Below are 57,671 nucleotides of genomic sequence, written 5' to 3'. Positions count from 1 at the left end.
CTGTAAGGTAGCTGATGCCCACGGCACCATAGTTCTTGAGGTTCCACGACGCTGCGCCGGCGTAGTAATTGATGTCGGCTATCCACTGTGTATAGTTGAGGCTGACATTTAAGTCGGCCCCGTTCATCTCGGCCATTCCCGCCGGATTGTAGAAGATGGCATCCGCACCCGTCCCCACTGCGTAGTAGGCCTCTCCCATGCTGCTTGCTACAGGCGAGACACTGACGAGCAGGAAGTTCATCGTGCTCTGTGCCACCTTGTTAAGGTCGACTTGAGCTGCGGCATTTTTTCCGAGCGCAAAGGCGAGAATTGTGATCATCAAAAAAGTTCTCGGTTTCATTTTGGGCATCCTCATCTTCGATCAGCGTACGATGATGAATTTCTGGTAAGAAGTCGCGCCGTCCGGGGTCTGGAAGACTGCAATGTAAACGCCGCTTGCCGGCAGTTGCTGGCTTGAGGTCAGCATGTTCCATGGATAGGACCCCTGCTGGGGGTTGCTCTTGTCAATGGTAGTCACAAGGTCACCATTCTCAGTGAAGATTTTGATCGTGCAAACCGGAGGTAGATTGTAAAACACAAGTACCCTACCGCTGCTGACACCAAGTCCGCGTTTCGAATCATATATCAGCGGATCGCTGATGTTGTATGGATTCGGGACGATTCGGATTTTAGACAAGTCGCTCTGCGGAAAATTCGTGGGGGAAATAAAACGAGTGTTGTAATCCAGGTTTCTGCCACTGTACATGATTTTCCCGCGAGTTGTCGGATCGGCGTTTGGATCATTGTACCCGATCCGCGCCTTCGATTGGACGTAATAATAAATCTGAGCTCCATAATACTTGATCGAATCGTAAGTCGTATGAGCGGCAGAAAGATCTGTCGAGTCGGAATCATAGATGGGAGAGTATTCGACTGTGTCGTAATTAGAGATCCTGCGCATGATTCTGTAGCCCGCGAAATTCGACAATGCTTCCGCCTGTGGATCGCTCCAGTCTATCTCGATTGCCAGGCTCGTGGTCGTGAGAGTCACAGTGGCAGGAGGTGGTGGTGCTTGTGGGATGGCGTAATCGTGTTCGTAGTTCCATTTTGCCCTCCACGCGCTCAGCATCACTGAATCTATGCCGAGACTAATCCAGCGATCCTTTGCCATATCTACCTGGGTTGCACCGGAGGGGAATTGAAAAGTACCGGGTAAGAGTCCGGTTCTTGCGTTCCATTCGGGAATCGACGCTGTGTTTGGCGGATCCTGAAGCGTTCCGTCCAGCCACTGGTTGCCAATTTGCTGTCCGGTCTGGTATCCGATGCCCGTGAACCCGCTCGCAATTACGATATGAATTTTCTTGCCGGGCAGAAAGGTGTAGGGACCGAAGCTACAAGTCCGATAGGATATTGATTGGAAAGCTCCCGCGATGTAATTCGTGTAGTCGTTGGTTCCGAGCTCGTCATTATTCAAGCCATGGTGTGTGCCGGAGATTGCGCTCGGCATCGGCCATTGATCTGAATAAGTCCCTCTGATAGCACTGAAGTTTTTGCTTCCATAAATATCGTCTGCGGAGTTATAGGGAATTCTGTTTGTTACTCCTATATAGGTCACTTTAGGCTGGAGAGGGTCGTCGGCATCCGGGGATCCGCTGTCGTACGGTGCAGCAGATGCGTGAAGGATAGCGTAGTAGGACATGTTGGGATTAATAAGTCGACCGTTTGATGAGACCTGCGGTGCGCCCATGTTGTCTCCGCTAACTCTTGGATCGTCGGCGCTGTATTCGTAGAACACTCTCAGGCTGTCTCCTGGCCTGCCGCCATAGTAATGTTGCCACGAAAGTGTCGGGTCCACAGATCCAACCGGATTCGATCCGTTCGAGAAGATCGAATTCCCGCCTGACTCCTGCAGGTTGATGTAGAGACTGTCAAGAGTATCGCTTCCAATGTTCGTGAAGACAAGATCTGCTATTATGTAATCGTTGTTAAATGTCTGCGACCAAACTAGTATCTTCCTGTCGACGGTCACGCCAAATATTGTAGAGTCCACAACCTCCGCGATTTCATCAAACGTACTGTCCCGAAACCCGGGATAGCTGGGGTTGTAAGTGCCGAACAGCGCCGTGGGTGTGTGAACCTTGTTGATAGTCTCCTGCGGATACTGATACCGCAGATAGTTTGTAAGTGCGCGAATCACCCTCCCGTTTTGAAGATACTGGTTTGTAAACTGGTACACGGCAGCGCTTTCGACGGAATCGTGATTAGCGTGATTAGGCCAATGAACGGCGGTCAGATATACGCCGGCTCCTGTAATCGCATCTGCGTATTGCGACATGTCCGCTATGATGCCGTAATCATTTGGGAAGAAGGTGCTGGTTCCCGACGGGTTAAAAGTTGTGGAGCCGCCATTGGCGATCATGCCCGCCCATATTCGGGCCAGCCTGATGCTGGTTGTCTGCAACTCGCGACTCTGAGCGAAGAGGGTTCCGAATCCCGCGAGCTGCATTGACAGTACCAGACCGAGAACGTAGGAAGTTCTCGCTCCTCGCGTCTTTCTCTTAGCATGAAAATCCATTTCTGACTCCGCTGGTTGAACGATTAGAAATCCACTTTGATTCCGAACCATATATCCCTCGGCTGATCATACAAGAAGAGATCTGCGTACGACGGACTGTAGATGTATGGCTTGCTCGGAGAATTTAGGTCGCCGACTCTGTCATTTCCCGGGACATACCAACCTTGTGCGGCATACTGTTGTCTCAGTGCATCGAATTGGGGAGAATTGTACATCGGCAGATGCAGCGAGGCAAGATAATGCGCTTCATCAGATTGGTTGTCATTCCAATAAGTAGACGAAGCCAACACGCTCGAGAAGGCATTCAGCGTGCCCATTTCATTTATCTTCAGGTTGAGCACATTCGTAACATCCAGGTAAACGGACGCGGTTATTCCGGCTATTGAGATCATTCTTGTAAGTTTGAGATCGACTCTGTAATAGTCCGGCCACTCGAGATTGTAATACGGTATCTGCGGGTATTGTCCCAGAGGATTCCAGGTGAAGTAGTCTCCGGCTTTCCATGTGCCGAAGACGGTCATGGACCAATTCCCGAGAATGTCTATTCCGGCAGGTTGAGGTCCCCAATTTGCGGGAGACCTGAGGGTGATGTCCGCGTTAAGAGCGGGGACAGGAACGGCAGGCGAACTATTAGCCTGATAGTAATCGGCATCGACCGGCGGCTGATCAGTAATATTCTGCAGTCCGGCGTTCCCCTTTTTGTTGAGCGCGTAATTAAAATTCACCCAGCCGTTGATCCATGAGTTGTCGTTCTTTGACAACTCGACTTCGAGGCCCTTCGTGTCCTCGTACTGGTTGTTCACAAATCCCGAATACTGGATTGTCGCTGCACTATTCTTGAAATTCACATCGCCCTCTTCGCCCGTCACATCCTTATAATATCCGGAGAGGCGGATGAGATAATTATCCAGGAAGTTGTACTCAACCCCCAACTCGTAAGAGATTGTCTTAGGCGGTTCCAGATTCGGATTTGACATCTGGTAAGTACCGTATTTCGTATATCTGTATTTTATTTCGTACATGGAATAGTATGGCGGATTGGATCGGAAGTAGCCGTAGTTGAAATAGAACTTCGATCTATCGGTAATCGGGAATGAGACTCCGAGACGAGGGCTCAGGGCCCAGAAGTTCTTGATCGGCTGCAGAAAACCCGGATGAACTCTGTTTGAGTCTTCCCATATCTGCCAGATTTGTGAGTTCCCCGTCAGGAGGTAGCTGTACAGGCCGGTTGTGTCCTGCGGAAGGAGGAGCGCCGAGAATGCAGCCGCGGAATCATTTCCCGGCCATAATCCACCGCCACCATAATAATAGTCGAACCGGAGACCCAGATTTGCCACTACACCGCCGTAGCTAACCTGGTCCTGGAGATAGAGAGCAGACTGGCTTGGCTTCTCGTCGTAATCGAATTCATAAGTGTTGTACGAATTGTTGTTCCATAATTCGTAGAGGGCATGATCCAATGTTATCTCGTTATACTCGAACCCGCCTTTGACAAAATTGTGCTCACCGATTTGTGACGAGATGTCCCCCTTAGCCTGGTACTGGTACGTTCTTGAGTTGTCGTGGAGGTCGCCCTCTTTGCTTCTGAATCTGAGGTTCGTGATTCCGGGCGGATCATCGTAAGAAGGAAATCTGAAGGTGTCGGTCGGGGAGTAGACCTGATGACTCCCGGCCCACTGAAGTTTACCATATGGCGATTCATCCAGATTGAACGGTCCGAGCTCTAGAACCAAACTGGTGTTCCGGTTATCGCCCGTCGGAGTGTAGTCAGAGATCTGCAGACGGTTGAATGTCAACTCATAATAAGTGGTCTTACTTATCAGATGGTTGAATGTCGCTCCGAGGACGAGTGTGGTCTGATCGAGTATCGGGAAGTAAGCCTGGTCGTATAAATAATTGAAGTTGTCGCCTATGATGCCTGTATTGTCCTGGACATACTTAAGGTTATTCTGCTGCATAAGTCCGCCCCTGTCGCTGATGTCCGGCGCATCACCGTTCGCTGGACGGATTGGGCTCACACCGATTTCCCTTTTCCACAGTCCGTTCAATGTCAGTGTCATATCGTTTGACATGTTCGACTTGATAGTAATGAGGGAAGTTGAGGAAAAATCACTGTTGAGAGTAACAGGCTCGATGTAGTTGAGGTGAGTGGTGCTGTTGGAGACGTAGAACGTAGCGTCGCCGAGCGCGTGACTGAAAAAGGGAAGCGGACCACCAAAACCCGCGTCAAGATCATAGTCGTTGCCGGTTTCTTTATTAGCATGCTGTGCAATTGCCTTACGCGTGGCATTTATGAGAGAGTCTGCCTGAGTCCTGGTCATGACTCCCATTATGGCAGGATTGGATGTCATTTCCTTTTCGAGGCCGGCGTAGTCTGGGACAGACATCGTCATCCATGACGTGAGGAGGTAGAGTTCGAGCGGAGTTGCCTGGCTAGCAAGAGATTTGCCCTGATTAAAAGTATTTGCCTGCGCTATCCAACCGGTGAAGCTGGTGTGCCGCTGCCTGTCATATGGATCGTTAGCCCACGCGGAATCCGTACCGATGAACGCGACGCTCGGATCCAGGTAAGGTTCGAGCACAGGATTATGCGGATCGTACAGAGACTGTCCGAACCTGCGCATATGCGATTGGTCGCTGGACAGCGTGATTGTTCCGTGGTAGCCAGAAGTCGTGCCGCTCTTGGTAGTAATGTTGATCAATCCAGATCGGAAGTTCCCGTATTCCGCGTTATATCCGCCCGAGAGTACGGAGACTTGTTCGATCGCACTTAACGGCACGGTCGTCTCTGAATTGCCGACGGCCGCATTGTTATATGATAGCCCGTTCAGAAGTGTTCCGACCTGATCCGCTGTTCCGCTCCGGATCGTGAGGAACCCGTTCGCATCCGTAGACACTCCTGGAAGTTTCGCGAGAAAGGCATTGATTTCCCTGATGCCGGCAACGGTCTGTATGTCCTGGCTTGTCGCAATCATCTGAGTTGAAGAGACTTCCTTGTGCATCTCGTTGCGCTGGGCCATCACCACCACTTCTCCCGTTCTGATCTCGGCAGACTCGATAGAGAAATTCACCGTCGCGACCCTTTCGATCGCCACGATCACATCCTTGACAAGAGTAGGACTGTAACCAACCATCGAAGCCCTGACATCATAAGTACCGACAGGGACATTGACGATAAAGTAGTTTCCGTCGATATCGGTCACTGCGCCAAGAGTTGTCCCGACAACCAGCACGTTCACGCCTATCAATGGCTCGCCCGTCTTCGCGTCTTTCACGGTGCCCTGTATCTTGCTTCTTGACTGAGCATTCGCAGATGCCGCGATCAATGTCATGATCATCGAGATTGCACAAACCGATCCGATGATCTTCCGATACGATGCCAGGTTCATTTCCGTCTCCTGCAAATACTTATATGTGAGTGTTCAAATTTCTTCCGAGCGAATCCGACTTTAACCGAGAAACAGATCCCGCCCGCGGTTAAAGTGACGACCTTGAAATTCAGCAGGCGACGCCAAGCGAGATCGTGTTATCATCTCAATAACGAATCTCCACGGGTTTCCCCAAAATTGCTCTCTCATTCTCTAAAAAAGCTCGAAAGGTCCGGATGTCCTTGATGCCTCCGGGTTCTTTCTCCCATGCAGCTCCGAAGTAATATTCCAGATTCCCGCCGGAGGCACGCAACACAACGATATGACTAAGTGAATCGCCTGTCAGTCTGATAACGTCAGCTTGCTTGTAGAAGATTGCAGTGCCGAGATTATCTCCTGCAAGGCTCTGCTTTCCATAGAGCGCGATATATGACCATTGCTTGCCGGTGTCGCCGGAGGATGTCGTGAAGATGCAGTCGGCGTGCCTGGCAAGACCTGTGCACATCTCGGCATCTTTACCGTGCAGCGACAGGGCAACATTCGTCAGCCTGCTTCCTGCAGATATAGAATACACCGTCGTGAGTTCATAGCTCTTGCTCCCAACATGCCAGTCGGAATACTCGGTACGTACTGCTGAACGGATCGGTCCGTCCTCCCGGATGAAACATCTCACCCGGGAGACATTGCTCACAGTTACCGCACCCGAATCGTTCCACATCGCGACGGATCCTATTCCCAACGATTCGCCGACCTTGAATATGTCCATTCCCCAATCGAGCATTCTTGAATAGGACTCCTTGCTATCGGACACCAGATCGTTTACTCCGATCCTTTGCAGTACCATATCGCCTGTCGTTTTTCCGAATATGTCGGTCCTGTTCCTTGAATCGAGATAAAACCTGTATACGATCCACTTCAATTCCCATCCCGGACCTTCTATCCTGTAAAGCGCATCGTGTGCGAAGTGGTCAGCCGGTACGGTTGTCGAATCCACAGTTCTGAATTCTCCGCGAGTATAGTAGCCCCCCACTTTGTCATAATCTACCTTCATTCCCAACTGGGCCTGAGTCTGGAGCGGATAATTTCTAAATTTTCTTCCGGTGGGATAGTAACGAATAATGAATTTTTTCGTTTCGTTCGGGCCAAAAGAACTTGCGATAAGTATCCTGCCCGCTTTCCCGTCGAGATTCGAATCCGCAACCTGACTCGCGATTTCTTTTCCACGATACGTGATGAAGAAATTGTATTCGTTGAAATCAGGATGACGCGTCTTGAAATCTGAGAGATTGATTTTCAATAATTGATCTACCCTTTGGAGAGACGATGTGTTTATAACGGTTACCACCGCAGTCAAGTAATTTTTGTCGGCGTCCCCGGATCGATCTTGCCGCAGCCCCCATGTCAGCGCGACAACTAAGAGAATCAGGAATGAAGAAACAAGTTTCATCAGGAAGAAAGAGTTCCTTTCCTCATACGAAATGAAACAACCGTTCGCGAAATCGTCCGCCTCGCCTTCGCCGGATACCCGGCAAACAGAACCGGACAGTTGAAGTCGTCAGCTTATAGGTTTATTCATTTGCCGTCGGAGATCGCGGCGAATCGAACAGCAGATCAGAGTTGCGGCACACCTGCCGCCAATTGACATAAGCAGCAGAGCCGAGGTCAGTTTCAGGGGAACATATTCCGTCCGGCGCATTGGCACCGACCCTAAATCGTGTGATAACAGCCAACCCTTTCCCTGACAACGAATTACGGAATCATCCAGCAGTACCAAATTTCTCAGCCTCGCCTCACTTGACCGATAACTTAAACGATAACTTCAACGAACTTAAAATATGCCTCGAATCTGGAATTGTCAAGTCCCTGAGCATGTAAAACGCATGAATTTTCGGAGGGGCCAGCGATACTGCGGAGAGGGTTAGTTGGCCGGTCTTGTCGTACTGCCCCTACTCGCCCAATCTTTTCCCCTGAAGGAGGTACTCCCTAATATATTCAACTACCGAATCCGCAAATGGCGTAATCGGTTTCTTGTATCCGGACTTTCGCAGCTTAGAGATATCAGCACAAGTGTAGTACTGATATTTGTTTCTCATCTTCTCCGGCATCTCGATGTAGCGGATTTCGGGATCGATACGCAGCGCGGAGAATATCGCACGCGCGAGGTTGTTCCACGAGTTCGGTTTGCCGCTCCCGACGTTGAAGATGCCCGAGGCGGTCCGCTTCTCAAGCAAATGCAGCGTCATGTCTACCGCATCCTTCACATAAATGAAATCGCGGAGCTGCTCCCCGTCGGCATAATCGCTGCGGTAAGACTTAAACAGACTCATATGCCCTGCTACACGAATCTGTTCGAACGCCTTTAGAACCACCGACCTCATGTCTCCTTTGTGAAACTCGTTTGGACCGTAGACATTGAAGAATTTGACTCCGGCAAAACGATTCAAGAGACCTTTCTTCCGACACCAGACATCGAACATCTGTTTTGAGTATCCGTACATATTGAGAGGCCGCAACGCGGCAAGGTTCTTCTCGTCGTCCTTGAAGCCATTGCTTCCGTCACCGTACGTCGCGGCGCTCGATGCATATACCAGCCTTGCCTTTTTCTTCAGCGCAAATTGTGCAACAAGCTTACTGTACTCGAAATTATTCCTGGCAAGATAGGAAGCGTCCACCTCCGTGGTAGCCGAACACGCACCCATATGGACGATACCGTCAATTTTTCCGAACTCGTTCGCGGACCCGGTGCGAATCTTCGCTTCAAAAGCATCCTTCTCCAGGTAATCCGAAAAACTGAGCGGGCTAAGGTTCTTCCATTTTTCCGTCGTCCCGAGATGATCAACTACAATTATTTTCTCCTCACCGAGCTGGTTCAGCTTCCAGACAATGCCGCTCCCGATGAAACCCGCACCTCCTGTAACGATAATCATTTTTAATTTGCTCCAGTCGTTATATCGCAAGTCATAATATTTTTACAAAATATTTCCCCGGAAGTTGTTTCACAACTCCCTTCAGCTCCAGTCCGAGCAGCTGAACGAGTAAATCTGAAGTCGAAATCCCGCTCTTCTCCGATAATGCATCGATCTGCTGGCCTTCATCTGTGAGAAGGTCGAATATCTTTTGCTCAAAAAGAGACAGCTGAATTTTCGAAGCGACCTTCGGTTGTTCCCGGAGAATAGGCTTCAATTTATACCGCAGCTCCTCCACGACATCCGCAACGCTTTCTACCAGCTTCGCCTTGCTTTCCCTGATGAGTTTATTCGTTCCTCTGCTCTTTTTTTCAAATATGTTGCCTGGAACTGCGAAGACCTCACGGTTCTGATCCAGCGCTGTGCCGGCAGTGATCATTGCACCGCCGTCGACATCTGTTTCGATCAGGATCGACCCGAGTGAAATCCCGCTTATGATCCTGTTCCTCTTCGGAAAGTTGACCGCATCAGGTTTCGAACCCATATAGTACTCGGATATCACGGCACCGTGCATCATCATCTGCTCGGCGAGTTTCTTGTTCTCGCCGGGATAGATCACATCGACTCCACTGCCAAGGACCGCGATCGTTCTTCCTCCCGATCGGACGGCGGTACTATGAGCGATTGTATCGATGCCGCGCGCGAGACCCGAGACGATGGTGATCCCCTGTTCCGCAAGGTCCGCGGAGAATTTTTCCGCGGCATGCTTTCCGTATGTCGTGGGATTCCTCGTTCCCACGATTGCGATCGAATACCTGTCCGCCGCGGAGAGGGTGCCGCGTACGAAAAGCATCACGGGAGGATCGTAGATTCTCTTAAGATTCTCAGGATACTCCTTGTCCCAGAAAGTGACTAACCTCGCCTCAGCCTTGTTGAGCCTGGAAAGCTGCAGTTGGACCTCATTGTCGAAGTTCCTGTTCGAGAGTATCTTCCTCGCGACGCTCCTGTCGATTCCTTCAACAGCCGTAAGTTCTCTTTCGCTCGCGGCGAGCACAGACTTGGGGTCGCCAAAATGGCTTACAAGTATGCGGAGTCGTGCTGCACCCACACCCGGTACCATGGACAAGCCAAGGAGCGACCACACATCCATCACACAGTCACCTTCTTCTGACCCTCCTGATTATTCCGACTTCCGATAATTTTTGGCGGTTAAATCTGTCCTACCGGGATGACGACCGTAAACTTTGTCCCTTTTCCCAATGTGGATTCGACAAAAACCTTCCCGCCATGGGCTTCAGTAACTCGCTTAACGATCGTCAACCCAAGCCCTGTCCCTTTCTTGCCGCTGCTGGCCGCACTCTTGGCCTGCCGATACCTGTCGAATATCATAGGAATTTCTTCGGCCGAAATTCCGACGCCGCTGTCCTCGACATCAAGGGCGGCGTAATCGCCTTTTAACTCCGGTATCTCATCTTCAAAATGTTTTACGTAGGTCCTGACGATGACGCTCCCGTCTTTCGGAGTGAACTTTATCGCGTTGCTCACCAGGTTCGTAACCACCTGGTCGATCTTCCCGCTGTCGAATTCGCACATCGGGATCGAATGATCCTGCTCAACTTTAAGGTTGACGGTTTTGTCACGCGCAAGTATTTTCAGCCGCGCGACTGCCGAGGATACCGATGCATTGAAGTCATTCGGCTGCTTGTTAAGCTGAAGTTTGCCCGCCTCAAGTTTTGCCACGTCGAGAATGTCATTTATCAACCCCAGCATTTTCTGGGACGTTTCCAGAGCCGATTTCAGGAACTCCTTCATCTCGGGCGGGTTCTGATCGAACTCTCCGTTCACACCGAGCTCCAGCACACCTATGATAACAGAAAGCGGGCTGCGCAAGTCGTGTACCAGCATCGATTGAAAATCCGCTTTCAGTTGTTCGATCTCGTGCTCGGCCTTCACGACGCGGAGGATCGAGCGGACCCTGGCAATTAATTCATCCTGGTCGATCGGTTTCGTCAGGTATTCATCGGCGCCGAGGGAAAAACCCTCCTCGATGCTTTTCGCGTCCTTCGAATTAGCAGTGAGGATGATTACGGCAATGTCCTTGGTTAATTCGTTTTCCCTGAGATGTTTGAGCGTTTCGAACCCGTTCATTTCCGGCATTGCGACATCAAGTATGATAAGATCGGGATGATCCTTCGAGCTTTTCGCCAGACATTCCTTTCCGCTCGAGGCACATGAAACCTCAAAGCCCTGTCTCTTCAAGAGTTTATCGAGAAGGACCAGATTGTCCGGCGCGTCATCTACCGCTAGGACTTTTTGCCGTTCTTCCATTTCTTCCTTTGAATGAATTTGTTTACCTCCCGCAATATTATCTCGCGGGTCAGTCCTTCTTTCTGGACAATATCCTTGATCTTCGAAGTAAGAAGTGCCCGCTCCTCCTGCGTGACCTCCTTGGCGGTGAGGACTACAATCGGAACCTCCCTCAACTTCTCGTCTTCAGACATCTGGCGGACTACCTCGAATCCGTCCATCTCCGGCATCAGGAGGTCAAGGAAAACGAGGGAGGGGATTTTCTTGTGAAGAAAATTAATAGCCTCGATGCCGTTTCGGGCTGTATTGATAGTGAAGCTGCTCTTTTCAAGAAGGCTTCCGAGGAACTGAGTGAAGTCCTCGTTGTCGTCGACAACAAGTATCTCTCCGCCGGATGTACCGGTATAGCTCCTGACGAGAGATATGATCTTCGCGGGTTCCACTGGTTTAACAAGATACGATTCGGCGCCGAGCGACACAGCAAGCGCCTTGTTATCCACTACGGTGTGAATAACCACCGGTATCTCTTTCAGGTCCTGATCAGATTTCAGCTCCTGCAGAATTTGCCATCCATCTTTGTTCGGCATCATAATGTCGAGTGTTACCAGTACCGGCCTGTATTGTCTGATGACGTCGATCGCTTTCCTTGAATCATTAACTCCGAAAAATTCGAATCCTTCGGCAACGAGGTGGTTCTTCAGGAGCAGGAGAACTTCCGTGTCGTCGTCCACGCAAACTACCAGGTTGTTTCCCTGTGTGCGGGCGCTCGGAGTCGGCGTTACCTCAACTTTCTTCTCCGGCGCCGTCTTCTCCTGAGCTTTGTATGTCACCGGGACAGTGAGAGTGAAAGTCGATCCCTTTCCGACCTCGCTTTGAACCGTCAGGTCACCGCCCAGAAGCCGGGAGAGTTTCCTGGAAATTGCCAGACCAAGGCCTGTGCCCCCGTGTTTCCTCGTGTTCGAGCCGTCGACTTGTCTGAATTCCTCGAACACTACCTCAAGAAACGCCGGCGGTATTCCGGTGCCGGTATCCTCCACTGCTAGCGAAATGATATTACCGCCGAGAAGTTTGACCACCACTTTTATGTGTCCCTGATCCGTAAATTTCGCCGCATTGCTGAGAAGATTGAGAACGATCTGCTTTATCCTTGCAGAGTCGGAGAAAATCGGTGTCACACTTTCATCTATCTCGCTCAGAAGTTTGACCGGCTTCTCGCCGACAAGAGGTTCCACTGTAGTAAGTGCATCGTTGACGATCGCGTCGATATTGAATTCCTCCGGCGTAATTGTAATTCGTCCCGCTTCAATTTTCGAAAGGTCGAGGATGTCATTAATGAGTGCCAGCAGGTTCTTTGCGTTTCTGAGGACTATTTCCAGTCCTTCTTTCTGTTCGCCTGTAGGCGGCTGCAGATCGTCTGTCAGGATGAGATTCGTGAATCCGATTATCGAATTCAAGGGGGTACGAAGCTCGTGGCTCATATTTGCGAGGAACTGGCTCTTCAGCCTGCTCGCCTCTTCAAGCTGCTGGTTTGCCTGTACGAGCTGCGCGTTCGCCTCTTCGACCCAGATTTTGGAAATGCGCAGCTGCTCGTTCGAATCTTCGAGTTCGCCGGATTTTTCCAAAATGTCTGAATACAGGATTGCGTTTTCCACCGCGCCGCCGACTACTCGCGCGATCATCATAAAAAATTCCTTATCACTCTGCGAAAAAGTCGAACGTTCCTTTGTTGCCGCGACCAGCAGCCCGTGCGCCTTGCGGGTGCCCATGATCGGCACCAGAACGGCAGACGACACCATCTCATTCGACATCACCTTGAAGAGCGGTGCGGATTCTGAAGCGATATCGGCATAGACTTCGGCGTCGTTCTGACTGACGAGTCGCTGGAATAGGTCGTCTCCGGAAGAAAGGCTCTTGATTCCCGGATCCTTTTCAAGCGAACGGCTGAAGCCGAGAGACGCAACAAGTTCGAGCGCGCTGGCATCTTCGCGCATGAGGTATACGGCAGCGGCAGAGACATCCTCGAATTCAAGGAGACGCGCGAGACTTTTGTTGAAGATTTCGAGAACGTCCAGGGCGTCCTTCACCGCAAGCGCTGTCCGGTTGATAACCGAGAGCCGCCGGTTCTGTTTCTTTATCGCAAGCTCATTTTGTTTCTGTTCCGTTATGTCTCTGTTGATCGATACGCTTCCTGTCGGATTGCCCGCTGAGTCTCTGACCTGCGCTATCGACGAACCCACGTAGAGCCTCTTGCCGTCCTTCGAATAGTTCACTCCCTCACCGCGCCACAGTCCGCTCTTAAGCAACTCGGCATCCACCATCTCGCGCGTTTGGCCCGTGATGTCCGACTGTGTTACCTTGTCGGAGTTTAACCCGATCACCTCTTCGGACTTCCAGCCGTACAATCTCTCTGCGGCCGGATTCCACGATGTGATTTTGCCTTTTTGGTCCGACGCTATAATCGCGTCGTTCACTTCTTTGAGAAGCATAGCCTGGTAGGCGATCCGCTCTTCCGCGCGCTTGCGTTCCGTGATATTACTGAAGATCGCCACCGCACCCGTGATATTACCTGTGGCATCCAGGAGCGGCGACGCGCTGAGTGAAAGTACGCTTTCCGCTCCATGCCGGACCACGATGAACTCGAAGCTCCTGACATTTTGGCCGTCAACAGCGGCGAGCTTAATCGGGTTCTCCTCGTCTTTCAGTGGTGACGCATCCAGTTTCCTGATCCCGAAGGTGTCTTCATATTTTCCAAACACGACATCCGGGACTTCATTTATAGCCAGGATTTCTTTGCCACCGCCGTTGATGAGAAGGATCCTCCCTTCCCGATCGACAAGCGCGATTCCCTCGGCGGCACCGGCGAAAATTTTCTCCAGCTGGTCGGCCTGCTCGGCGACTTTACCACCGAGTTTGAGTCTCTGAATCCCCGCCGCAAGTTCAGCGGCCGCCACTTCCGCCAGCTCGATCTCATATCTTATTCCGCCGGCAGACGTCATCGTAACGTATTGCATCACGCCGATAAGTTCGCCGGAGCTTACGAGAGGCACGCTGATAAAGCCCTTCGCGTCGCGGAAGTAGGACTCGGCCTCACCCTCAGCGACTCCCCCTTCTTCAGGCGACCTGGAAATGACGGTCTTGCATGTTTTTGCCGCCCGGGCAGCATCGCTTTCCGGTTCCAGCTCCAATTCCTGAATGACCGGGATACTCGGCTTCCTGCCTTGAATATCAAACTGCGCGGCGAGTTCAAGCAACACATTATCTTCATCGTAGGAATAGAGAATCACAAATGGCGAGCCGAGTATCTCCGCAAAGAGCTCGCCTGAGGACCGTGCCAGCACATCAACTTTCCCGCTTGACAGAGCAAGCTGTGTAATTCTATATGCCGCCTCTTTCTTCCTCTCCGTCCACTTCTTATCCGTAATGTCCTCGCATATGCCGACGAGAGCTATGATATTTCCTTCGGAGTCCTTGATGGAACTTGTGTTAAGCGAGATATAATATTCAGACCCGTCTTTCCTTCGGTTGAGTACTTCGCCTTTCCAGCTCCCGTTCCGGATCGTTTGGACGTATATATCTTTAGCCCGGTCAAAGCCGTAAGTCGGTGAAACGATCGCCCACAAGCTGCGGGACGGAAGCTCTTCGAGCGAATAGCCGAAGAGTCTTTCTGCCGCTGTGTTCAGGTACGTGACCTGGCCGTCAGAATTGGTCAGTGCGATTGCCTCGTCGGTATTCTCGACCGCAGCGCTGAGTACCTGGTTATGATGCTCCAGCTGTTTTCGTCGAGTGATGTCGCGGAAGACGGTGATCCTTCCGATTCTCTTCCCTTCGATAATTATCGAAGTGGAATTCAAAAGTGTTTCGAGCTTTTGGCCAGCCCTGGTAATTACAACGAGTTCAAATTCACTGCGGATGCCGGCGTCGACAAGCCGCCCGTATTCTTCAACTTTCTGGCGCTCGGCTGGATCGTATAAGTCGAATATCAGCTTGCCCTTTATATCTTCGAGGGGATAGCCAAAGTCTTTCTCGAATGCGGGATTCACATAGACCGTGACACCGGCCTCGTCAATTATCCTGACCGGATCGGGGACTTTTTCAAGGTAGATCTGGTATTTCAAAAGCTCCTGATTTGCCGCCTTGAGCCGGACGGAATTGCGCACGTACTCAGTGAAGATCTGCCCTACGTCGACGAGGCTTCCGACAGCTCCTACCGCATAGGCGAGGATAGACAGTCCAACGTGCGCGGCGGAAGCGGTGTCGGTGATATCCGTAGAAAAGGATCCGACGATCCCTGCAAGAGTCAACAGGAAGAGTGTAATACTGATCGTGTAATTGAACAGCGTTCGGTACTGAAGATAGTTTCTGCACTCACCGACGAAGGATATAAGGAACAGAGCTGAGGCAAGAAGCGTGAGCGGTCTCAAGTTTCCCGGTGAAAATTCCCCGCCGCCAAGTTTGCTGTAGTGTGAGAACAGGAGCACGACGAAGACAAGGGCGGCCGCGATCCCGACACCGGAAAGGACATCGAAGAGGGTCGATTTTTGTTTCGGGAATATCCATACCAGCAGTGTGCCTACCGCGAGAATGAGCGCCAGAAGAAATCGTCCACCCTGCCAAGTCGCAAGCTGAAAATAGAAAGCTTGTTGTCCACCGCCGAAAACTCCCAGGTCCGCCACAATCACGCCGGCGATTCTCACGAAGCCGCCGACCAGAAACGCGAACGCGATAAACTCCAGCAGTCTTTCTTTGAGAACAATGTATCTGGTAAAAGCGAACAACGAGATCGCCACAGATATCATGTTCGAAATGACGATAGAATCGATCAGGAGATCGGAGGAAAGTCTGGCGTGGCTCACGCGCGCGACATACACCAGCAGTATCGAGAACGCCCATGCACCACCCACGCCAATGCCGAGGGAAAGAAGGCCTTTACTCTTATTTTCTTTCATCCAGGAATCTTCTCATGGTTTCAACTAGTAGGGCAGCGTCTACGGGCTTCGTGATATACTCATTGCATCCAGCCTGCATCGCCTTTTCCCTGTCTCCCATCATAGCCTGCGCGGTCACAGCAATTACAGGTATATCCTTCGTTGACGCACCGGCTTTCAAAGCAGCAGCAGTTTCGTAGCCGTCCATCCCCGGCATTTTCATATCAAGCAGAATCATCTCGGGCGATCTCTCGTTGGCCAGCCTCAAAACTTCCTCGCCGCTCTGTGTTTCAATGATCTCCAGCTCCATTCCCGACCGCCGCAGTATTCGTCTAATCAACAAGATGTTGTCGGCATTATCGTCAGCTAAAAGGATCAGACGCGGCATCAAATCTTCTCGACAAATTTCACGACCTCAGCCGCGTGCTGCTCCGCTTCCTTTCTTGTCGCAGCCTCGGCAATCACCCTGATAATCGGCTCGGTGTTTGACTTCCTCAAATGAATCCAAAAATCCGGCGCGTCAATTTTCAATCCGTCTTCGGTGTTGAGTTTGAACCTGGAATATCGCTCCTTGATCGCCTTAATAATCTTTTCCGGTTTCTTCTTTCCGAGATCGATTCTCTTTTTCACGATCTCGAAGTGAGGCAGCGACTCTTTGAGCGCCGATAAAGTCCCGCCGAATTCGAGGAGATGCTGGAGTGTCAACGCAATTCCCACAAGCGCGTCGCGCCCGTAGTGGACCTCCGGGAGTATCACGCCTCCGCTCCCTTCACCGCCGACGACGGCGCCCGCCCTTTTCATTTTCTTCACGACGTTTATCTCGCCGACCGGGGAACGAAGGACTTTTCCTCCTAGACTTTCCGCGATCACATCGACCGCTCTCGTGGTCGAAAGATTGACAACCGCGATCCTTTCTTCCGCCCGCACTTTCTCGAAGACAAACTTCGTCGCCTGGGCTATGGTATACTCCTCACTGAAGGGCTCACCTTTTTCAGTGATGAGAACCAGCCGGTCGACATCCGGGTCGACTACTATTCCGAGGTGGGCTTTCTCTCCTCTGACCCTGGCCATCACTTCAGTCAGGTTTTCCGGAATAGGTTCCGGCTTCCTGGGAAACCAGCCGCTGCCATCACAGTTCAGTTTGGTTACGATACATCCGAGCTCACGGAGTAGCTCCGGAACTACAAACGAACCGGCAGCGTTAACGCAATCCACTACCACGCGGAAATGCCTCTTGCGTATCGCTTCCACATCGACCGCCTTTATCGCGAGCACTCTGCGCACGTGGTCGCGAAGGAAGAAGTCGTTGTGCTCTATAGTCCCCGTAGATTTGAAACCCGCGTATTTAGGTTTCTCCCCGGCAAATTTCCAGAGTCTCTTGTTTTCTTCCGCGTCGAGGAAAACACCGTCCCCGTTTATGAATTTAAGACCATTCCACTCTGCAGGATTGTGGCTCGCAGTGACAGCAACACCTCCGACAGCGTCCGAATGCTCGGCCGCAAGTTGGACTGTCGGCGTCGGGCAAATTCCGATGTCGACCACGTTGCAGCCGTCAGCCGCAAGAGTGCCGGCAAGGATCTCTGCAAGCATTTCGCCGTGGTACCTTCCGTCTCTCCCGACAACAATTTTCCCGCCGCCGGAGAACCGGGCGAAAGCGTTCGCATACTTTATCACCGTCTCCGGTATAAGAGATTCGCCAACTACCCCCCGCAGCCCCGAAATGCTCACTATGAGTTCGCTCATCTCTTCCTTTTGCCTGTAATTAGCTTTGAATACTGCACAAGCTTCTTACTCGGAGTATAGCCATGCGCCTTCAGAAAAGTATGCACGCTCGAGTTATAAATGTACGCACTCATTAAAATATACTCGACCTTCTCCTCTTTAGCCAACTCCTCGACTTTGTTGAGCAGAGCGCCGCCGACCCCCTTCCGGCGCCAGTCCTTTCGGACCACGGAGTAAGGAAGATAAAAATAATTTTCGGATTTGTAGACCGTGATATATCCGACCACCTCGCCCTCAGATTCGGCGACCAGCATAAGTGCGCCATAAGGCTTTACAAAGTGGACGAAGTCTTCAACTTTCATTTTCTGTCGCGGGTAGTTCTCGATCTCGCTGACACCTCTGCTCATCTTTACGACCGCGTCCAGATCGGCCATCTTCGCCCGACGAATGACAAGGCCTTTCAACTTCGACCCGGAATTTTTCAAACCGTCAGCGCGCTGACTTTCCGATCTTTTTATAGTTCGATTCATAGATTATTCTTACTCCTTCAAGGACGAGAGCCGGCTCGATCTTATCGATTATCGACGATTGTGAAGCAACCATCTTGGCAAACCCTCCTGTAGCGATGACCTTCGCATGGCTCCCGATCGAAGCTCTTATCCGTTTTACCATGCCTTCCATCGAATCAACGACACCGAACATGATTCCGCTTTGCATACTCGCCACCGTGGTTTTCCCGATTGCCGTTTCGGGAAATCTCAATTCGATCCGGGGAAGTTTAGCAGCCCGCCTCTGCAGGTCCCCCGCTGCCGTTTCGACGCCTGGTGCGATAGCTCCTCCGAGGTACGTTCCATCCGCCGACACGACATCGTAAGTAGTCGCAGTCCCGAAATCAAGAATTATCAGAGGGCCGCCATATTTCAGGTAGCCCGCCACAGCATCGCATATCCTGTCGCTCCCGACAGCTTTAGGTTCGTCGTATTCAATCCTGATCCCCAGCTCAAGGTCCGGCCCAATCACCAACGGCTCGCACTTGAAGTATTTGCGCGACATTCTGACGAGAATGTCGGTGAGATTCGGGACCACAGACGAGATGCCGACGCCCTCGATCTTTTTGCTTCCCACTCCATGGTGATTCAAAAGAGAAAGAACAACCATCCCGAACTCGTCTTCAGTGCGCACAAGCTCGCTTGCCACTCTGTAGTCATGCTTGAGCTTCTTCCTATCATACACGCCAAATTGCGTATGAGTGTTGCCGACATCGATGCATAACAGCATTATTGTATTCCTCCTCCGATTGTGATTTCACCCGCCGTAAATTTTCTGATTCCATCCGGAGTACTGATCATTATCGCGCCGTCATCGCTTATTTCCTCGCAAACTCCTTCGATAGATCTATCCACGAGCTTCAGAGTTACTTTGCGACCGATCATGTTCGCGCCTTCGCGCCATTTCTTCATGATTGAATAGAAATCCCTTTCCCTGAGAGTATCATAAATGGAAGAAAAGTTATTAAGCACCGCGAACAGTAGCTCATCCCTGTCACACAGTTTTCCGGAGCTAAGCAGGATAGAAGTCGCGCGGCCGGCGATTTCCGATGGAAATTGTTTCTGATTCACATTTATTCCGATACCCGCGACGACGAACGAAATCTTTCCCGCGTTGAAACTCGACTCCAGGAGTATTCCCGATGTCTTCTTGGAATCTATAAGTATGTCATTGGGCCATTTGTATGCAGGTTTGATCTGAGCAATTGATTCGATTGCTCCTCCCACAGCAAGCGCGGAGGCGAACGTAAGAATAAAGATCTCATCGCTTGCAAGGAAATCAGGCCTGAGCAAAAGCGAGAAGAGAAGGTTTGACAACGGTTCAGACTCCCATCTCCTGCCGAATCTCCCTTTCCCTCCGGATTGCTCATCCGCGAGAACGACCGTCCCCTCAGGAAAGCCCTCTTCGCCGAGTCCCATTAGGTAAGAGTTTGTCGAATCGATCCGGTCGAACCGATATATTTCATAGTTCAAGCTGATAGGTAAATTTATAGTTGAGACGTTTTAAAGGAAAGAGTCTCTGAGATAGCTTCCGTGTATCACGATAAGCGCGGCATCACATTTTCTTGAAAATAGTTCTTGCATTTCACTGGGAAATAGGAAAAATTTAGCTAACTTTAGATCGAGTGCGGCAGAATAATGAAGCGTTCACTGGTGTTTTCACCTCATGACACCCTCCGAATTGGGTGCCGATGCTGCATCCAGTCTTTGTTCGGCATTTATTCATGCGAGCCTAAACATAGATAAACCAAACAAAGGAGAGAATCATGCTTCGTAAACTTTCCGCTTTGCTACTGGTTGGAATGATGGTAGCGTTTTTCACTTCGACTGCTAGTGCGCAGTTCGAATATGGTAAGAACTACGCCGGCGTTCATGTCGGCCTCAGCGGCGTCGGAAGTGCGCTCACACTTGGCCTCGATTACGAGCGCGGAATTACGAATCCAGGAGAAGTAGGCCCTGGTATTATCGGTATAGGCGGATTGTTTGATTACTATCACTACAGCGAAGATTTCGGCGGGTTTGGGGGAGGCTGGACATACATCGACTTCGGCGTGTCCGGAATGTACCACTTCGTTCTCGATAACAAGAAGTGGGATCCGTTTCTCGGATTGGTCCTTGGCTACGAAATCGCTTCGTGGTCATGGAGCGGCATTTCAGGACTGTACAGCCCTACCGCGGGAGGATTCACCCTCGGTGGCAGCGCCGGAATCAGATATTTCCTCAGTGACAACTGGGCACTGCAAGCAAGAGTCGGATTTGGATTTTACATTTTCGCAGTCGGCGTAGATTACAAATTCTAATCACGCTTTCGTATTAAGTTGCTCCGGCCGTCCTGCTCGAAAGGACGGCCTTTTTTGTTTGATCGAATCGATCTAAAATCATCCAATGACTAATTCAAACATGATCGCGCCCGAATGATCGTCGTCCTGATATTACTAATCGCAGCGGCGATTGGTGCTCTTTTAATGATACGGAGCATCGGGGCTAGAATGCTCCTTATGCCCGACAAGAGGCAGCCTGAGTACTACCACGAGAAATTCGGGTTCAGTCATCCGTCTCAAATAGGATTGAGGTATGCCGACCAGACTCTTCTGACGAGCGATGGGTTTAAGCTCTCGTATTGGAAAGTCGAAAACCCTAACTGCAGTCGCGCTGAAGGAGCGATAATTTATCTTCACGGAATTACGGACTCAAAGGTCAGCGGACTCAACTACGCAAAAGAACTTTCGAAATTCTGCATGAGAGTATATCTGATCGATATGCGCCGGCACGGTGACAGCGAGGGAAGATTTTGCACGTACGGCTACTATGAGAAGCACGATGTCGCGAAACTCATCGACGTCATCAAACAGGAAGATCCCGGTATCACCATATCTCTTCTCGGTAACTCGATGGGGGCAGCGATCGCAATCCAGACAGCGGCAATTGATAAAAGGATCGGTAAGGTTATCGCCGTCGCACCATTCTACGATTTGTTCACGATCGCTCTCGACCAACAATTTCGTCATCTTGGAATAAGGAACCGGACTCTTCTGCGTCTTGTGCTTCAAAAAGCGGAACGGCTCGCGAATTTCAAAGCCTCAGAGGTTTCACCTGCGCGCGATATGGGAAGTGTGGAGGCTCCTGTCTTGATTGTTCACGGCGAAGATGACAGGACGATCAAGAAAGAATATTCACAGAGACTTTCCGGGTTGAACGGCAGATCGCGTTTGTTGACGATTCCTAATGCAGGGCACAAAGATGTTCTGGAGAGAGGGGGACAAGAATACGTCAGGGATCTGATAGCTTTTTTGAAATCCCCCTAAAAAAGAAACCCGCCCTGGGCAAGGGCGGGTAGAAGGAGGCATTCTAGGTAGGTCCTTCTTTGAGTGCTGGCTACTATTTTAGACGAATAGAGATCCGATTTGTTACATTCGGTCGAGGGAAAATTATCGGAATTAAATAAACCTTCGAAGAAATATTCTTCTGAACTCATTGCTTGGCATCATCCGGTGAAGGAAAACTTCGAGAATTTCGGTTAGATTGTCTTAAATCAAGATGAACCGTAAATAATAGGAAAATCAGCGAAATGCGGTGGTCATTTCCTGTAGGAAGATTGCTCGGCATCCCGATTAGAGTACACTACACTTTTCTTATTCTGTTCGCGTTCATTTGGTATGTCGAGGGGACCATTCTAGGTCGCGACGCAGCTTTGCACAGCGTGGTATTTGGAATACTCATTTTTATTTGTGTGCTGTTTCATGAACTTGGGCACAGCTTCATCGCAAAAAAATACAATCTCACCGTGACATCGATAATCCTTCTACCGATAGGGGGCGTCTCACAGATATCCGACATACCGCGCGATCCCGCGAAAGAAATTGGAATAACCGCTGCAGGTCCGATTGTGAATTTTTTGATCGCCGGCATTTTACTCCTTTTTGGCGAACTCCTCGATCCATCGATCAGGTTCAGCGAGAGTTCGCTGCAGAGCGGGAATATTATTGTCGACCTCTTTTGGGCGAACATAATGCTCGGACTGTTCAATATAATTCCCGCTTACCCGATGGATGGCGGAAGGATTCTTCGCGGCATCGTAGCGATAAAGAAAGATTATCTTGAAGCTACCCGGCTGGCGGCGGAAGTCGGCAAGTTGTTCGCGATAGGTTTTATTGTGGCCGGCTTCCTGCTCCATTTCAACCTGTGGCTGATACTGATCGGAATTTTCATATTCAGCGGAGCGAGTTCCGAGGCGGAAGCAGCTGTTGTTTCATCGACACTTGAGAAAGTCACCGTCGGCGATTTAATGATAACTGATTTCAAAATTGTATTACCGGATGAACCTCTTACAGCAGTGGTGGATAAATCGATGCACACATTCCAGAACGATTTCCCGGTCGTGGACAACGGACGGTTCGTCGGTGTCCTGACCCGCACAGCCGTAATCGAAGCCCTGCATCGTCACATGCATGACGCGAAGGTGGGTGAGGTCGCGCGCATCGACTTTCCAAGAATTAAACCGGAGGATACCGCGTCAATGGCTCTCACCAAAATGCGAAGCGCACGGATAAGTGTCGCCCCTGTGGAGCGTGACGGCAAGCTGCTAGGTATAATAACCGTAGAAAAACTCCTTGAAGCATCGGACATATTCAATGACAAAAAGAAATAGCACACCCGGAAAACTCCTCCAGCTCGCACTTTGTGGAATTCTCGCCGCCGGCTGTTCGTCCCAGAAAGAAACGGTTCAGCCTGCAATGATGACAGCGCTGCTCCCCCCACGTTTCGGATTCTTCATCTCAGATCATCCATCCGCTCTACCCGATTCATCCGTGGTCGACTTGTACGCAAGAGTCCGCTATGATGACATAATATTTGTAAGATCTGACTCGGAATTCGCGGCACATTACCAGCTTTCAATAAACGCGTATGCCGACAAAGAAATGACTGTGGATCGCTTCTCGAAATTCTTCGACAGAAGAATAACGGTCAAGTCGTATCCGGAAACGATATCGGCTTCGCTGTTCGACACTCTCGGTTCCGAAGTTCAACTCAGTCCCGGCACTTATTACATGGAACTAAGACTATATGATCTGAATACAAACGAGACTTCCAGCAGGGAGTTCATCCACACATTCAAAGACTATTCGAGAAGTCAGATCAGCATAAGCGACCTTTTGTTGTATGATCAGGCGGATACTTCCGGTAATCCGATCGAAGTAGCGACCAACAGATTCGATACACTCTACGCGAAGTTCTTCGTGGTTTGCAAGCGCGTTCCCGCCGATGTGGGACTTCACATCGTGGCAAGGTCTACTCAGATTCCAACTTCAATCGACACGACTTACAGGTTCAATCAGGATACAAGTCTTCGGAGATACAGTCTCCCTCTTATAATAACGGATCTTGCCCCGGCGACTTACGATTTCGAGATAACAGCCGTCGCCAACGGGGAAGAGAGTTCATCTCGGACTTTGCTGCGCGTGCCTAGAAGCAACGTGCCGCTGGTTCCTTCGGAGATGGATGAAGCCATCGGTCCGCTGGAGTATATCGCTAACGGCGACATTATCGCATCGCTGAGAAAGGGACCCTTTTCGGAAAGACAAAGGAAGTTCAAACAGTTCTGGCTGGCGCGTGCTCACGGCGACCAGGTCACTGCTGACGCGCTGATGAGGGAATTCTACAGAAGAGTGGATTACGCAAATACTCATTTCACCGCCAGCATAGGGAGAGGGTGGCAGAGCGATAGGGGAAGGATATACATCATATACGGGCCGCCCGACGATGTACAGACGCAGGAAAATGGATTCAACTCACCGGCATATCTTTACTGGTATTATTACAACTCGCAGATCGAATTCATTTTTCTCGACCAATTCGGCACCGGAGACTACAGGCTGATACGAAGCACGAACATGTAAGCCTGGAGGGGGAGGAATTAGACCGCAGATTTCTCAGCAAGGTGGGACAGGACGGGATAATTCGTCGGAACATCGCCTCTCTTGATCTTCGACAACTTCGGTTTAAGGAGTTGTCTCCTGACGCTCGACAGCCTGTTAACGAAGAACTTCAGCTGCAGGTGATCAAATTCGTGCTGGAACACACGGGCCCACATTCCCGATAGATCCGTCTCGACTCGTTCAAAACTGCCATTAGTGAACCGGACGCTTATTTCTTCCCCGCGCGTGACTTCGTCGTGAATCCCGGGGACGCTGAGACAGCCCTCCTCCATCTTTCGCTCTCCTCTCACCTCGAGAATCTCCGGGTTTATCATGACGAGAGGCTTCTCGGTGGAATAATTCTCCATCACCGAGATATCGATGACTGCCATCGAAATTGAAAGTCCGACTTGCGTCGCCGCCAGGCCAATCCCATCCGCATTATGCATCGTTTCAAACATATCTCTTATCAAACCGACCAGCTTGTCGTCGAATTTAGTCACTCTCTTGACCGGAATTCCCCATATGTGGGTTCCATATAAATGAATCGGCAATATCACTTCGCACTACTCCAGCATTTCTGGTTTTGCAGTTATTATTTCGATTTGATGCTCTTTATATAACGCCGCCTCTGCCGCGTAAAAGATAAGTTTTGAAAAAATCCTTAGCAACACAAAAGCCTGACCGATAGCAAACTTCAAATAGATCCCCCAAGTTGTCGCCGGGATAATCGAACAAAATATTTCCTGTGATGTTTGCTCCCGATCTTAAGTCTGTCAAGCGCAACAGATCTATACTTCCCCGATTCCACGAATGGAGATCGTAGTTGGCAGCAAGGGTTGAATGATTGCTCTTGAACGCGTTCGGAAAAAGATGAAAGAACAATTCAGGAACCGCCTGCGCCGAAATTTTCTTCCATTTCAGAATTTCACTTCCAATAATCGTGTGAGAGTTGGAGTCAAGCCTTGCATTGATCCGGCATTCGACGACGTTTGTAGTCTGAGCAGTTAGTTATTGAGGAGTGTACAAGAGCAAAATGAATTGAACGAGCGCACCAAACAGAAATGCCCCGTGGTACATCCCTCTTCCCTTCCGTTCGCATCGGATGGACGACTTCATTTCTTGAGCACGTTGTCGATCTGCTGTTTTACCGCCAGAAAGTCCTGATAATCGACAACTGCCTGAAGTTCTATTGTCTTCGGGAAGTCGGATGGCACCTGGTTGCCTCCGGCATCCTTATAAGGAACGATGTCGATCATGTTCCGCCTCTTCAATCCCGACTCGCCGTACAGTTTCACAAGATAACCGCGGATGCCGGCAGAAAACTCGTTATAGGCGGTATTAACCTGCGGATATTTTCCCGTCACGAGATTCGCGGCGATGAACGCGGCGTAAAGACTCGTGTTACCCTCCTTCTTGATGCCATCGGAAAAATCGTCCAGTGCATCTGCGTATTTTCCCGATGCGAAAGACTTCATCCCGTCATCGTAAAGCTCCTGGGGCTTCCTTGAACATGATGTGATACTCACGGTCAACAAGACACACGACAATAAGATCCGAAATCTAAAATACTTCAATTTATCCCTTTCAAAGTCCGAACGTTTTCCATCTTGAGTCCACGAGTTTCTTTATTTCGTCGGACATTACGATTTTGTCTGGCCACGGTCTGGTGATGCCCTCGTCTTTCCACTTCCGCGTGCCGTCGATTCCCATCTTCGTGCCGAAGCTGAAATGTTGCGACGAGTGATCGAGTACGTCCGCAGGTCCTTTCGTAAAAATCACATCGCGCTGCGGATCGATATTGTTCAAAGCGTACCACCATGCTTCGGAGGTATTTTGAACATCCACATCCTTGTCAACCACGACAATCACTTTTGCGAACATCATCTGTCCGAGTCCCCAGAGACCGTTCATTACTTTGAATGCTTGACCCGGGTACTGCTTGTCTATCGACGCAAACACCAGATTATGGAATATTCCCTCGAACGGCATGTGGTAATCGACGAGCTCCGGGATTACAAGCTTCGCGAGTGGAAGGAAAATTCTTTCAGTGGCAAATCCCATCCAGTCGTCTTCCATAATAGGCTGGCCCACGATCGTGGAGACGTACACAGGTTTCGCACGAGTGGTGACGGTCGTGACATGAAACGCCGGGTAGTAATCGGCGAGCGAATAAAATCCCGTATGGTCGCCGAACGGGCCTTCGAGCCGGAGATCTTCCTCGGTGTCGACATATCCTTCCAGAACGATCTCGGATTCGGCCGGTACTTCCAGATCGAGGGTTTTGCATTTCACCAGCTCTACAGGATCTTTCCTGATAAAACCGGAGAACAAATATTCCTCTATGCTCTCGGGCAGCGGCGCGCTCGTCGCGTACATCGTAGCAGGGTCGGACCCGACGACAACCGCGACCTCAAGCCTCTTCATTCCTTTTTCTTTGGCTTTTCGAAAGTGCGCGGCACCACCCTTGTGTCTTTGCCAGTGCATCGCTGTGGTATTCTTGTCGAGGACCTGCAGCCTGTAGAGACCCATGTTTCTGGTCCCTGTTTCAGGGTCTTTGGTGACCACCTGTCCGAAAAGGATATATGGGCCTCCGTCCTGCGGCCATGAAGTAGTGACCGGGAATTTATAAAGATCGACATCCTTCCCCCCGATGACCACATCCTGACAGGGCGCCTTTCTTACAACCTTCGGAGGAAATTTCGCCAGTTCAAGAAGCTTCGGCATCATCGCCACTTTTCCAAGGAGCGATTCGGGAACCTTGAGGTTGAACATTTTCGCGAACCGGGTCCCAATCTCGTCAAGATCTTCCACGCCGAGCGCCCAGCTCATTCGCCGGCGGGTACCGAACAGATTAATCGCCAGCGGGATCTGGCTTCCCTTCACGTTCGTGAAAAGGAGCGCCGGTCCTCCGGCTTTGACCACCCTGTCCACAATCTCGGTGATTTCAAGTTTCGGATCGACCTTAGCGTCGATAACCTTCAGCTCCTGTTTCTTCTTCAGGAACTGGATGAATTCGTCTAGCTTATCAAAGGCCATTGGACATCCCGATTATTTTTTTCGCACCGGCATACCGCCGCTTGTAGTAAGTGCTCTCGAGAGAAGAGATCGTCACACCCTGCTCGACACTCGCGTGCGCGAAGAGATCGTCTCCAAGATAAATCCCCACATGGCTTATTACCGGGCCGGTGGTTTTGAAGAAAATCAGGTCGCCAATTCCGAGATCGTCTCGGGAAACCGACTCTCCAAACGTGGACTGTTGTCGCGCCGAATGAGGAAGCTGCTTCTTAAACACCGAGTCAAAAACAACCATCGAGAATCCCGAGCAGTCCATTCCTGAATGATCCGTACCGCCAATATGGTACGGCGTTCCCATATACGAGAGAATCACTTCCATGAAGAGGCTCTGGAGATTGCTCGCACTGCCCGGTCGCCCGGCGATTTTGTTTATTTCCGACTTTGCTTTATCCAGGCTTACCGGGTGATCATCTTCCGTTTTGACTTCCACCTTCTCGGCTTTCAACTCATCAGGTGTTTCATCATAGCTGAACCTGGGCTTAGAACTCACGGTACCGTTGTTGCCTGAGCTGAATCTCGGAGAAGATCCACTGCACCCGATGATCGTCAGACTTGAAATTGCGCAAATTGAAATAAGGAATTTGTAAGCTTTGTTCATCGGCGAAGTTGTTCGAACAATATAAAAACGGTGCGCTTGGAGTACAAGAATCCCGATCCGCGCTTAACGTTCCTATGGAACGATTGAGGATGTATCCGATCAGCTCAATTCGGAACTGTATTGACTTTTGAGGATTCTGCATCTAATGTTAGGGGGAAGGATAAGGAGGTTGGGCATGAGAAAACCTACGTTTGCTCTTTTGTCGGTCGCACTGTTTGGGTTGTGTGCGCTTGTCGGCTGCTCCAATTCGCCCACAGGAAGCGGCAAGATCAACGTCCGCGAATTGACTCCACTCGAGAAACAAAATGTTAACCAGTCGAACCATTTCAGTTTCTCGCTGTTCAATACCGTGAACAAGGCGGAAACAGGAAACAACGTCTTCATTTCCCCGCTCAGCGTGTCGTATGCTCTCGGGATGGTTCTCAACGGCGCGGACAGAACCACGAAATCGCAAATCGATTCGATGCTCGGATGGAACGGTGTCTCGGACGACGATATAAATAGCTCCTACGAAACTTTGTCCGATTACCTGATCAATCTCGATCCTAAAGTAACGATGAACATTGCGAATTCAATTTGGTACAAGAAAGGCGTGCCGGTCGAAGCAAATTTTCTGAACGTAAATAATAAATACTTCAGTGCCGAGGTGAGCGCACTTGATTTCGCCTCGCCCGATGCTGTGACCACTATAAACAGCTGGGTCGATGCAAAGACAAACCATAAAATTTCGAAGGTGCTGGACACTATACCCCGTGATGAAGTTATGTATCTGATAAATGCTATCTACTTCAACGGAAGCTGGAAATACAAATTCGACGAAGCGAATACAACTAATTCGCCATTCTATTCAGATGACGGAAATACGAACACGATCGAGTTGATGCACACTCAAACCGACTTTCCGTATTGCGAAAACGAAGAATATCAGGCAGTAGAACTTCCTTACGGAGATTCTCTGTACAGCATGGTCGTGATTCTGCCGAAAGCAGGTATATCAATCGAGCAGCTCTCTACCGCTTTCAATCAATCCGATTTCGAAAATATCGGCTCACGACTTTCCGTTTACCCGGTAGAAATTTCACTTCCGAGATTCGAATTAAATTACAATCGGTTACTCAACGCAGATCTCAAGTCCATGGGAATGATTGACGCGTTTGATCCGTCGAAAGCGGATCTTTCACGGATATGCAAGGCATTGTCTCTTTACGTCACCGACGTGGACCATATCACTTACGTGAAAGTCAACGAAGCCGGCACCGAAGCCGCGGCAGTGACGGTGGTTGGAATTGGTGCTACCATTGCCGAACCGTCGAGTGTTACGATGAATGTTGACAGGCCTTTTCTCTTCCTCATCCATGAACGGAACTCCGGCGCGATTCTGTTCATGGGGAAAGTCGTGAAGCTTTAGGGCAAGTCAATTGTAGAATTGTACGATAGATTCCCAGCGTCCCCGCCGGCAATTCAGATATCTATTTCAAATCCGTCGAGAGTTCGTATCTAAGTACGCGGTTGTGGCCCGTATCGCTTATATAAATGATCTTATTGAAGTACGTGATCCCGGATGGATGAAGAAGGGGCATGCTTCCCGACTTGACAGGTCCGAATGATTCACGGAGAAGTCTGCCGTTTAAGTCGAACTTCATGAGGCTGTCAAGCTGGCTGTCGATGATGTATATATTGCTTCGATCGTCGACCATTACCGCCTGGGGCGCGACGAATATGCCGGAGAGTATGTCGGGCAATTTCCCTGACGAGTAGGTCGTCGGGTTGAGACTGAACCTCGAATCCCAGCTTGGAGCAAAGAGCTCGCTTCCCGGGTTGAAAGTTATCCATTTTACCTTGAACGCATTTGCCGGATCGGTCTGTGTCAGGATGAAATCCGTTCCGTATTGTCTCGTGTTGAAAGTAGTGATATTGCTTATCTGGTTGATCGCCACGAAGCCGGTCCCTGTCGATACCAGAGTCGGTACTAAGTCGATGTAGTCGCTCGAGTACTCGTCGTCGTTCTTGTCGAAATGGAGAATCATGTTGTCGGGATCGACAGAGCTCGAATTATTCTTTCCGGAACGTGTGACGTAATAGCTGTTATCGGGAAGAACGGCGATACCCGTGAATTCTCGTCCTGAGATTAAATTACCGGACCCGTCGCGGGTAATTTGCTGCCGCGGGTTCTCATGATAGACGATCTCCACCGGCGCCGCCCAGATCGAGTCGCTGTGGTTGAACAATCTGAGCTTTGCTATAGCGGCGACCGTAACTACATTTCCATTGACCATAGTATCGTATTCGCAGGCCACTATCAGATTGAATCTCCTGTCTTCTGTGACCGCAACCGGGCGTTCGATGTACTGCGAGTACCCGAGAATGGTTCCGGCAAGGTTCGCCATCGCCACACGGTTCTTACCAGGTTCCGTCACATAGAGGAAGTCATCGTACCCGATCTTGATATCCTTCGGACTGCTGAAAGCAGTCCACGCAGGTTGAATCTGGATATAATTCGTGTCACTGACAACCTGTCCTGTCGCCTTGGGAAGCGTGGAAGGGTCGACAATGTTAGATTTCTGGTTGCAGCCGACAAAGAGTACCGCAGCAGCCAGGACGGACAATCCAATCTTCATCTTAAAATCTCAAGTTTAATGAAAACCTGTGAACGTCGCCGAGTCGCTGGTAAGGAGTGAACGCGTAATCGAAGAACACCTGCGCGAACTTCACGTCGACCTTCACGCCCGCGCCCACCGAATAGTTCTCTTCATCGACGTTGATCTTGTAGCCCGCCCGGAGGAAGAAGGACGAAACGTACGAATATTCTGCACCCAGTGAAATATTTTCGGAGTTGTCCGAGGGATGGTTCAGCTGCACCGATGTGGTGAGCTTACTTGAAGCATCCTGGTACGGGTCCAGCGCGAATCCGATTCTGAATATTGTCGGCGGCGAGAAACTCTGAAAACTCGAAACGGTCGTTCCGTCAAGAAGTGTTACACTGCCCGATGGTGTGAGCTGGCCGCCGAAATTGCTGACCGAGACGGCAAACCTTGTGCTCCCCAGCCCGGTCCAGTAATACGTTCCGAGATCGATTAGGACGCCGCGCATGCTCACCTGCGCGAGAGTTTCGTCGATGTACCTGACGCTCAGTCCGAAGCTGAAGTTGTCGGTCATCTTTCGCGCGTATGTGGCCGCAATGGCGAGATCGCCGTATTTGAAATATTCTCCTGTGCCGTACGGCTGGTATTCCGTCGTCACCGGCATGTCGTCAGATTGGAGCGACACTATGGAGATACCGATCGTGTTCTGCCTGTCGAGATGGTACACCCCGCCGATGAAGTCATGCTGAAGGCCGACGAACCAGGTGGAGTGGGAAATTGCTACCTCGGTGTTGTCGAACTGTGTTATCCCGGCAGGGTTGTAGAAGAGCGCGTAAGCGTCATTGTCCACCGCAGCGAAGCTCTCGCCCATCGCATTGGCCCGTGCTCCGACTCCGATCTTCAGGAAATCGGCAGCGGTAATGCCGACGCGCTGGGCGCCGAGGACAGGAAGGAGTTGTGTCACACCGGCTTGCGTGATAAACAATTCGAGGACAAGAGTTAAAACTATCTTTTTCATCTCAAGAGTCAAATCTCAAAACGCAAAACAACAACTCAAAGGTCAAAATGGTTCTTGCCGTCATACGGCTACTGCCTTTTCTTCTTCATGGTCAACACACTTGCTGCAATCATATTTGATAATTCCTTTGCTTCGTCGAGCAACGGCTTAATCCTTGACTTGTCGATTCCGAAGGCATCCCTTAGCAGACAAAGCCAAAACTTGGTTTCATTAGAGGACTTGAGCGCTATTTCATAATATCTAATGAAATCACGTTTGGAACTTGCGGCACGAGCTTCTGAAATATTTGCCCCCACGGAAGTTGCCGCTCGGATCAATTGGTCACGAATGGAAAACCGTGCGCTTCGACTCTCCGGCGAGTCAACGAATTTCACTATATCAACTGCAAACCTGTAAGAGCGATATTTCAAATTCTCTTCCGGCCGGATCGTCCCTTTATTGTTTTCCTCCCCGTACCGAAATCCATCACCTTCAAACACCGCAACTAACCCGGTTTTGAGGTTTGATCTGTGGCTTTGACCTTTGACCTTTGACATTTGAGCCACCATCACATCTTCACCGAGATTCCGACCCTGATATTTCGTGGAGGCAGAAATCTTGATTGGTCCAATGGGAATGGATCGATCGGCGCCGTCAACTCCGGGTAAAGAGGGTCGTTCCATGACGGCGGGACGGGATCGCCAAGCTGGTACGCGCGTCCAGTAGCCGGATTTATGATGTCGGAATTAAGATTGTTGAATAGGTTCTTCACCTCGACCATAAACGTCATGTCCACCCCGGCAAGATTAAAATACTTCTCGAAATTGAAATCGACGTAAAACCAATTGGCTCCGATCTTACTGTAAGGATGCTGCGTGTCCTGGGCGTAAAGAGGTTCGCCGTCCGCGGCATATGTTCCGCTGAAATAATAGGGTGTATATCTTTTCCCGCTCTGGAAAAATATTCTGAAGTAGGCTTGAAAATCGTCAAGCACTCCTTTCCCGAATCCGAAAAAGCCTTTCTGTTTTTCATCGTAAAAAGTCATGTTGGCGGAAAATTGCAGAGGACGATCCCACGCCATATACGATTCATTCATCATTTCGGTGAGGAGACCCTGTACTGCCAGGATGCCTTCGTCTTCCGAGCTCGATTTGCCCGTCACAACCGAGTATGATCCGCTGATCGTCCCGCTGAACCATTTCCCGATTCTCTTCAAGTACTCGACTTCGATTCCCCTCGAGTGTGTATAATCCGAATTTACATAAGTAATAAAATTCTGTCCGATCAACGCCGCCGAAGAGATTTGTGCTTGCTTGGTCTGGACGTAATCGAAGATATCTCTGTTGTAAGCGGTAATCGTCAGCACGTCGTCGTTCGTGAACTGGTTTTTCAGTCCGAGTTCGTAGCTTACCGTGGTTTCCGGATTCAGGTTTGGATTACCGAATGCCTGATATGTCGACATCGCTGTGCTCGGTTCCAGTTTTGCATATACAAATTGCGGCCTCGGCCACTTGGAAAAATGTCCGTAGTTCAGGAAAAGAGTTTGGTTGTCTGACACCGGGTGAGATACACCCAGACGAGGACTGATTCGCCCTTTCCACCTCCTGCCGAAGAAGTCGTACGTGTCCTGCATATACTGGTCGCGGATCGCTTGCGGGATGGTGATCACCTGGGGATTGTTGACCGCATCATCGACGTACTTTCCGGGGAACCAATAGTCGAAGCGCAAACCGAAATTCAGAATCATTCCGTTCGTCGTGATTGTTTCCTGGGAATACGCGGAGCCGGTCGCCGGGTAAACATGATAAACGTCGTTATTAAGTCCCATGACACCGATCCATGGATCGTAGATGTCTATCAGCTGCATCTCCTCGAAGTTCATATCGAAGCCGGCTTTGAACTTGTTTTGTTCCGTGAAGAAGTCGGTAAGATCGAATTTTATTTCGTTGTTGACGAAGAAGTGGTCGTGCCAGGTGTTCGCGTTGCCGATATCGTAGAAACCGTCACCCGGAATTATGCCGATGGTATCGTGGCTCGTGTTGTAGTATTGCGGAGGGAGGGTTGTAACGTCAACCGGCTGTTGGTATTGAGTCCAGTAGAGTCCATTCGCATCGGCGCGAAGATGTGTGAAGAAACTGGCGAGCTTCAGATCGTAGAAGGCCTTAGCACTCAGCGTTTGCGTTATGTCTATTGATTGAGCGACGCTGTTGTGAGTGTAAACATCCGCGTTACCGAGAATATTCTGGAATTGGTACTGATAGCCCGGTGTGGGCTCGACGTATTCCAGAGTAGTTTGAAGCTCCTGTGTGTTTTCGTTTATCGTTACGTTCTGATTGTAAGAATAGGTGATCTTGAAAGTCTGGCTGGGTTTGTAGGTAATTTTTCCGAGCCCGTACCAGTCGTTGGAGAGTCTCGGCGCCAATCTCGTCCCGTAGAATATCGAGGAGTTCAGTCTCGCAGGAGGAACGATCTTGTACGTGACAACGCGTCCGTCCTGGTATCGTTGGGCCCAAAGCACCTGGCCGTCCGAGAACGATGCGGCAAAGCTTCCGAACAGAGTGATCTCGCCCGGGATATCCACTCCAATTGCCGGCAGGAGATATTTCGTAATCGGTTCCGGTCCGCCGAAATTTGCCTGGTAGTCGTCGGAGTTAAAATCGGATGCCGAGTTCCTGTCGAGACCGTAATTATCGGTTTTATACTCGGCGAAAAGGTCGTACCGATCACTTCCCTCTTTCGTCTTCACATTTATAATGCCGCTTGTCGCCTGCCCGTATTCCGCGTTGTACCCGCCGGTAATTACCTCCATCTCGCTCATGGAATTGGAGCTCAATTGAAGTCCGAACCCCGTCCCGGCAAGCGGGTCCTGAATATTGATGCCGTCGAGCAGGTAAGCGTTTTCATACGACCTTCCGCCGCGTATGTGGATCTCGTTGTCTGACGCAACGATACCGACCTGTTGCGCGACGACATCCTTCACGTCCTGCACTTGCGAGACGCTGATGTCCTGCGACGAAATCACCGTCGTGCTTTGGGTCTCGGCAGGATCGAGCAGAGGTTTATTACCGATGACCACGACTTCCTGTCCCAGCGATAGGGCCGATTCCTCGAGTTTGGTATTTACGGTTGTAGCTTCGCCTTCTTTTACTGCGACGCCGGTGTGCTCGACCTCCTTGTATCCCAGAAGGCGGAATGAAAGGACGTATTCCCCGTTACTAATATTCTTTATCTCAAATTTTCCATCGATATCCGTCGTGCCGCCGTAATACGTTCCCTTAACGATAACGTTTACGCCGACCAGCCCTTCTCCTGTAGCAGCGTCCGTGACTGTGCCTTTTATACTTCCGCGCTGCTGAGCAAACGACGGTGCGACGCCGGCAAACGACACGATGGAGACAAAAGCTAAGCAAAATATTTTTGAATTCATGGTCTGCACTTTTTCCTCACCGGAGATCGGAAACAAACTGCGACATGGGATTTCAATACGCTCCGAAGTCTTTGAAAGCTTTATAGATCAGTTGATAAGCTCTCGTGTTGGGTGAAGTAGTTGAATTTCCGTTGAATCGATATAGGGGCACGCCAACAACAAACGCCGATCCGTCGCCGCTTATGACGCCGATGATCGGATGGCGGCCATCTGCACCGTAAGGCTGCATCTCATATACGATTGTGGATCCGATCGTCGGGTAGATTCCGCGGAGATTGGCAACCACCTTTCCACCGTCTGTGAGATTCGATTGAAAGCTGTCGCGAATGAGTTTCGGATAAACAGTCGAATCGAAAGGAGCCACGGGTTGTACAACGGCTCCCGACTTAACGAATCCGGTCGAGGTGATAGGGCTTGTGGACAGCGTATCCTTCAGAATGTTGGTGGTCAGGCTGTCGATAGCTCCCGTGAAATCGCTCAGCTCCTGATTTATGTCGAGACCGGAGGAATAGGATGACGGGACCGAAAATGTCATAAAGAATTTCCCGCCGTTCTTTCTGAAGCTCCTGATTGCACTCTGGGCGATGTCGAAGTCCTGTTCATCTGACGAGTACCAGAAGATATATTTGTAGAGTTTCAATGTCTCTTGAAACGTCGGAACGACGTACGGCTGGACCAGGTTTCCTTTTCTGGGATAGTAAGATCCGGTTTTTATGTCCCAGGTGTCGAATTTTCCATGAAACGCGCCACCGGCGATCGTATCGAACATCGCCTGGTAAAATTTCGTCGACTGGTCCTGGACTCCATAGTCGTTGATTATCAGGAGGTCGCCCTTTGGTTTTTTTACGAACCAAGTGTGAGTCGAATCCGGCATCCGGGCTGCGGGACTGTATGCACCGGCTACGTCTTCTGCCCTGATATAGAAAATATTGTCTCCGTTCAATTTCATGTTAGGAAGCGGAGTCGAGATAGGTGCCTGCGGCACTCCAAGTCCGTTGAAGGGATAGACATCGCAGCTAACGGTCGACGTGTCGCTTGATGCCTGCGAAAGTCTCGCCTCGAGCGTGACAAAATTGGTTTGTGCCGGAAGCTGAACCCAGTTGCTCGTCGATGTGTCGTTCAGTGCTATGAAATAACTCACGATCGTATTGTTCCCATCGACATCCGTCCCCTGCCAGCCAAAAGAAACTATCGTAAAAGTTGTGTCGGGAATGTCGAGACGTGTAACCCACGGTGGTTCATTCATGATGAATTGCACTTGGGGCGGTGTATTGGCGATCGGAAATTTTACCGAAGGCGGATCGGGATCAACCGAATTCTTCAGCAAGGGAAAAACTTCTCCCTTATCCCATATGCCGTTGCCATTTTGATCCGTAAAAGCAACGGTGTCTCCTTCATGCAATTTTCCCTTGAACGAATTGTCGATCCCGGCAACTGTAAAAATGTAACTCGTATCTTTCCTGAAAAGAGGAAGGAAGAAAGTGCTGTCGTCTTTGGTGGTGAAGGTCCACATCTTCCTGTTGAATGTTATGATATAACCGATTACCACTCCATCTCCGTCATCAGCCCACCAGTGGATTTCGAGAAGGCTTGATTGCGAATTGAAATCCGTGGAGCGGGTGGAATCGCGGTAAGGAAATGCCGACACGAAAGTTTTAGGGGGCAAATCCCCGACACCGGTGGAAGAAAAGTGCTTCGTGCAGCCGGAGAGTGCTAGAAATGTGAAAACAATAAGCAATTTCAGGCTTAGCGATTGCGACTCACCTTTCAAAAGTCGGTAAGTAAGAATGTTGGGACTGGTCTTCGAGGTGAGTCGCAATGGTTTAGATTTCAATTGATTCGGTGTCCTTGATTTGAATCCAATCGTACTCACGAACAAACTTTTCATATTCGACCGGCGAACCGAGGTAGTCTGCAATAAAATCCGGGTCGAACGGGAACTTCTTCCTTTTTCCGATACACTCCAAGTAATTTGAATACCGCCAGTCTTCCACATCTCCGCAGAGTCCTGCACAGACCGGGTTTAGGTGGATATATCTCGAAAGTTGTAACAGGTACTCGATCTTATCCACAAGTGTCGCCTTGAACGGGGATTCGAACAAGGTACCGGTCCGATTGTACATGCGGTTGACAGCTTTCGTGTAACTATTAAAAACCATCTGTGCCATGTAACCTGCTGCTTTTGCACCACTCTGGTGAAGCAAGAGGTGATAATGGTTGGGCATCAGACAACAGGCTGCCACTCTGACGGAAGTCTTGCTTGAATAAAAGGAAATCTTCCGCATTGCAAAATCATAATTGGTGTCCGAGAAAAAGATTTCGTTTTTACTGGCTCCGCGATTGTAGATATGATAGTATGATCCTTCAGTGAAACTGACAAGTCTCCGCGTCATATTATTGCACAGCACCTGCCTGGTTAATCAATTGCGACTCACCTTACCAGATTCGCTGCGTAACAATCACGGCACTCAGTCGTGAGGTGAGTCGCAATGGCAATTCCTTTATTTCAACAACAGCATCTTCCTCACCTGATTGAAGCTTCCGGCATTCAGGCGGTAGAAATAAACGCCGCTCGCGAATCTCGATGCGTCGAAGGTGGCGGTGTAATTGCCGGCAGACTGATGCTGGTTGACCAGGGTCGTGACTTCCTGCCCGAGAATATTATAGATCTTCAATGATACCATCCCCGACTGTGGCAGCGAGTACCGGATCGTCGTGGTAGGATTGAACGGGTTCGGGTAGTTCTGTAAAAGCGAGTAAGAAGCTGGCACCGATGAGCCCTCCCGCTTCACGGCGTCGATTTCGCCGACGAAGTCGCTGTTTGTACGCGGCTCAAGCTTGTATTCACTGTTCACATATTTAATGATACCGGTGAGGCTTGACATGTAAGCTCCCAGCGGCATGATATGGAATCCGAGTGTCGTGTCGTGCGGATCGACACTATAGGTATTGCTCCCGTCATCATCGACCCGGCACTTACCTGAACCGTCGTCGACCATATATTCCCTGAAGCTCCCGGTTGAACCTGTGATGCTATAGGTCGGGCCGTCAGGATCGTTGTCCACGATATGTATACTGTCAAACTTTACGAGGACCCCTTCCCATCTTTCGGCAAGCGTATCACCATTAAATCTCGTGCCTATATCTCCTGTATGAATCCTTACTGCAGGGGAAGTCTGCTTTCCGCTCTGGATGACGTTAAAACTATTCACTGCCATTTCGGTCATCCCATTATACTCGGAGATGGTACCGGTTATTGAGACGCTGTCGCCGCGCACGAGCTTGTCGGCAGTGGTATCGAATAGCATGATACCGCTCCAAGGCGCAGCCGCATCCTGGATGTAGGCATAAGGTGTCTTTGTCGCCTGGCTTCTTGGATCGGCTTCCGCAGGGTAATCACTCGTATCGGCCTGGATGATTCCGTTCACGGTTACGGTCAAATCAACTTCACCGCTGTTTCCGTCTTTGAACGGAGTGTATTGAAGATCTCTGATTGTGTAGCCATTCGACCTTACATAATAGAACATCGCGGTTCTTGAAGTGTCCGGGTAACTCGACTTCAACGCAAGCGTGCTGTCCTGCCATGCAGAGAAGAAATATGTTACAAGTGCACCATCTGCTTGAGCGGGGATTGTCCCGACAAAAGTGTTCGACGTATCGGCCGTCATCTTGACGCGGGTATACGCGCCGTTGTTCACGGAATAATACATATCGGTTGAGTCGACCGCCATTGATGCTGCATTTGGATCCGGATTGAACGCGACAGCTCTTATGGTGACCGCATCGCCCGATGTCGGAATCGAAGGCGAGCGCCTTGTGGAAAATCCCGTGGCAGAAATGCTCGGCGTGTAAGTTCCAATCTTCACATCCCCGGGATACAAAGGAACAATCTCATAACCATACGATGAGTAAGATGCCAGAATTCCCTTTATGTAATCGATCTTCGAACCGGGAGCAGGAGCAATCCACTTTGGAGTAACTCCGTATGACCTACCGGTGAAATACTGCGACGGATCATAAAGACTTATCGTGTTTCCCAAAGAGTCTTCAAGCGTCACCGTCCACTGTCCGGTCCCGCTGGTTTGTGCACGGCTCTTCACGATGAGATTTCTCAGAATCACGTACGAATTCTTATACTTGGTACCCGGATAGAAATGCGAAATCCCTCCCGAGGAGCGATCACCAGTCACCAGATCGCTGACTTTAACTTCGACTGGAGCCGGTCTGTTGCCGCCGGCATCGAGGACATTGATCGGGATGGGTGTAACTGAGGCACTTCCGATTGGAACCAACTCGAAGTTTCCCCAGATATCTGTGCCGTACTTCGTGAGGACTCCAGTCACCTGGATGAGATAACCGCTGTCTATAGAACCGAACCCTGCGTTTAGAATTGCCGCAGAAGTATCCGTGGTATATATATTCATTCCACCCCAGGCAGCACTATCGGGATTTTGGATATAAAAAGAAAAATGAGCAAGCACATTCCGGAGAACTCTCGTATCGGTAGTCAGGACTCCCGTGACTGTTATCGTGTCGTGGAGAAAGAAACCGTCAGTGAGACTGGCTCTCAAAGATCCGCCGTTTGTCAGAAGCGAATCCGCTACCCTTAGCGAGTCCATAGGAATTAAGTTCACGCTGTCCAGCGGGACCACGCGATAGTTCTGGCTGAATGCGCTGCCTGCCGTCAATAAGAAAAGCAATCCTATTACCGGAAAATTAAGTAATCCTTTTTTCATTTATACATCCTCCTTTTTCGCGAACCGATCATGACAGTCCGCAATGTTTGGTTTTCTTCAAAATGTTTTTCATGTAAAGAGCCGGGATGGGTTTCATCGATCAACGGAATCTCAGTGACCGTATGGTGCAAGTCAATAACACTTTTATTCCGCCGCCCCGACTTTTCAACTCGCGAATTCAAAATCCATCGTCCTTTTTGCTTCCAAACTACTTACTCTTGACTTCTATTTAATTATCAGAAATTTCCCGCGCTTTACATCGCCGTCGTTCAAATTCTTGACCGTGAACAGATAGAGGCCCGTTGCAATTGACTGGTCTTTGTCTGTGATCAGATCCCAGGCGTGCAATCCTCCCGGCATCCTCTGGAGGTTATCGGAATCATAATGCTGAAACCACTGGATTCCCGATCCGTTGTATGTCGCCGCATTATGTTCGAGCGTCGCCACTATATCGCCGGCCACCGTGTAAATCCTTATCTCGCATCTCGCGGGAAGATTGTAAAAGTAAATCTTCCTTTCCCGTTCGCCGGTTCCATCCCAGATTGCCCTGGTGTAATAAGGATTCGGAAACACGCCGACCGCAAGAGAGTCGCCCGTCGCAGCAGGCGGCCCCGGAAACACTTTATCCGTGGCGCGCACCGATGTCTGGCTCGGTGTGCCCGACGTGGGGTCCCCTTTATCGTAAGCTTCGACACCGAATGAATACTGCCAGCCGTTCAGAAGATAGGGAACGGTGTACCTGTATGTATACTGGTACGGATCTCCGGTGAACTGCTTCGGCGGACTGAGTTTCGCCGGCAAGCCCGTGTCGAGTCCCAAAGAATCGATCAGATCGAATTCCGCGATTTCCTCATACGGGTTCTGCGCACCGTTGAAATCATAACCGGGTATCGACCTGTAAAGCCTGTATCCCTCGAAATTCTTGCGGTTCAAAAGGGGATCTACGACATTCTCCGGAGTATCGTCCCAATAGATTGCAGCCTGCCCGTTGCCGGGGTCGACGCGCACGTGAGGAGGCGGAAGTATGTTCGGAAATATGTAGCGAGTGATTCTTCCATTCCCATCAAGGTCTTCTCCGGGATCGAGGACTCCGTTGCCGTTCTTGTCCTCGCCGTTGTAAGTCCGCTGCGCCCAGGTCGCATTGTCATTCAATGTCTTTCTGCATGCGGCAACATTATTCTGGTAATCGGCAGGATTGCCGGTGTCAAATTTGGGAGCGCACACGACGGCAAACACGACGGTGGCCGATGAATCCGGCATCAGCTCGATCGGTCCGACAGAGAGGAGCGTGTACCTGTTTCCCACCTTGCCGAGATAGCTGGCGGCTGAAGGATTGTTGTAATAGTCGGACGGCAGCGACGTTTCCATTTTTTGAAAGCGAAGCGCGTCGGTGCCGGGCGAAAGAAGATTCGCGTCTCCGGTGGATGCCCTGAACTGCCAGGCGGAGAAATGAGTGTACCGGTTCAGCGAATCAAGATAAGCCGGCCGGGATGTCACTACTGAGCTTAACGGATCTACTCCGAGAAGTTTCATCGATACGTAGTTGTCCGTGGGGAGGTCGCTCGTGTGGTGCTCAGCATCGAACGCGTAGACTAACCTGAGCGAATCAACGTAACCCACTCCGGTCCCGCTGTAGAAGGGGGTCCCCTCGGTCGGTAGCCGGTAGTTCGTGTTCCGTACCACGAAATCGTTGACAAATCCCACATACATCGAATCTATCGGAGTGGAACCTGTGTTTGTCAGCTTGAAACTGAACACGACAAAGAAATTTGCAATCGGGTATTCCCACGCATAAGCTTCTTCGTGGACCGAAACATTCAGCGGAACGTGACCGACTATTTCCTGATTCGTATTCGGGTCAATCGTGTTCGAGTCTGTAAAATCCGCGACGAAGTCCTGGTGGCTTACCGCGTTGGGAGAGTAGTATCGTGAATCAAGAAGTGTGCTCCGCTCGGTGAGACCGCTGTCAAGCGGCTGCGTGAACTCCGACGGATTGGAATAGTAGTCTGTCGTGACAGTACTCACGAACGGCCCCTGACCGTTCTTGTATCCACCGACCCAGAGTCCTCCGCTAAATAAATGTTCGATCCTCGAGCGGACGGGATAGAATGGATATTCACAGGATGGTTGTGCTGGCCAGAAGGATGCGTTGAATGCATTGCCGATGCGGCCGAAACTCGTTATCGCCAGGCCAATGTTTCCGATGTTAGTATAGTTGTTGTCGGAAACCTGACCTTGAACGGGACACGAAATTAAAAAAGACAACAATACCGCAACTGATGCGCTCCGCACAGCGAACATTCACTTTCCCTGATTGTGTTCTGTTGGAAATTTAACTAACAAAAGTGAAAAATAATATCAAGAATAATCACGAGAATTTGCGTCGATGAGTCTCCGGACAAACCTCCGCGCATATGCCGGGAACAAACTTGGCTTCATTAAGACTGCACGAGCTGCCCGGTCTCGATCTCCCGCCTCGCTGGCGAATCCAATTCAAACTTCCTCGATGTCAGCGGTCATCGGACCGACAGATTCGTTAGGGTGTCGCAGTATTACGAGAAGCAATGAAAGTGCTCGCGTTCTCCACAGACTCCGCAGGAAACCGAACCCGGAGGCAGGACAACTTCCCGCCTCCGGCTTCCAACATTTCTCATTTCAAAACAAGCATCTTCTCTTTAAATACTCTATCTCCTGCACGCATGACGTACAGATACATACCTGATGAGAACCTATTTGCATTGAAAACGACTTGATGATTTCCGGCTTTGAGGTCCCCGTCGACCAGCAGCGCAACACGTTGTCCCAGAATGTTATAGACGGAAATCTGCACGGACGCGTCTTTCGGCAGTCCGTACTCGATTGTCGTGGAAGGATTGAACGGGTTGGGATAATTCTGATGCAAATAGAAATCCTTAGGTATATCGCTGAGCTTTTCCCTTACGCCGAGAACGATAACGTGCACGATATCCGTCGTGTCTCGCGGGATGATCTCATATCCCGTGCTGTCGGTTCCATATTGGCTCACCACACCGACGACATTTATCGGGTAAACAGGCTCAGTCCATCCTGCTACATCGGTATTCTTGTTGACAAACAACTGTGCCGTATCGGACTGGGCAGCGTTGGCCAGGTAAACACTCCCGCTGGAACCAGATGCGGGCCATGTTCCCCGTGCTTTGTAGAGCGTGTCGAGCTCCACTAGTTGACCCTCGTATGACTCGGCATACCCAGCGTTTCTCGCGAAAGAATGCAATCCGAGGTGTTTTGGCGAAGGACGTGCCGCGTTGTGCTTCAGGTAGCCGAAGTGAGCAGAGTCCGCGGCTAGCGGAACGAGCTCGGTCAAACCGTTGAACTGGTCCAGCGTTCCGATGACGAACACCGAATCTCCTATCGCAAAATTCATGACCGCGGCTCCCGTGTAGACATCAATTCCCGCCGTAGAATCCTGAATGAAGTACGACGAGTAACCCGACAACGCGCCGAGATTTGGAGACGTGACCGTGCCGGAACAGCATTGATCGTATCTATTACCAAATTCGGAGACTGTATGTTTCCGCTCTTGCCGTCAAGTGACGCGGGCCCGGATCTTTCACCGCCCGATCCTGCGGAACCGTACTGGGCGAAAGCGCCAGATGAGAACATTGTTATAAATAGCACCACAAGACCAATTCGCATTTCTTCCTCACGATTTTATTTGTTCACTGCTTTTGATTTAGAAAGGATTTCTGTCTCCCGACCGCCACGATCCGGCGTCGGGTGATTGTTGTCCACGCGTCCGGAGCTGAGCTGATCGCAAACACGCCCGGATGTTTTGTAAAATCTGAGAAACGTCACCCGGATTATCAATAAAATTGAAGTAACCTTGTTGTGAAGTTTCTGTTAATCGATCTCTCCTGTTCCTGCCTGGAAGTCCGAAATTAATCCGACAAAAAAATCACAAAGGCCATCAGCTAAGGAACAAATGTAGGTGCCTTTAAAGTTCTATTCTTGTCAGACTTTTTCACAAATGGAGACGCGATGAGAACAATTGTAGTAGTAATTTCTGTGCTGGCCGTAGAATTCGTACTTTTATTAATCTTGATTTATTCCGGCATATATAATGTAGGCGCGACTTCGCCCGATCCGAGACCGCTGCGCTGGGTATTCAGCAGAACAAGCGATAATTCTGTCGAACATTACTCAAAAGGGATTGCTGTCCCGGCGTTGACAGACAGCTCAATGATCAAAGAAGGGTTCGGCCACTATGATGAAATGTGCGTAGGCTGCCACGGTGCGCCGGGCATTGAGAAATCAGAAATCGGGAAGGGACTCTTCCCTCAAGCACCTAACCTCGCTCACTCCGCAAAAGAAATGTCTCCGGCAGAATTGTTCTGGGTCGCCAAAAACGGCATAAAGAGCACCGGAATGCCGGCTTTCGCCTTCACTCATTCCGACCAGAAAATCTGGGCAATAGTGGCATTCCTGGAGACTCTGCCGAACATGACGCCCGCCCAATATGCAGCAATGCGTAAGATCTCTACCGGCAAGGAAAAAGAGGAAATGGCCCCGAGGCTTCATAAGAAGAAATAGAGATTTGAGAGGAGTCCGCGCATCGCGGATCGGGGGCGACGAGGAGAGGCGCCGCTCGCCGCTATTTACGTTGAACGATTGTTCATGGACGCTCTACCGGCTCCTATACATTAGAAAATGGAATTGCAAAATGTTCAGTGTATTCCACGGGCAGCTCTCTTGAAAATTACACCCGTGTAAATGCTGTCTGTTCTTTGAAGTTCTTCACAAAATGATGATCAGATCGTTTTCCTGTTCCTGCGGCGAGTAATTTTGGTTTCAAATTCATGAGAGGGTTATCTCTGATTTGAAACTGACGCGTTGGAAGTTTTTCATTTAATAATGTCCCGTTGCGGCAATCAGAATGAGGTAGGCTGGAAATATGCGATTCAAAGGGATTTAATGGATGTCCTTTTTGAAATTGCGGAGTGGGCGCTCATTTGATCTTTGGCCAAACTTGCTTTCCACTCCCCTCTTTTCTACATTTTTACCAGCTGCGTTGGCAATTAATCCAAGTTCTTCCACAAAAAAGGAGCGAGTATGAAGTTAACAAGCTTGTTCATGAGCATGCTTGCGGTATTGGCTGCAGGATGTTCGTCGCTAATGTTGAAGCCGGCGGACTTTGCGTGGCCGATCGAAGACGAATTGAAAGTCGATTCACGAGGGATGGTTCACGAAGAACGATATACTTTCTCGTTCAACGTAAAGCCTCTGCTGTACGAGGAGACTAAGGACTCCGTGAGCTTTAGCGGCAAGACTTTCCGCATCATAAGGGACGTGAATGGTTTCTATTACCTGACCGCGCCGAAATTCAAGAACGTATACGTATTTGCGCAAGCGGACGGCGCGTTGGAGCTCGAGAAGACAATTCCAGTTTCACAAACAGGATTGACATCGCCTGCGTTCAATCAGAGGAGTCCGTACGTCGAGCTTATAAATGGAAATGATAAGCCGATCATGCTGACAAAAGACGGCATCAAAGAGGAGGGGAACAAATGAGGCATCTCACGAGGATATTAGGCTCCGTGCCGCGAAACGGGATTTGGATTCTGCTGGCGGCGTTTGCTTCCGTGGCGATAGCGCAGGAGAGGTCGGATTTTGAAATAGTGAATTCATTCCAGACGAAATACAAGGCGATAAAGGAAGCGGTCACCAGAGTCCAGACCGTCCAGGAGTGTGCAGAGGTCAGCGCCAACATCGATGAGCTTGAAAAAGAGTTTGCCGCCGACACCGTGCTTTTGAATAAGGCACTTTATCCTGACAAGTATGACGATCAGATAACGGAGGTGCGCGTCGAGCTTCGCATCTCGCAGGACAAACTAGGATTGCTCGAGTCGGCAGTGGCACGCATCGCGGATCTGGAGTCACAGGTACGTGCACTTTCCGGAAAAGTGGATAGCCTGTCCAACGAGAATTCTAAGCTTATGGCATCGATGGACGTGATGTCCAAGGCGCTCAACAAGAATTCGCAGCTTATCGATTCACTCAACGGGGTAATAAAGAGACTCAGAAGCGGACTGGCCGCAAGAGACGCAGCGATATTCGCGATGGTGGACAGCATGTTCATGCAGTACGATAAGAATATCGAAGGCCTTCCAGATCAACAGAAGAAGATGCTTCTTGGCAAGATGGAGCATCATAATGTCGTCGCCAATATCATGGAAGCGGCCGAGCAGAACACTAAGTTCCTCGAATCGACCAAGCTGTCGGGCAGCGATCTGGCCCAAATGATAAAGGAACAGAAGCAATTCAGTTCTTACTGGAAGGGACTCGGGCCAAAGCTGGCGAATGTTTACATCAATGCAAAAGACAGGTCGAAGCAAGTGGCAGCGATTGATGCTGCTGTGGCAAATTGGGGAGTAAAAGCTGATTCCGCTTTATGGACCGGCTTGAATGCGGAATTCGTCAATAACCAAATCCCTGTTAAGCCGTTCAACAGCGGCGACGAGTTCATGATAAGCCTTGGGACATATCTTGACACGCAGGGCGGAGACATGGCCGCGACCGACGCCCAAAAGGCGGAGAAGTTCAAGCACTTCATGAATGACGTGTGGACTCCCAGCGTTGGCTCCAATTGGGTTCCGCTCCTGGTAGACGCGGGCTACATTACGAAAGACCAACAGAACCAACTGCAATCTAAGTTGGACGCGTGGCAGGCCGCGACCGGCCCTTCACACGCATACATCTATATCATCGTTGCAGTCGTCATCATATTGATAGTAATTGTTGTTATGGTCATGCGCCGGAAGAAGCCAAAAACTGTACAGCCTCAGGCCTGATCAAAATTAAATATGAACTGACAAAAACGTCCCGCGATGCGGGACGTTTTTATTTCTGCGCCTTCATAACCCTGTGAGGGATTTCTTCATGAATTCTGCCCTGGTCGAAATAACGGCTGATTCTCCGAGAAGAGGTTTTCCAGGGTCGAATTATAATTTCAAAATTATTTGTTTACGTTCTTCATCATTGCGGCATTGTACCTCTCACCGGCAGCAGCGCCGGGTGGCACGACCTCGTCAATTCTTCGAAGATCTTCTGCCGCAAGATTTACCTGAAGCGCAGCTACGTTTTCTTCAAGATACTTTCGCCTCTTAGTGCCGGGAATCGGAACGACGTCTTTTCCCTGCGCAAGCACCCATGAAAGCGCGAGCTGTGCCGTTGTACATTTCTTCTCGGCGGCCAGTGCTTCGATCTTTCCAAGGAACGCAAGATTCTTCGTGAAATTATCGCCGGTAAATCGAGGATTATCCAATCTGAAATCACCCGCTCCGAATTTGGAGTTGTCCTTGACAGTACCGCTGAGAAAACCGCGGCCGAGCGGACTGAAAGGGACAACCGCTATGCCGAGCTCACGGCATGCAGCGAGAACTCCTGCCTCTATGTCTCTCGTCCACAGAGAATACTCGCTTTGCAGGGCCGTGATTTGATGCACCGAGTTCGCCTTTTTCAATGAAGCGACCGATGCTTCCGATAACCCCAGGAATCTTACCTTTCCTTCCTCGACGAGTCGTGACATCGCGCCAACAGTCTCTTCGATAGGCGTGTTCGGGTCCATACGATGCGCGTAATAAAGATCAATCACATCAGTTCCCAGTCTTTTCAGACTCGCCTCACAGCATTGCCTCACGTACTCGGGCTTTCCGTTTACACCTGTAAGAATTCCGTTCTTGGAGCGCATGAATCCGAATTTCGTCGCGATGATAACTCTCCCGCGATGTTTCTTAAGTCCTTTGCCGACGAGTATTTCGTTCGCGCCGAGCCCATACACGTCCGCCGTGTCGAAGAAATTCAATCCGAGTTCAACCGCGCGCTCGAGTGTGGCAAGAGATTCAGCTTCATCTCCCTGCCCGTATGACTGAGACATTCCCATGCAACCAAGTCCGATTGCCGATACCTCTAATCCTGGTTTACCGAGTTTTCTGGTTTCCATGTTCCACCTTTCTAGAATTCTTCACGAAGCACAAAAAAGTCAAAACCGTTGAATGAATAATTTTTATTATTGATTTGCTCTATGGGCCCATACCGACCGGAGCCATACTCACTGCACGACCACTTTTTACTTTTAAGATTTACTTCTGGGTTCTGACTTTTGAAACTTGGTCTATCTGTTCACCGAATCCATTGCTGCTTCAGGATACCGAAGGCCCGCCGCTGCGCCGACAGGGATAGCATCGTTCAGTCTCTTCAGATCGTCTGACGACAATTTGACCGAAACCGCTGCAGCGTTCTCTTCGAGATATTTGATCCGTCTTGTTCCCGGGATTGGCACGATGTCATTACCCTGAGCAAGAACCCAGGCAAGGGCGAGCTGAGCGGGTGTGCACTTCTTTGCTTTCGCCATCTCTTCGATCACAGAGACGATGTTCAGATTCTTTTTTATGTTCTCTCCCTGGAACCGCGGATTGGTCCGCCTGAAATCAGTTTCATGGAGAATGTCTGTCGACTTTATGGCGCCCGTCAGGAACCCTCTTCCGAGAGGACTGTACGGAACAAGGCCGATACCCAACTCGCGGATGGTAGGGAGAATTTCCGACTCTATGTCGCGCGTCCAGAGTGAGTATTCGGTCTGGAGTGCCGCAATCCGGTGAACCTTGCTGGCGCGACGTATCGTCTGTGGAGCCGCTTCGGACATCCCCAGGAACCGGACTTTTCCTTCATCAACGAGCTTCGACATTTCTCCGATCGTATCTTCTATCGGCGTGGTCGGATCGACACGATGCTGGTAATAGAGGTCGATAGTGTCGATGCCAAGTCTTTTCAGGCTCGCCTCACAGGCTTTGCGGACATAATCCGGCTTTCCGTTGATGCCGAGCCGCTCGCCGTTCGGGCCGCGAACGTTTCCGAACTTCGTTGCGATAATCACTTTATCTCTCTGTGGTTTCAACGCTTTCCCAACAAGCTCTTCGTTGATGAAAGGACCGTACATGTCAGCCGTGTCGAAGAAATTTATACCGAGCTCGATTGCCCGGCGGATGGTTCTTACCGACTCCTCATCATTCCTGGGTCCGTAAAATTCGGACATCCCCATGCAACCGAGGCCGATGGCGGATACTTTTAAACCGGATTTGCCGAGTTCTCTCTGTTTCATTGCATGCTCCATGTGTTTTCTGTGAAGAGGCTCCGAGATTCATTTTTCTTTGTCATTAATACGAATTCCGTTCTTTGTTCCAATCTACGGCGACTATCCGTTGCGCGTTGATTCCGCCGGCTTCCTCGGAAGCAAGATAGACAGCTGGCGGTCCCATCACTGCCGGATCGATCAGTTTATTTCTCTGCACTTCGGGGAACGAGTCGGGGATCATGCCCGTATTCGTTGCCCCGCCCGGGAGGAGAAGGTTCATCGTTATCCCCGTTCCATCCAGCTCCTGAGCCCAGATCGTACTCATCGACTCGAGCGCCGCTTTGGACGGGCCGTAAGGAGTGAAGCCCCTGCGCTTCATGGTCTCCTGATTGATCGAAATGTTAATGATCCTCCCGTACTTTCTCCGGAGCATATGCGGGATAACGGCCCGGGTAATCAGATAGACGCCGTTTATGTTTGTATCAATGATCATTCGCCACAAGTCGGGATCCGATTCCCAAAACGGTTTCGGCTGCGTCATGAAATCACCATTGATGAATTTCATTCCACGTGCGGCATTGTTCACGAGGATGTCGATCCTTCCGAACTTGGAAACGACCGAGGTAAGAAGTGCCTCAACCTGGCTTTTGTCTGAAATGTCTGCAAGCACCGGTACGCCGTCAATCGCCGCGGCGACATTTTCAATTTCATTCCTGTTCCGCGCAGCCGTGACGACAACTCTGGCGCCTTCGCGGGCAAACTCCTGTGCAATTGCCTTTCCGATTCCCCTTCCGCCGCCGGTGACTATCGCCACTCTGTCTTTCAGTTTCATGGTTATCTGTCCTGCGACATTCTTTCGAGCATCCAGTACGGATAGACCCGGGGCGGTTTGCTGATTTCGTCGAGCCGAATAACTTCGTCCGGAGTCATCTCCCAATCCGTCGTCTTCAGGTTATCCACCAGCTGTTCTTTGTTCCTTGCGCCGATTATGACTGACGTGACGCCCGGCTTCCGCAGTAGGTAGTTCAGGGCTGCTTGAGTAATCGTCGCGCGGTGGCTCCCTGCAATTATTTCCAGCTCATCGACAATATCGTATCCTTTCTCCTCGTCGAACTGGAGAAACTGATTTGTAGGATTAGATCTTCTTGCTCCTTCGGGGCGAGCCTTGCCACGCCTGTATTTTCCCGTTAAGAAACCTCCGCCTAACGGGCTCCAGGGAAGAATTCCGAGCTTCTGATCCAGCGAAAGTGGAACGAGTTCGTTCTCAAGATCGCGGGCTATTAGCGAATAATGTGCCTGGAGCGTGACGAACCTTTCGAGGTTCTGTTTTTCAGAAATTGCGAGCGCTTTCATAAGCTGCCAGCCTGTGAAGTTTGATACGCCGATATACCTGACTTTTCCTTCTCTCACCAGGTCGTCAAGTGTGCGGAGAGTTTCTTCGAGCGGGGTCCGGGGATCGAAACTATGAACCTGATACAGGTCTATGTAATCTGTGCCGAGCCTTTTCAGGCTTGCGTTGCACGATTCGATTACGTGCTTGCGCGACAACCCGATATCGTTCGGACCGGGCGATGTTCGTCCTCTGACTTTCGTTGCCAGGACTATGTTATTGCGCCGCGTACCGAGAGCCTTACCCAGAATTTGCTCTGACAGCCCCTCGGAATACACGTCTGCAGTGTCGAAGAAATTGACCCCGGAGTCGATTGCCATACTCACGAGTTCGTCGGCCTCCTTCTGGCCGACCTGTCCGATATTTGTCCAATAACCTTTTCCGCCGAAAGTCATCGCACCAAAACAAATTTCGGATACTCTGACCCCGGTGTTTCCAAGAAATCTTGTTTTCATTTTTCTCTTTCCGAAAGCGACCTACGAATGTTCTGTATTCGGTTTCTATTTAGGTTTTGCCCTTAAGTATTGTGGCGGGTATGGAGGATCGTCGCCAAGAGTTTTCGCGGCATGGAGTGGGAAATACGGATCGCGAAGAAACTCCCTTGCCATTGTGATGACGTCCGCCTGTCCCGTGACAAGAATGTGTTCCGCCTGGCGCGGGTCGGTGATGAGGCCGACTGCGCTGGTCATGATCCCCGCTTCGCGCCGGATCCGTTCGGCAAAACCGGTCTGGTATCCCGGTGCAGCAGGAATTCTTGCGCCGGCGACATTCCCGCCTGATGACACGTCAATCAGGTCGACGCCGGCCTCTTTCAGCCGCCCGGCGAGTTGTATCGACTGCTCGATCTCCCAGCCGCCCTCGACCCAGTCCGTCGCAGATATCCTCACGAAAAGCGGCAGCTCTTCGGGCCAGACTTCCCTGACGGCTCTTGCGACTTCGAGAGAAAATCGTGTACGGTTTTCAAGCCTGCCGCCATACTTGTCCTTTCTCTTGTTCGAAAGCGGAGAAAGAAACTCATGAATCAGGTAACCGTGTGCCATATGAATCTCCGCTACCCGGAAACCGGAAGCGAGACTCCTGCGGGCGGCTTCTGCAAAGCAGCTCACCACCCTCTCAATATCGGCGACCGACATTTCACATGGCTGCAGGTAATTATCTGCGAACTTCACCGGGCTCGGTGCGACCGGTTCCCATCCTCCGTCGGTGACAGCACCGTCTCCCTCCCACGGCACTTTTGTCGAAGCCTTCCTCCCGGCATGCGCCAGTTGTACCCCGGGCACTGCGCCCTGTTTCGTGATGAAATCCGTTATCCTGGAAAATGCACCCACCTGTTCGTCGGACCATATCCCGAGGTCGGCGGGAGAAATTCTCCCTTCCGGCGAGACGGCGGTCGCCTCAGTCATCACCAGTCCGGCACCTCCGACTGCCCTGCTCCCGAGGTGGACCAGGTGCCAATCGTTCGGAATTCCGGCGACGGCAGAATACTGACACATTGGAGAAACGAAAATTTTATTCCTGAAATGCAATTCGCGGATTGAGATAGGGGATAATAATTTACTCATTACAACACGACCATTAATTATTTAGTCAAACCTTTAAGATAAAGAGTTTCGATCTCTGCAATTTGAATTTCGATTATTATTTAAGTTGGTACTTCAGAAATTCCAGCGTCATCGCCCATGCCTGTTTCGAAGCCTTCTCATTATAGCTTGCGCGCTGATCGCAGAAGAACCCGTGGTCTGCGTAGGAAAAAGTGATGTTGCCGAACTCCTTTCCGGCGGCACGAAGTGCATCTTCAACGGCGCGGGTGTGTTCGGGCAGGATGTGCTTGTCTAGTCCTCCCCAAAATAATAAAATCGGGCCGTGAAGATTTTTTGCGCGATCGAGTAAACCTTGTGCGATTCCACCGCCATAGAAAGACACAGCGGCTTTCAATGGTACAACTGAATCGGCGAGGAACGAGACCCTTCCGCCCATGCAGAAGCCAATTGAAGAAACGTTTTGAGAATCTGTCAGGGTATCCTTCGTCAGCCAGTCGTATGCAGCGTTAATGTCCGCTGCCAGGCCTTCGTTGGTCAACTTCGTCGTATGCACCTGCGTCGTGGCAAAATCAGTATAGCTTCCCTCAAAACCGGGGCCAGTCCGATGGAAAAGCTCCGGGGCGATTGCCGTGAAACCTTCCGTCGCGAGCCGGTCGGCGACATCGCGGATGTAGGCGTTAACACCGAATGCTTCCTGGAACACCATGATCCCGGGATGTTTTCCGGATCCGCCAGGTCGTGCGACATAAGCGGCCATTGTCGTGCCGTCTGACACTTTTAATTCAACGAAATCTTTTTTATCCGACATTTTTTCCTCCTTTAAAAACAGTAGTCAGAAGCAAGAGACAAGAGGACGGAATCAGGTTCTTGTTTCTTGTCTTTCGTTCTTCGCATCTTGCTTCCGACTTCCAGGGTTATCTCGCAACGGAGGGATAAAGCTTTGCTCCGATTGCGACGAGTACGATTATTGAAACAATTAGTGCGACAAAGTCGGTAGAAATTCCATATACACTCGTTCCACCAACCAGCATCATGGCTCTCAACGCATCAACTTCATAAGTGAGCGGGTTTATGTGCGCAATCACTTTCAGCCAGTCCGGCATGATCGAAATCGGATATATCGCGTTGCTGGCGAAGAAGAGTGGCATCGTAAGTACCTGTCCGATTCCCATGAAACGCTCGCGTGTTTTCACGATGCATGCAACTATCAAAGAAAAAGTTGAGAAGAGTGCCGCGCCTAAAATTACCGCTAGCGCGATTCCGAGAAGCGACAGCGGTTCCCACGACAGTTTTACATGCAACAGTAATGCGAGCAAGTAGATGATTACCGCCTGTGAAAGAGCTCGCACTCCGGCTGAGAGTGCTTTTCCAAGAACGAGTGCCGCCCTGGGGGTCGGACTTGCAAGAAATTTGTGAACGATGCCAAGGTCACGCTCCCAGATTATTCCGATTCCGTAAAAAATCGCCACGAATAGAACGCTCTGTGCGAGTATGCCGGGAGCCATGAAATCTAAGTAGCTAAGGTTTCCTGTAGGTATTGCTCGAACCCTCGTGAACACTTCGCCGAAGACCAGCATCCACAGCGCCGGTTGCGCAGCTCGAGTAAAAAGTTCGGTCGGATCATGCCGGAGCTTTCTTACTTCAAGCTCGGTGATCACTAAAGTTTTATTTATGAAATTTTTGATCCAACTGATCACGCCGACTTTTTCCGAAGGGAACCCGCCCTCGCGGGACGAAACAACGACCTCTTTACCCAAGCCTGCGTGCAGTACGCCTTGTCCTTCTGACATCTTTAAACCTTTCTCCTGTTTCACTGTTTTCGAGTGTGCTTCCAACGTAAAATTCGAACACTTTGTCAAGGGTAGCGCCGTCGTAGCCGATCGACGCTTTCAAATCTGATGGCGAGCCAATCGCGGCTATTTTTCCATGGTTCATTATCGCCACATTGCTACACATCGAGTCTGCTTCTTCCATATAGTGTGTTGTCATAACGACAGTCGTCCCTTGCCCGGAGAGTGCCCCGACATATTTCCATACCGTATCGCGAGCTACGGGATCGAGTCCGACTGTCGGCTCGTCTAAGAAAAGAACGTGCGGCCTGTGAAGGACCGCCTGCGCAATCTCCAGCCGCCGAATCATTCCTCCTGAATAGCTTCGCACAAGCTTGTCGGCGGAATCCGCGAGCCCCATGAAATGCAACGAATCACTTATTCGTTTTTCTCTCTCCTTTGCCGGAATATCATAGAGCTTGGCGAAAATCAGAAGATTCTCGTACGCGGTGAGACTTCCGTCGGCAGAGAGAAGTTGCGGAACGTAACCGATAACTCGCCTTACACTCGATGCCTGGCGAACAACATCGCGTCCAGCAACCAATGCCATTCCCGACGTCGGGGGTAGAAGAGTGGTTAACATCTTTATGGTCGTGGTTTTTCCCGCGCCGTTTGGGCCAACAAGTCCGAAAACTTCACCCGATCCTACAGAAAAAGAAATGGAATCGACGGCAGTAAAATCACCGAACCTCCGCGTAAGGTTTCTTACCTCAAGGACCGGATTATTGATCTTGTTGGTTTTGTTCTGTGCAATAGGCGAATTCTGTAATATTGATTCTGTCATGGCAATTGACCTAAGAATTTTCTTTAATCTTTAAAATGTTCATCCAAGTAAAAATTTTGGAGTTTCTCAACGACAGCTTGAATGCTGAATATTTCTTCAACTCGTTTTCTTCCCGCTTCTCCGAATCTTCTTCTCACTGATGAATCACGTGCGAGTTTCATAATTCCATCGGCGAGAGCCTGGTAATCTTTCGGGGGAATGAGTATTCCGGTTTCATTATCAATAACTATGTCGAGCACTCCGGCATTTCCGCTCGCGACAACGGGAACTTTCATTGCCATCGCTTCTGTGAGTGCTACGCCAAAGGATTCTTCGTGCGACGGGAATGCGAGAATGTCAAGAGCCGACATGATGCGCGGAACATCTTTGCGAAATCCCGTTAATCGCACCGCCGAATCAAGCTCAAGATCATGGACGAGATTTTTGATTTGTAATTCATATTCGTTTTCGCCGTGACTAGCGCCACCGACAATAAGGAAACGAAAATTCATCTCTGATTCTTCGGTAATTTTCTTTGCTGCTTTTAGAAATTCCTCGTGTCCTTTCCCTGGCGACATTCGTCCCGCCATTCCCACCAGGATTACGTTTTCCGGAATTTCAAGGTCTCTGCGTACAACGGTCTTGTCATACAGATTGGGATCAAATTCATCGAGTGATATCCCGGGTGGAATAATATGCACGTCGTTTTCCGGAACCGGACATGTGTTGACGACGCTTCCTTTTATGTAATTCGATATCGCAAATATTCCCTGTAGTCTTCCATAAAGAAATCGATGAAGTGGATCGTTTTTTTTAACCCCACTTGCGACGTGCTTGGTCAGAAAAAGTTTTGCATGCGACGCCGAAAGTCTCATCGCCGGTACCAGCCACCATAAATCATGTGACAGATGTGTATGCACCACGTCGTAGCTGTAGCCTTTCAGAAGCTTGCTCAGATCCTTGATCGTACTGACTGCCTGGTTATCTTTTCCAAGAAGACCGAGTGAGGGAACACCAGCGGCGTAAGCTTCTTTCAAAAGAGTCGTCCTCGGAATGCAAAGGAGACTGACTTCATGTCCGCGCTTCTGTAATTCGCGCGTAATGAGAAGCGCTTGCATTTCGAGTCCTCCCCATGAACGTGAACCGCACGATTGGAGAATCTTCACGTCAACACTCCAATGAAACGGAAAAATTGTCAATTCGAGGAGTCCCGGCTTGCGGGACGACGAGAAATCTTCTTCTGGACTCGTAAAATGTCTTGGCGGAAATATTATATGTCAGGATTTCATTACTTGGGAGAGGGAGTAAGGTTTTCCGCCCAGGATTCCTCAGCGCACTTGTCTCGACTCCATCATGACTCGTTAGGTCGGAATGACATTTATACATGCCGCACGTCGTTTTTTCTTTTAAAAAACCGGAACATTACCATACTTTTTGTCCGATTGCCTGATCAAGCTCATACCTGCTCACGACAAATTGGTACAGCGCCTGAATCTGGATAAGCTCGATCTGCGAAAGAGATGTCTCCGCGTCGAGCAAATCCAAGTTGGTAACCGTACCGGATTGATAGCGTAGTCGTGCTTGCCCGACCGCACTTTTTGCCTGCTCTACGGTTATATCCGTTGTTCTGAGCCTGTCCAAACTCGACCTCACATCGGATATTCCTTTTTGTACATCAGACTTGATTTGTTCTGCGATGCTGTTCTTGTTGTCTTCGGAGACTCGAATGTTGGCGCCTGCTTCCTCTTTCAGATTTCTCTCGCGAAAACCATCGAACAACGGGATTGCCAACTGAACACCAGCGACGAAATTTCCGCGCATCGCAGTCTCATCGGGGAAAAAACCGTTCTTCAGTCCCCACATTAGTGAGCCATTCAGTGTTGGGTTGTTAGTTGCAGAAGCAACTCTGTACTGCATTTGCGCGCTGTTCAATTGATCGTTGGCGACTTTCATCTCGATACGGCTGGTCAATGCCTGTGAAACAAGTGAATCCGTGTTGAGTGTGACAGGCTCTGCGGTGAATTCACCCGCAAGATTTGCCGGCGAATCCGGCGCAAGTCCAAGAAGCCGGCGGAAGATGACCTTCGTATTCTCCAAATTGTTCTGAAGAGTGATCTTTTCATTTTCAGAAGCAGCAACCCGTACCTGAGTTGTAAGCGCATCGAAATCGGTTGCCGTTCCGGCTTGAACTTTTTTTTGCGTCATCAGAAGGTGATCGTTTAGATTCTTTATCTCCTCGTCTTGAACTTGAATGCTCTTTTCAAGAAATAATATCGCGTAAAAAGTTTGAATTGTACGGTAAGAAAGTCCGCTCTTCACAAGTTCGAGGCGATCCTGTGCCGTGGTCACCTGGCTTGCGGCGAGGTCAACCGATCTGCTTCGTCTGTCAAAATCGTAAATCGTACCTTGAACGCCAAGATGTTCATCCCAGGCATTTAGTGGATAAAGTTGGAAGCCTTGACCACCGAACGAAATAGACGACGGCGGACCGAGACGTGCATATGTCAGATCCGCACTTGCGTTCGGATAATAACTGCTTTTGCTCACCTGCACCCCCGACTGGAAAACATCTACCGAATGTGCGGCCTGCAAGATGTCGGGATTTGTTTGAATAGCTCTTTGTATCGACGCATCGAGAGTCAATGAATCAGAAGTCACCGTTTGCGAGAATGCAGACGTCGAGGTCGACAAGAGAATGATTGACGATATTATGTAAAAACGAGATTTCATTGTTTCCACCATTATTTAAAAAATAGCTGTCAGCATTCTGTAATCAGCTTTCAGCTAAGAACTAATCGCTGGTTGCTGACGGCTGAGTGCTGGTAGCTTTTCATTCCATTGCCACAATTTTTTCACCAAGCGCTTTTTTCTTCCGGTTCCTCAGGAACAAAATCGGAATCACGCAAAGAATTGTTATCGCAGCAGCGACAAAGAAATCGTCATCGACCGCTGAGACGAAAGCTTGTAAACCTAAGTTATAACCGACAAGTGCCTGGGCTCTCATCGCGGAAACAGATGCTGTTCCTCCGACTGCTTGCTGTGCAAATCTTCCCAGGCCCAGCAGAATATTTTGTGTAATCGGCGAAGATTGAAGCACTGATTGACCGTAAATCGTAGTGTGAAAATCTGTGCGCATGGTCAGCAGCGTTCCCATCAACGCCACACCGAAGCTCCCGCCGATTTGCCGCAGGACGTTGAAAAGTCCCGAAGCCTGCGCCATTCTCTCTCTCGGTATTTCAGAAAGCGAAAGGGCACTCAGCGGCGTGAATATGAAACCCATCCCGATTCCTCTTAAGTAGAGTGAGAGCATGATGGAGGAAGTCTCCGAGAAAAGAGAAAGAAATTGGTTCACAAACAAACTCAGCGACAGCACTAT

General features: G+C 50.1%; 45 protein-coding genes (2 of these 45 only partly in view). 8 read left to right on the top strand and 37 right to left on the bottom strand.

Annotation, left to right across the window (positions count from 1 at the left end):
• The 13 genes from VIS48_16005 to VIS48_15945 all read right to left on the bottom strand — a co-directional run.
• Positions 1–340, bottom strand: the 5' end (the start) of a protein-coding gene (locus tag VIS48_16005; GenBank protein HEY9167659.1) for a PorV/PorQ family protein. 659 nt of this gene lie to the left of the window's left edge; 340 of the gene's 999 nt are visible here — the first part of the coding sequence; it begins with the start codon at positions 338–340; its stop codon lies beyond the left edge, outside the window.
• Positions 341–361: 21 nt separating this feature from the next.
• Complete coding sequence (locus VIS48_16000; protein HEY9167658.1) at positions 362–2,554, bottom strand: hypothetical protein; 2,193 nt, start codon at positions 2,552–2,554, stop codon at positions 362–364.
• Between the two features lie 23 nt (positions 2,555–2,577).
• Entirely contained in the window at positions 2,578–5,943 is a 3,366-nt protein-coding gene (locus VIS48_15995; GenBank protein ID HEY9167657.1) for a TonB-dependent receptor, read from the bottom strand.
• Between the two features lie 145 nt (positions 5,944–6,088).
• Positions 6,089–7,369 carry a DUF4861 family protein gene (locus VIS48_15990; GenBank protein ID HEY9167656.1) on the bottom strand — a complete coding sequence of 427 codons (1,281 nt, stop codon included), beginning with the start codon at positions 7,367–7,369 and terminating at the stop codon, positions 6,089–6,091.
• A gap of 499 nt (positions 7,370–7,868) precedes the next feature.
• Positions 7,869–8,849, bottom strand: a complete 981-nt coding sequence (gene rfaD / locus VIS48_15985) for an ADP-glyceromanno-heptose 6-epimerase (GenBank protein ID HEY9167655.1) — start codon at positions 8,847–8,849, stop codon at positions 7,869–7,871.
• A 31-nt stretch (positions 8,850–8,880) separates the two neighbouring features.
• Positions 8,881–9,978: a DNA-processing protein DprA gene (gene dprA / locus VIS48_15980; protein ID HEY9167654.1), complete on the bottom strand. Its 1,098-nt coding sequence runs from the start codon at positions 9,976–9,978 to the stop codon at positions 8,881–8,883.
• A 59-nt stretch (positions 9,979–10,037) separates the two neighbouring features.
• A complete protein-coding gene (locus tag VIS48_15975) occupies positions 10,038–11,156 on the bottom strand; it encodes a hybrid sensor histidine kinase/response regulator (GenBank protein ID HEY9167653.1) in 1,119 nt (372 codons plus the stop codon).
• Complete coding sequence (locus VIS48_15970; protein ID HEY9167652.1) at positions 11,132–16,081, bottom strand: PAS domain S-box protein; 4,950 nt, start codon at positions 16,079–16,081, stop codon at positions 11,132–11,134. Before VIS48_15970 ends, VIS48_15975 begins: the two co-directional genes overlap by 25 nt.
• Positions 16,068–16,448, bottom strand: coding sequence for a response regulator (locus tag VIS48_15965; GenBank protein ID HEY9167651.1), 381 nt, complete (start codon positions 16,446–16,448; stop codon positions 16,068–16,070). Before VIS48_15965 ends, VIS48_15970 begins: the two co-directional genes overlap by 14 nt.
• Complete coding sequence (gene glmM, locus VIS48_15960) at positions 16,448–17,803, bottom strand: phosphoglucosamine mutase (protein ID HEY9167650.1); 1,356 nt, start codon at positions 17,801–17,803, stop codon at positions 16,448–16,450. The genes VIS48_15965 and glmM overlap by 1 nt, the downstream gene beginning before the upstream one ends.
• Entirely contained in the window at positions 17,800–18,312 is a 513-nt protein-coding gene (locus VIS48_15955; protein HEY9167649.1) for a GNAT family N-acetyltransferase, read from the bottom strand. Before VIS48_15955 ends, glmM begins: the two co-directional genes overlap by 4 nt.
• The gene (locus VIS48_15950) at positions 18,272–19,060 is read right to left on the bottom strand and encodes a type III pantothenate kinase (GenBank protein HEY9167648.1); all 789 of its coding nucleotides are present in this window, start codon (positions 19,058–19,060) and stop codon (positions 18,272–18,274) included. The genes VIS48_15955 and VIS48_15950 overlap by 41 nt, the downstream gene beginning before the upstream one ends.
• The gene (locus VIS48_15945; protein HEY9167647.1) at positions 19,060–19,803 is read right to left on the bottom strand and encodes a biotin--[acetyl-CoA-carboxylase] ligase; all 744 of its coding nucleotides are present in this window, start codon (positions 19,801–19,803) and stop codon (positions 19,060–19,062) included. The genes VIS48_15950 and VIS48_15945 overlap by 1 nt, the downstream gene beginning before the upstream one ends.
• Positions 19,804–20,096: 293 nt before the next feature.
• On the opposite strand from VIS48_15945, the gene VIS48_15940 reads away from it, so the two are divergent.
• From VIS48_15940 to VIS48_15925, 4 genes are all read left to right on the top strand, one after another.
• Positions 20,097–20,630, top strand: a complete 534-nt coding sequence (locus tag VIS48_15940) for a hypothetical protein (GenBank protein HEY9167646.1) — start codon at positions 20,097–20,099, stop codon at positions 20,628–20,630.
• A 165-nt stretch (positions 20,631–20,795) separates the two neighbouring features.
• Positions 20,796–21,635, top strand: a complete 840-nt coding sequence (locus VIS48_15935; protein ID HEY9167645.1) for an alpha/beta fold hydrolase — start codon at positions 20,796–20,798, stop codon at positions 21,633–21,635.
• 263 nt (positions 21,636–21,898) lie between these two features.
• Positions 21,899–22,978, top strand: a complete 1,080-nt coding sequence (locus tag VIS48_15930) for a site-2 protease family protein (GenBank protein HEY9167644.1) — start codon at positions 21,899–21,901, stop codon at positions 22,976–22,978.
• A complete protein-coding gene (locus VIS48_15925; protein HEY9167643.1) occupies positions 22,962–24,227 on the top strand; it encodes a GWxTD domain-containing protein in 1,266 nt (421 codons plus the stop codon). Before VIS48_15930 ends, VIS48_15925 begins: the two co-directional genes overlap by 17 nt.
• 17 nt (positions 24,228–24,244) lie before the next feature.
• On the opposite strand, the gene def is transcribed toward VIS48_15925, so the two are convergent.
• The 4 genes from def to VIS48_15905 form a co-directional block, all read right to left on the bottom strand.
• Complete coding sequence (def, locus tag VIS48_15920; protein HEY9167642.1) at positions 24,245–24,805, bottom strand: peptide deformylase; 561 nt, start codon at positions 24,803–24,805, stop codon at positions 24,245–24,247.
• A gap of 555 nt (positions 24,806–25,360) precedes the next feature.
• Positions 25,361–25,723, bottom strand: a complete 363-nt coding sequence (locus tag VIS48_15915; GenBank protein ID HEY9167641.1) for a hypothetical protein — start codon at positions 25,721–25,723, stop codon at positions 25,361–25,363.
• 109 nt (positions 25,724–25,832) lie between these two features.
• Positions 25,833–27,284, bottom strand: a complete 1,452-nt coding sequence (locus VIS48_15910) for a menaquinone biosynthesis decarboxylase (protein ID HEY9167640.1) — start codon at positions 27,282–27,284, stop codon at positions 25,833–25,835.
• Complete coding sequence (locus tag VIS48_15905; GenBank protein ID HEY9167639.1) at positions 27,274–27,921, bottom strand: NlpC/P60 family protein; 648 nt, start codon at positions 27,919–27,921, stop codon at positions 27,274–27,276. Before VIS48_15905 ends, VIS48_15910 begins: the two co-directional genes overlap by 11 nt.
• Before the next feature lie 175 nt (positions 27,922–28,096).
• On the opposite strand from VIS48_15905, the gene VIS48_15900 reads away from it, so the two are divergent.
• Positions 28,097–29,329: a serpin family protein gene (locus tag VIS48_15900; GenBank protein ID HEY9167638.1), complete on the top strand. Its 1,233-nt coding sequence runs from the start codon at positions 28,097–28,099 to the stop codon at positions 29,327–29,329.
• Between the two features lie 61 nt (positions 29,330–29,390).
• Here the strand turns inward: VIS48_15900 and VIS48_15895 are convergent, their stop codons facing one another.
• From VIS48_15895 to VIS48_15855, 9 genes are all read right to left on the bottom strand, one after another.
• A complete protein-coding gene (locus VIS48_15895; protein HEY9167637.1) occupies positions 29,391–30,539 on the bottom strand; it encodes a hypothetical protein in 1,149 nt (382 codons plus the stop codon).
• A 1-nt stretch (position 30,540) separates the two neighbouring features.
• A complete protein-coding gene (locus VIS48_15890; GenBank protein ID HEY9167636.1) occupies positions 30,541–31,521 on the bottom strand; it encodes a PorV/PorQ family protein in 981 nt (326 codons plus the stop codon).
• A gap of 68 nt (positions 31,522–31,589) precedes the next feature.
• Positions 31,590–32,057: a four helix bundle protein gene (locus tag VIS48_15885; GenBank protein ID HEY9167635.1), complete on the bottom strand. Its 468-nt coding sequence runs from the start codon at positions 32,055–32,057 to the stop codon at positions 31,590–31,592.
• A gap of 11 nt (positions 32,058–32,068) precedes the next feature.
• Positions 32,069–34,927: a TonB-dependent receptor gene (locus VIS48_15880; protein ID HEY9167634.1), complete on the bottom strand. Its 2,859-nt coding sequence runs from the start codon at positions 34,925–34,927 to the stop codon at positions 32,069–32,071.
• A 52-nt stretch (positions 34,928–34,979) separates the two neighbouring features.
• Complete coding sequence (locus tag VIS48_15875; GenBank protein ID HEY9167633.1) at positions 34,980–36,761, bottom strand: hypothetical protein; 1,782 nt, start codon at positions 36,759–36,761, stop codon at positions 34,980–34,982.
• Entirely contained in the window at positions 36,751–37,320 is a 570-nt protein-coding gene (locus VIS48_15870; GenBank protein ID HEY9167632.1) for a transposase, read from the bottom strand. Before VIS48_15870 ends, VIS48_15875 begins: the two co-directional genes overlap by 11 nt.
• Positions 37,321–37,428: 108 nt before the next feature.
• Positions 37,429–39,663, bottom strand: coding sequence for a T9SS type A sorting domain-containing protein (locus tag VIS48_15865; protein HEY9167631.1), 2,235 nt, complete (start codon positions 39,661–39,663; stop codon positions 37,429–37,431).
• Positions 39,664–39,888: 225 nt separating this feature from the next.
• On the bottom strand, positions 39,889–41,964 hold the full coding sequence (locus VIS48_15860) for a hypothetical protein (protein ID HEY9167630.1): 2,076 nt from the start codon (positions 41,962–41,964) through the stop codon (positions 39,889–39,891).
• A gap of 349 nt (positions 41,965–42,313) precedes the next feature.
• Entirely contained in the window at positions 42,314–43,066 is a 753-nt protein-coding gene (locus VIS48_15855) for a T9SS type A sorting domain-containing protein (protein ID HEY9167629.1), read from the bottom strand.
• Positions 43,067–43,680: 614 nt separating this feature from the next.
• Here VIS48_15855 and VIS48_15850 point away from each other — a divergent pair.
• The 3 genes from VIS48_15850 to VIS48_15840 all read left to right on the top strand — a co-directional run bounded on the left by VIS48_15850 (position 43,681) and on the right by VIS48_15840 (position 46,490).
• Positions 43,681–44,232, top strand: a complete 552-nt coding sequence (locus VIS48_15850; GenBank protein HEY9167628.1) for a cytochrome c — start codon at positions 43,681–43,683, stop codon at positions 44,230–44,232.
• Between the two features lie 519 nt (positions 44,233–44,751).
• Positions 44,752–45,210 (top strand): hypothetical protein, encoded by a 459-nt coding sequence (locus tag VIS48_15845; protein ID HEY9167627.1) that lies wholly within the window; start codon positions 44,752–44,754, stop codon positions 45,208–45,210.
• A complete protein-coding gene (locus VIS48_15840; GenBank protein ID HEY9167626.1) occupies positions 45,207–46,490 on the top strand; it encodes a hypothetical protein in 1,284 nt (427 codons plus the stop codon). Before VIS48_15845 ends, VIS48_15840 begins: the two co-directional genes overlap by 4 nt.
• Before the next feature lie 164 nt (positions 46,491–46,654).
• On the opposite strand, the gene VIS48_15835 is transcribed toward VIS48_15840, so the two are convergent.
• The 11 genes from VIS48_15835 to VIS48_15785 all read right to left on the bottom strand — a co-directional run.
• Positions 46,655–47,641 carry an aldo/keto reductase gene (locus VIS48_15835; protein HEY9167625.1) on the bottom strand — a complete coding sequence of 329 codons (987 nt, stop codon included), beginning with the start codon at positions 47,639–47,641 and terminating at the stop codon, positions 46,655–46,657.
• Between the two features lie 171 nt (positions 47,642–47,812).
• Positions 47,813–48,799: an aldo/keto reductase gene (locus tag VIS48_15830; protein ID HEY9167624.1), complete on the bottom strand. Its 987-nt coding sequence runs from the start codon at positions 48,797–48,799 to the stop codon at positions 47,813–47,815.
• A gap of 55 nt (positions 48,800–48,854) precedes the next feature.
• Positions 48,855–49,604: an SDR family oxidoreductase gene (locus VIS48_15825; GenBank protein HEY9167623.1), complete on the bottom strand. Its 750-nt coding sequence runs from the start codon at positions 49,602–49,604 to the stop codon at positions 48,855–48,857.
• Between the two features lie 2 nt (positions 49,605–49,606).
• Positions 49,607–50,617 carry an aldo/keto reductase gene (locus tag VIS48_15820; GenBank protein HEY9167622.1) on the bottom strand — a complete coding sequence of 337 codons (1,011 nt, stop codon included), beginning with the start codon at positions 50,615–50,617 and terminating at the stop codon, positions 49,607–49,609.
• Between the two features lie 45 nt (positions 50,618–50,662).
• Positions 50,663–51,724, bottom strand: coding sequence for an NADH:flavin oxidoreductase/NADH oxidase (locus tag VIS48_15815; protein HEY9167621.1), 1,062 nt, complete (start codon positions 51,722–51,724; stop codon positions 50,663–50,665).
• Positions 51,725–51,800: 76 nt separating this feature from the next.
• Complete coding sequence (locus VIS48_15810; GenBank protein ID HEY9167620.1) at positions 51,801–52,511, bottom strand: dienelactone hydrolase family protein; 711 nt, start codon at positions 52,509–52,511, stop codon at positions 51,801–51,803.
• A gap of 106 nt (positions 52,512–52,617) precedes the next feature.
• Entirely contained in the window at positions 52,618–53,493 is an 876-nt protein-coding gene (locus VIS48_15805; GenBank protein HEY9167619.1) for an ABC transporter permease, read from the bottom strand.
• Positions 53,453–54,316, bottom strand: coding sequence for an ATP-binding cassette domain-containing protein (locus VIS48_15800; protein ID HEY9167618.1), 864 nt, complete (start codon positions 54,314–54,316; stop codon positions 53,453–53,455). The genes VIS48_15805 and VIS48_15800 overlap by 41 nt, the downstream gene beginning before the upstream one ends.
• Before the next feature lie 23 nt (positions 54,317–54,339).
• Positions 54,340–55,461, bottom strand: coding sequence for a glycosyltransferase family 4 protein (locus VIS48_15795; GenBank protein ID HEY9167617.1), 1,122 nt, complete (start codon positions 55,459–55,461; stop codon positions 54,340–54,342).
• A gap of 256 nt (positions 55,462–55,717) precedes the next feature.
• Positions 55,718–57,025 carry a TolC family protein gene (locus tag VIS48_15790; GenBank protein ID HEY9167616.1) on the bottom strand — a complete coding sequence of 436 codons (1,308 nt, stop codon included), beginning with the start codon at positions 57,023–57,025 and terminating at the stop codon, positions 55,718–55,720.
• Positions 57,026–57,125: 100 nt separating this feature from the next.
• Positions 57,126–57,671 carry the 3' portion of a DHA2 family efflux MFS transporter permease subunit gene (locus VIS48_15785; GenBank protein HEY9167615.1) on the bottom strand. Its footprint extends 1,086 nt past the window's final position, so only the last 546 of its 1,632 coding nucleotides appear in the window; its start codon lies beyond the right edge, outside the window — the gene reads right to left on this strand; its stop codon occupies positions 57,126–57,128.

Source organism: Candidatus Kryptoniota bacterium, from assembly GCA_036567965.1.
Taxonomy (GTDB): Bacteria; Bacteroidota; Ignavibacteria; order Kryptoniales; family JAKASW01; genus JAKASW01.
The sequence above is the reverse complement of the archived record's forward strand: the minus strand, read 5'-3'. Positions and strand labels throughout refer to the sequence as shown.

Bases quoted from the DNA above. Each gene is read 5' to 3' on its own strand.
- VIS48_16000 (HEY9167658.1), bottom strand. From the start codon at position 2,554: ATGGATTTTCATGCTAAGAGAAAGACGCGAGGAGCGAGAACTTCCTAC.
- VIS48_15995 (HEY9167657.1), bottom strand. From the start codon at position 5,943: ATGAACCTGGCATCGTATCGGAAGATCATCGGATCGGTTTGTGCAATC.
- VIS48_15990 (HEY9167656.1), bottom strand. From the start codon at position 7,369: ATGAAACTTGTTTCTTCATTCCTGATTCTCTTAGTTGTCGCGCTGACA.
- rfaD (HEY9167655.1), bottom strand. From the start codon at position 8,849: ATGATTATCGTTACAGGAGGTGCGGGTTTCATCGGGAGCGGCATTGTC.
- dprA (HEY9167654.1), bottom strand. From the start codon at position 9,978: ATGGATGTGTGGTCGCTCCTTGGCTTGTCCATGGTACCGGGTGTGGGT.
- VIS48_15975 (HEY9167653.1), bottom strand. From the start codon at position 11,156: ATGGAAGAACGGCAAAAAGTCCTAGCGGTAGATGACGCGCCGGACAAT.
- VIS48_15970 (HEY9167652.1), bottom strand. From the start codon at position 16,081: ATGAAAGAAAATAAGAGTAAAGGCCTTCTTTCCCTCGGCATTGGCGTG.
- VIS48_15965 (HEY9167651.1), bottom strand. From the start codon at position 16,448: ATGCCGCGTCTGATCCTTTTAGCTGACGATAATGCCGACAACATCTTG.
- glmM (HEY9167650.1), bottom strand. From the start codon at position 17,803: ATGAGCGAACTCATAGTGAGCATTTCGGGGCTGCGGGGGGTAGTTGGC.
- VIS48_15955 (HEY9167649.1), bottom strand. From the start codon at position 18,312: ATGAATCGAACTATAAAAAGATCGGAAAGTCAGCGCGCTGACGGTTTG.
- VIS48_15950 (HEY9167648.1), bottom strand. From the start codon at position 19,060: ATGCTGTTATGCATCGATGTCGGCAACACTCATACGCAATTTGGCGTG.
- VIS48_15940 (HEY9167646.1), top strand. From the start codon at position 20,097: ATGCTTCGTAAACTTTCCGCTTTGCTACTGGTTGGAATGATGGTAGCG.
- VIS48_15935 (HEY9167645.1), top strand. From the start codon at position 20,796: ATGATACGGAGCATCGGGGCTAGAATGCTCCTTATGCCCGACAAGAGG.
- VIS48_15930 (HEY9167644.1), top strand. From the start codon at position 21,899: ATGCGGTGGTCATTTCCTGTAGGAAGATTGCTCGGCATCCCGATTAGA.
- VIS48_15925 (HEY9167643.1), top strand. From the start codon at position 22,962: ATGACAAAAAGAAATAGCACACCCGGAAAACTCCTCCAGCTCGCACTT.
- VIS48_15915 (HEY9167641.1), bottom strand. From the start codon at position 25,723: ATGAAGTCTTTCGCATCGGGAAAATACGCAGATGCACTGGACGATTTT.
- VIS48_15910 (HEY9167640.1), bottom strand. From the start codon at position 27,284: ATGGCCTTTGATAAGCTAGACGAATTCATCCAGTTCCTGAAGAAGAAA.
- VIS48_15905 (HEY9167639.1), bottom strand. From the start codon at position 27,921: ATGAACAAAGCTTACAAATTCCTTATTTCAATTTGCGCAATTTCAAGT.
- VIS48_15900 (HEY9167638.1), top strand. From the start codon at position 28,097: ATGAGAAAACCTACGTTTGCTCTTTTGTCGGTCGCACTGTTTGGGTTG.
- VIS48_15895 (HEY9167637.1), bottom strand. From the start codon at position 30,539: ATGAAGATTGGATTGTCCGTCCTGGCTGCTGCGGTACTCTTTGTCGGC.
- VIS48_15890 (HEY9167636.1), bottom strand. From the start codon at position 31,521: ATGAAAAAGATAGTTTTAACTCTTGTCCTCGAATTGTTTATCACGCAA.
- VIS48_15885 (HEY9167635.1), bottom strand. From the start codon at position 32,057: ATGTCAAAGGTCAAAGGTCAAAGCCACAGATCAAACCTCAAAACCGGG.
- VIS48_15880 (HEY9167634.1), bottom strand. From the start codon at position 34,927: ATGAATTCAAAAATATTTTGCTTAGCTTTTGTCTCCATCGTGTCGTTT.
- VIS48_15870 (HEY9167632.1), bottom strand. From the start codon at position 37,320: ATGACGCGGAGACTTGTCAGTTTCACTGAAGGATCATACTATCATATC.
- VIS48_15865 (HEY9167631.1), bottom strand. From the start codon at position 39,663: ATGAAAAAAGGATTACTTAATTTTCCGGTAATAGGATTGCTTTTCTTA.
- VIS48_15860 (HEY9167630.1), bottom strand. From the start codon at position 41,964: ATGTTCGCTGTGCGGAGCGCATCAGTTGCGGTATTGTTGTCTTTTTTA.
- VIS48_15855 (HEY9167629.1), bottom strand. From the start codon at position 43,066: ATGAATTTTGCGATAGGAGATTCGGTGTTCGTCATCGGAACGCTGGAC.
- VIS48_15850 (HEY9167628.1), top strand. From the start codon at position 43,681: ATGAGAACAATTGTAGTAGTAATTTCTGTGCTGGCCGTAGAATTCGTA.
- VIS48_15845 (HEY9167627.1), top strand. From the start codon at position 44,752: ATGAAGTTAACAAGCTTGTTCATGAGCATGCTTGCGGTATTGGCTGCA.
- VIS48_15840 (HEY9167626.1), top strand. From the start codon at position 45,207: ATGAGGCATCTCACGAGGATATTAGGCTCCGTGCCGCGAAACGGGATT.
- VIS48_15835 (HEY9167625.1), bottom strand. From the start codon at position 47,641: ATGGAAACCAGAAAACTCGGTAAACCAGGATTAGAGGTATCGGCAATC.
- VIS48_15830 (HEY9167624.1), bottom strand. From the start codon at position 48,799: ATGAAACAGAGAGAACTCGGCAAATCCGGTTTAAAAGTATCCGCCATC.
- VIS48_15825 (HEY9167623.1), bottom strand. From the start codon at position 49,604: ATGAAACTGAAAGACAGAGTGGCGATAGTCACCGGCGGCGGAAGGGGA.
- VIS48_15820 (HEY9167622.1), bottom strand. From the start codon at position 50,617: ATGAAAACAAGATTTCTTGGAAACACCGGGGTCAGAGTATCCGAAATT.
- VIS48_15815 (HEY9167621.1), bottom strand. From the start codon at position 51,724: ATGAGTAAATTATTATCCCCTATCTCAATCCGCGAATTGCATTTCAGG.
- VIS48_15810 (HEY9167620.1), bottom strand. From the start codon at position 52,511: ATGTCGGATAAAAAAGATTTCGTTGAATTAAAAGTGTCAGACGGCACG.
- VIS48_15805 (HEY9167619.1), bottom strand. From the start codon at position 53,493: ATGTCAGAAGGACAAGGCGTACTGCACGCAGGCTTGGGTAAAGAGGTC.
- VIS48_15800 (HEY9167618.1), bottom strand. From the start codon at position 54,316: ATGACAGAATCAATATTACAGAATTCGCCTATTGCACAGAACAAAACC.
- VIS48_15790 (HEY9167616.1), bottom strand. From the start codon at position 57,025: ATGAAATCTCGTTTTTACATAATATCGTCAATCATTCTCTTGTCGACC.